Source organism: Lentzea sp. NPDC055074, assembly GCF_053608005.1.
On record NZ_JBSGUQ010000029.1, the window covers coordinates 1 to 57671 of the forward strand.

Sequence of the window (57671 nt, forward strand, 5' to 3'; positions counted from 1 at the left end):
ACTGCGCCATCGACGACCACACCCGCCTGGCCTACGCCGAGATCCACCCCGACGAGACCGCCACCACCTGCGCAGCCTTCCTGCGCAGAGCAGCCCGAGCCCTCGCCACACAGGGCATCCCGGCCATCGAGCGGATCATGACCGACAACGCCATGGCCTACCGCCGCTCACACGCCTTCCGCGATGCGATGGCCGACCTCGGCGCCAGCCACCGCCTCACCCGCTCCTACCGGCCCCAGACCAACGGCAAAGCCGAACGCTTCAACCGCACCCTCGCCGAAGAATGGGCCTACGCCCAGGTATTCACCAGCAGCCAGCAACGCGCCGACGCCCTGCCAAAATTCCTGCACCACTACAACCACCACCGAGCCCACACCGCACTCGGCGGACAACCACCCATCAGCCGCGTCGACAACGTCTCAGGGCACTACACCTAGCTGCAGATACGCCGATACAGGTAGTCCCTGTTCCGTAGCTGTCCCGCACCACGTTTCAAGGACGGGGCTGCGGAGTTTCAGGCGCGAACTGGCCGCGCGCACCAGCGGATATCAGTGCGGACGACAGTGCCAGTCCAGGTACATTTCGTGCTCTGACAAGCAAGATCTTGGGGCGAGCATGGCTCTGGCAAAAAAGGGCTCTCGGCGGATCATCGTCGAGGGCACGGTCTATCGCTGGCGCGTTCGACACAAGCCGACGTACTGCTAAGGCCTCGCCTGGACACCGTTGAGCTATGCGGTCGAACAGGTCGACTCCGCGGGAACCGTCCTGGTCGTCAAGACCAGCCGGCCACACCCGAGCAACTGGATCAACGCACCTGCCGCTCCGGTCACGCCGGCCGACGTCGCCAACGGCATCCGCACAGCCCTTGCCGCTGGCTGGTCACCAAGCTGCCCTGGGAAGCCGTTCGTAGTCGACTGGTCGGCAGACTTCGTCTCTGCGACATAGCGCAACGACCGAGGCTGTTGCGGCTGTGACCTTGCGACCCACAGAACGCTCTGGCCCGTCAGAGAGATCGGCACGGCCTCCTGCGTTCGGCGGAGCCCACTCGGGACTCCGCCCAGCGCAGACCGAGAACCGCAGAGCCATCCGTCAGTCTCTGATCTCCATCGTGCGGAGCTTCGAAAATGAGCCGATCACGGCTGTGAGCTGCGACTGAGGTCCCGCCGACCGTTCCGCGGGCGCACTCTGTTCCGTGCATGTTCCGTCGGCAAGCCTGTGGACTGGTCGACACCGTCAAGGCGGTGAGTTGTCCATAGGCGCGGCAGCCGAGCGCCGTGCCCAGCGGAAGCAAATCGGCTACTCGGCGCTCGTCCCCACGTGGGCACAACGCCATGCGAGTTAGAAGCTCGTCAGCCTGGAAGCCTGTCACGGCAGACAAGGCGACGGGCTCTCAACTGCGCTGGCGGTCGGTAACGACTGCCCCTCTAGATATCCAATGGCGACTAGGCCCTGCAGCACACAGGCATGAACTCGGAGCCGCCTATCGACCCAGCGTTCCCTCTGCGATGCGACGCAAGGTGTCAGGCAGGTAGGGCAGAACCTCGTTTGCATCGCTCAACCAGTGATGCGTGTCTTCGTCGTTGAACTTGACGCGGGCCTCTTCGTAGTACGGCGTCTGAAGACGGCGAACGAGATGAACGTACTCATCCAAGTCAGCTACGTTCCGGCCACCGCCACCCGCGAGTGGCCCGTTACTCAGCATGCTGAGCAGCCAGGTAAGGCCATCGGCTCCCAGGAGCAGCGGCAAGTCCAAGTTTCCGCTGTACCCGGCCGCACTGCCAGGATCACATCGCCGAGGATCTGGATCTGACTCGATGGTCTTGTGAACGATCTTGAAGTCGTAGTCGATGTAGCGGCCATCGTCCTGCCGCGTCCGCCAGACGACGAGCCCATCGTTCTGGGCGCTCGTGATCGGCCCGCCGCAGACATCGCACGACCAGGTTTCTAGAGGCACTCGCATCTCCTCAATAACGGTGCTACCTGTATCGCCTTCGCGGACAGCCTGTTACCGCACTCACCTCTCGGCCACACCTCCCGCTCCCCGGCTGTACCTAGCGGCTGGACGGCGGTGTCAAGGGTCGGCGAAGGCCATCACGTAGCGCCGTGAAACGCTCGTGATGCGGTCGTCCAGCTGTTAATGATCTTGGGACTTGAGTGCGGAGAACCTCCGCATAGCGCAGACATTTACCGACTCGCTCAATGGGCGCTGGTTTGGCATACTGAGTCATGACCCAATGGCACTTTCCGCCACGCGAGTCGTCAGAAAAATCTCTCAGGCGACTGCGCGAACTCGACGCGGAAGCTGACAGCCGAGTGTCAGAACAGCATCTTGTATCGCGCGTGATCTTGAAACGCTTCACTTCGATTCTTGAAGATGGCTCGCGCAAAGTGGGCAGGTACGATGTCGCCAAGCGTATGCACCTTGACCCGAAAGGGATTAGAGGTTGTGCGAAGGTTACCGACTTCGTCAAGTACCGGTCGGAGTCGATGGAGAAGATCTGGCAGATCGTCGAGAACAAGATTCCCGCCTCTTTGGCTATAGTTTGCGACCGCAAGGCTGAACTTGATCCGACGTCGATTGACGTGGTCAAGGACTGTATCGCTCTGCACTATGTGCGCAGCTATCGCTATGCCCAGGTACATGGCGATAGCGTCCGAAGCGCTGAACTCTACGCTCGCCACAGAATGTTGACAGAACATAGAGATAAGGTAGTGCGCGAGTTCTTCAGGGTTCACGGCCTCTGACCGAGCGGAGATGAAGTACTGAGCATTCTCATCGAGGAGCACTTCAAGCCTTGGCGCGAGAGAGAGTCTGACGGTTCGCTTTTCCGCCAAAGCATTGAGGTGATGTTCCTGAGGGTTTGCAAGATTCTTCAGCCTTTATCTGTCGAGATTCTCCACCGCCCGCCGGGGTCGAATTTGCAATAAGCGACTCCCCCGCCTTCGCCTTCAACTTTGATCCTCAAAACTCTGCAGTCTGGTTGAATATGGCGATAGGCGACTCACAAGGAGTAGGCATGCCCTTGTCTCCCGACTGCTTCGTTTGCGTCGGCCCAGCAATGCAGAGAACGGTTGTTGCGGAAGACAACGTTCAAAAGCTTAATGAAATACAAGCGATCCTTGCACATAAGCAGGTATATTTCCGACCAGGCGGCAACATGGGAGCGGAGATTCAGGGCTACCTAAGTTCTGTTCCAGCGTCCGCTGAACAGGTCGATTCATAAGCTTCCGCGGTTCCTGCGGGGCTGGTCGGCCGCTACCCCGTTCGGCCGGGGTAGGCCCTACCTCCCGTCGCCGGGCGCGGGTGGGTGGCCGAAGGTCGGGCCCCGCCCGCTTGCCCGAGCGACAAAGGGACGGGGCCGTTAAGCCCCTGCCGGACGGGGATCAGCGCAGTGCGGCCGAGCGGTCCCGCAGGGGCCGCCTTGATGAAGAAAAGAAACTCTGAACACAGCGGTCACGGTGCCAACCCAGCCTCTTGATGAAGAAAAGAAACTCTGAACACAGCGGTCACGGTACCAACCCAGCCTCTTGAACCTGCTCCGTCTATGCTCCGGCTATGCCTGGAGGCGCACCTACATGGGTTGCATACGCAGCTTTGGGGACATCCCTCTTCGCACTACTGGTCTCAAGCCTAGCTGCTCGCATTGCATACCTGAGCTACCGAGCGAGCGGTCCACGGCTGCGCCTAGTCGTGCTCCACATTGAAACGGATCCCGCGGCTCGTCGTGTCTCGATGACTTTCACCGTTACGAACGAAGGTCGCGGCGACGTGAGCATTCAAGGGTTCAAGATAGTTCCATACGGAAACAAAAAGCCTGTCTTAGAAGTTGACGAGATTGAAGAAGGCCCAGAACTTCCAGCTCGCATTCCAGGCAGTTCGAGCCTGACTTGGCAGATCAACGTGCTATCGGCCGCACGCAGTTACGACGCTGGTTTGCGCACCGGCAAATTAAGCCCTACTCTTCGTGGCCGTCACAGTTTTACTTCGTAGCGGCGGCCGGAAACGGTACTCTTGCACGTGATCGCGCTCATCAGTATGACGCCAGGACACTGATGGCAGACGCGTACCCGTCCGAATGACACGTAACGCTAGGAAACTAGGGCTTCGAGACGATCAACCAGAGCCGGAAGCGACCTGACGATCGGCGGATCGGTACCACGAGCCCTCCAAGCCCTAGTCAGGTAGCCCGTTGCCTTTCGTTCCGCCGCAACAAGGTCCGCATAGGCCGCTGCACAAGATAGAACTCGTGGCCAACCCGGTCACCGGCCAGAAGGCCGCGATTCAGCAGGGCAACGTCGAGGTTGCCCCTCGGTCGGTGCTCAACCCGAAACGGGGGCGGCAGATCCTGGCGGCCGTCACGTACGCGGGGACAATCACCGGCCAGTACGACTACCTGTACGGGTTCTTCGCGACGATGTACTACGCCGCTCTGCGGCCGTGCGAGGTCAACCGGCTCCGTGAGGTGGACTGCAAGCTCCCCGAGACCGGTTGGGGCGAGCTGATCTTGGAGAAGTCGGCTTCGAGGGCGAACAGCCGCTACACCGACTCGGGCGAGATGTGGGAAGAGCGGACGCTGAAGCGGCGGGCTGAGGGCTCCGTGCGGGTTGTCCCGGTCCGTTCGCAGCTCGTGGCCGTCTTGAGGTGGCACCTCACAACGTTCCGCACTACGTCGGACGGCCGTCTGTTCCGCGGGAACGTCAGCGGAGCGCCGATCAGTGCGACGGTCTACACGGACGCTTGGAAGAAGGCCCGAAAGGTCGGGCTCTCTCCGCAGCAGGCCGCCTCGCCGCTGGCGGGCGTTCCGTATGACCTCCGTCATGCCGCTGTGTCGACGTGGCTCGCGGCCGGCGTGCCCCCGACCGAGGTAGCGGAGCGGGCGGGCCACACCGTGGACGTTCTGCTGAAGGTCTACGCGAAGGTGATGGACGTCAGCGGGACAAGTCCAACCTGAAGATCACGGAGCTGCTCGGCGAAGACGTCGTAGACCATGGCGACGACATGTGAATAGATCTTCGCCCCAGCTACGACTGGTCGTAGCCGGGGCGAAGGAAGTTGCCGCTAGCGGCGATCGGTGGATACAACGCATGTTGGACCTGCGCTGTGGCTGGACTCAGCGGTGAACATGATCGTGTAACCAAGCGCTGCGGCTGCCAACGCAACTCCAGCCGCGACTGCCCAAACAGGCCGGCGATAGATCAACCAGCACACACCGATCAAGATCATCGCGAGGATGATCCACCTCACGTCTACCATGACCATGCGTCCCATCTGCAAGCCCAGTGAGGGCCCCGGTCCCGTAGACGGGCGTCCACGTTCGTCTAGGATGGACGAACGTGGACAGTCGCGTCAAGCGAGCCATGCTTCACGCAACAGGAGGTCGCCGTGAACGTCGATGAACGCTCAGGCAGCGAGCTAGTAGCCCACGCGACGACCGCCGAAGAATTCCATCGTGCTCTCAGAAACCTGATGACAACAACAGGAATGTCATACAGGCAAATGGCAGAGAATTCGCAGCGGATCGGCCTCCCGCTCGCAAGAAGTACCGCATACAATATTGCCAAAGGTGACCTGCGACGCACTCCGTCATGGTCCAACATTGAGGCCTTCATTCGAGCGTGCGGAGTGGAAGACACCGAGGCTTGGCGTTCAAGCTGGCTCCAAGTCGTTGCAGGTGAACATCAAAATGAGTCCCTACGACCCAAGCCGAGCATCTCAGTTGACGAGCGCATTAACGTTTCCGCAGTAACTAATCTGATCTCTGCAATGAAAGATGTCGATGTTGCTGTAATCAGGCTTGGTTCTATCGTCGTCGTTAAGCACGATGGACAAGTCATTGCGACAACACTGAGCGAAGGTGATATCGATTCACTCGGCGAACTTTCTGACGCCGCATCCGTCATCGCCAAACTCGACCAGCTGCAGAAGTCACGCCAGAAGCACCACGAGCCAGGCGACAGAACGTCCGATTAAGGAGCGTCACAGTCGACACTCCACTCAACGCCGCAGCGATGTCAGATGCACACAAACTTGCAGGTAGGCTCATATGAGAACGCCCCGAGCAATGATCTTGCTCGGGGCGTTTCTTGTTCCGTGCATGTTCCGTGAGCCGTGGCAGACCGACGCAGTTAGCGGCAGACGGTGACCTGCGGCGCTGACGTCGTTGGCAGCATCCGAGCAGGTCAACCGGCATGTAAGCCCGTCACGCAGGAACAACGGAACGGCACTGCGTGGGCGAGGTCTAGCCGCGCAGTTCCATCGTGCGGAGTTCCCGCATCCTGCCCGTTAGACCGCGTAGCCTGCGATAACAGCACTCAATTGGGCTCACCTGCGATCGGCGTTCCATACGTGTTCCAGTGACCGCTGCTCAGCCCACAGAAGCCAGGCAAGCCGACATACCTACCCATCTATGGCCAAGGTTCGTGGGCAAGCCTGTGGGCCGGTCGACGCCGTCAAGGCGTTGAGCGGTCCACAGGAGCGGCAGCCGAGCGCCGTGCCCAGCGCTGGCAAGCTGACCGACCAGGCGCTCGTCCCCATCCCGCCTCCCCGCAAAGCGTCGGCCGAACCGGCATGCAAGGTTGGCTACCGAGGGGTAGCCTCGCGGCGCTTCCTTATGGTCCAACGCCAGCTGGCTCCACCCGCAGAACCGTTGGGACATCTGGGGGACATGGACGGGGCAGTGATCGCTATGGGTAACAGGACAGAGCTAGAGTGCGCCTCGTGTCAGGCGAGGAGACCCAGGCCAAAGGGGCCGACGGCGCACGCCGAGCGAAGCTCTATCTTGAGTCATTCGCACGCGCAAACGTCCAGTGGGTTAACCCTGACCCGATCTCGATACCAAAGCTCACCTTCCCGTGGGCTAATGGCAAAGACTTCTCTTTCGATCTTGGCGGAATTCTTCTCGGCGAAGAGCTTCATGGGCAAGAGTTCCTTGCCGAATCCAAGATGTACAAGAGCGCCCAGGACCAAGGTACCCACTACCGGAAGTACCTTGCACAGTGTTACCGCGCCTTCCAGCTCCGCCCAGATCGATGCGACAACTTCACGTGGATAACATGGGCTCCTTTCCTGGTCACTGAGTGGGACGAGCTGGATTCTCCAGAAATGGTGAAGGCCAGCGTCCTCCTCCACCGAGACAGGGTGTTCAATGTGGCCGATGAGGACGAAGCAAACTCGCTCATAGTCGATCAAACGTGTAAAGACGTCGCAGACCGGCTGTGGATGTGGGTTCTTTCTAAGCGGCAGGAAAAGCTAACCCTCACCCGTGAGCACCTTGGCGTCATTCGCAAGTACGACACAATGAAGGGAGATCGGTGAGCACAACAAACTATTCATTGCGCATCGCCAATGCGCTGAGTTTGCCGCGCCCTTCCGAGAGTGTCGAGGCTGTCAAGGTGGCCGTAATGGACGAGATAGCGGCCCTAGATCCGCGAGCGCGCGTAAAGAAGACTGAATACTTCAACCACAGCTTTGTTCCAGACCTTGTCGCCAGCTGGCCAAGCGACCCAGCGATCCCCGATCGATACATATACCTGCGGTTCAACTCAAACATCGAGAATCTAATCGAAGACATCTCGCTTGTTAGCGAGAATCGCCCAATTGTATTTGGCCTCTCCGAGACGCCACGTCCACAAGATAGCCAACTAACCGACAAGCTAGAGTCCGATTCCCGCCAGCACAACACACTGGTGACCGACGCACCTGGGCTAGAAACACTCATCAGAGACCGCGCTTCGCCGTTTATGCAACTCGTATCTTCAGCAATTGCCCAGGGCGGACGCGGACTCATGGACATCCCCGGCGCAGAGTTGACGTCACACTCGCTGTCTAACGGGATTGATGGCGCCCTCCATAACTTGGAGGAGCCGACTCGTCGCGCGACGTCGATACTTGACGCGTACCTGAATAGCCAGCAGTCAAGCAGGATTCAGGGCCTCTTGCAGGCTGTTTGGGTTGCCGCGGGCGGATCACTGGAACGTTTCCCTGGGCGTCGCACTCTAGCCGAAGAGCTACCTACGGAAGCTCTTCAGTTCATCTTCGAGTATGAGGCGATTGAAGACGATGACTTTTGGCGGCGACTGGGAAGCCGTGTGTCATTGAAACGCCTATCAGAGTTGTCGCTGCCATCAGGATCGAAGAACTTGGACAAGTTCATGCGATCCAACCTTGATGTCCTCTGGGCCCGATCGTGCCGGATTCGCAGCGAGCAGCAGCACTTGTCCAATAACCCCCATCCTGACACCTACTGGTTTGCAGACACTAGATTCCTAGGCCTTAAAGGCAAAGGGTACTCTGCATACTTGTCGGAGAAGATCGACGACCTTGAGGTCATCAAGCCAGAACTTAGCGACGGCATTGAGATCGAGGATCTTTACAGGCGCGCCGCACTGGCTCGCGCACGCATCGATGAGGTCGTGATCTCGAATGGCCATCAGACGGTTAAATACTATTCAGACACCTCCACTGTACTTCAGGATGAAAGCCTAGGATCCTTCGCCGAGCAGCTTGGCGAAGGGTCGTCAGTCCGCCGGGTTGAAATCACACTCACTGATGGCCGCCACTTGTCGTGCGACTTCACGACCAACACCACTTCAGGCCGCACCAAAACAAAGCTAAGCTTGCCGGAGATTCTACTCAACGCCGTACCCTTGCTTCGCGAGGTTGCAATAGATGAACTCAGCGAGCTCCAGATGAAGCTTTCGTTCGATGGCAGGCTTCCAGAGCAAGAAGAACTCGAATTTCCGTAGTCTTCACACTACAGACGCTGGATCCACGCTATGAAATCAGAGCAAGACGCGAGCGGCGAAGCCAATCTGAAGTTCACGGCAATTCTTAGCGGTGGACCAATGAACGGACGACAGGTCGAGAAGACTCGATACGCCGACGGTGGCTATCCACTTGAGATTGGCGTGTTCGACCCCAGTGGTCGGCGAATGCACTATTACAAGATGGTGCCTGAACGCGAAGCAGGCGGGCCTGGCTATTACGAGTACGCCGAATAAGGCGTTCCACTTCGCGGCTCCTGCGGGGTCGTTCGGCCGCTGCCTCGGCTGGCCGGGGTAGGCCCTACCTCCCCGTCGCCGGGCGCGGGTGGGTGGCCGAAGGCCGGGCCCCGCCCGCTTGCCCGAGCGACACAAGGACGGGGCCGTTAAGCCCCTGCCGGCCGGAATCAGCACAGTGCGGCCGAGCGGCCCCGCAGGGGCCGCCTTGATGAAGAAAAGAAACTCTGAACACGCCTGCCCCGACAGCTAGAGCTCCGTACGCAAGCGCGGTAGCTTGCGGCGCATGGCTGCATCGCAGAACGACCTTGCCGTCGGCGACCAGGACCCCGTCGATGAGGAGTCAGCACTTCTGACCGACGACGAGCTCCAGGAAGTTGGCGAAGCAGAGGCTGAGGTCGAGGGCGTTACTTACTCAGGCACGGACTTCGATGCAGAAGGACTAGTGCGCCGACTTTCCCGCGGCGACATCGTGATTCCCAACTTTGGGCACGGCGATGACTCGCTTGAGCTTGAGGGGTTTCAACGCAGCTTTGTTTGGCGTCGCCCACAAATGGATCGGTTCATCGAGTCGCTACTTCTCGGGTATCCCATCCCCGGAATCATGCTTGTCCAGCAGGTTGACAAGCGACTCCTAGTCCTAGACGGCCAACAACGACTCAAGACGCTTGAAGCTTTCTATGGCGGCATACACAATGGTGTTGAATTTGCGCTGGAGAATGTGGCGAATTCGTTCAAGGGACTCACCTATCGATCGCTCAATCCAGAGCTGCGCCGAACGCTTGACAACACATTCATTACAGCTACCATCGTGCGAACCGACGGAAGCAAAGAATCCCTCGAAGCGATCTATCAGGTTTTCGAGCGTCTAAACTCTGGCGGAACACAACTCACGCCACACGAAATCCGAATTGCCCTATACCCTGGCGCGTTCGTTGGGATGCTTGCACGGCTAAATGACCTACCTTCCTGGCGGTCACTATACGGCCCTAAGTCACCACGGCTACGAGACCATGAACTCATCCTCCGCATTCTTGCACTCTATGTAAGGAGCGAGGAGTATTACACGCCTCTTAAGAAGTTCCTGAATGACTTCCTTGGAGATCATCGGGATCTTAGGAAGCTTGACGGCGGTACCGCGCTTGCCGAACTCTTTGAAACGGCAGTCGACACACTCCTCGCAGCCGACGCTCGGCCACTGCTTCGCCGCCCCACCCGCCTTAACGTGGCACTGTTGGAAGCAGTGTGCGTCGCGATGATGCGGAGAGCTGCCGCAGGAGGCGACATGGATCCGGCTGAGATCAATGAAGCTCTGATCGAACTCGCCAGGGACGACAAACTTGGGTCCGCAATCTCACGGGCTACTGCACGTGAAGAGAACGTGCGCGATCGGCTCGAACGGGCGACTGCAGTTCTTGCGACGGCCCGATGAGAGCAACGAGCTGGCCACCGTTCGGACTCAACTCACTTGAGACAAACCTAGACCGCCTTGCTGACGCTGTACGTAACTCGAAGGAACGGGACGTTGATGAGCAGATCTGGTTGACAAGGTTCCTCGTCGTCAGATCCTGTGGATATCTTGAACAAGTCGTCCACGAAACTGTTACCGAGTTCCTAAACCGACGGGCAGGTGGAACAGCACTAACCTTCGCGTTGTCCTGGATGACGAAGAGTCGAAATCCTTCGCCCGAAAACTTGATCGCCCTACTCGGCCGTTTCGACCATAGCTGGCAAGCAGAGTTTGAGGAGGTCCTCGATTCTGACGACAACCGCATACGCCGCCAGCTAGTGCTATTGGTCGCACGCCGCAATCAGATTGCGCACGGGCTCAACGAAGGGTTGACCGAGCGAAAGGCGCTCGAACTCGTTGAGACGGTGAAGGAGATCGCGGACTGGTTTATTCGACGGCTCGACCCATATGCCGCCAATCGAGCGAAGCGTGTAGTCTAGGTACCTCGCTCTCGCTCATCCCACTTGCGGCTGCACGATATTTTGACCGGTCCCCCGGTTGTCGGATTACCCGAATGTCGAACTGTTTCGATGTTCCGAAGGCAACAAGCTTAGGAGCGAGGGCCCATAGAAGGCAGCAGCGCCCCTGACACGTCGAGGAAGTCGCGTACAGCAGGCGACTCTCCGTGAGCACGCAAACGGGCGCGAAGATCGGCAACTGCCTCAACCGAACGAGACGATTTCACAGTAGCTGCGAGTTTCGCCGCCGCCATGCCAGCGGAAGCTGCGGCCTCAAGATCGTGAGAATCGATCGCTGCGCGGGCGAGGGCAGCCTGGGCCATCGACCCGCGACGTGCTCGGCTCTGACGCTCGGATTCAACGATGGACAATCCGGCGAAATGCGCTGCTTCCTCGGGCCGTTCGAGGTCGCGGAACGTGTGGGCATGCTCGCCATTGAGGTACGCCGGGTCGATGAATCGCGCCCACTCCGGCTCATCCTCCACAGACACGTTTTCGAACGCCGTCTCTGACAGGTGCACGCTCTTCGCGGCGGCCTTCCCGTCCCCCATCGCTGCCTCGGCGCGAGCCTGGAGCGCGTAGAGATCTGCGAGACACGCGGTCGAGTTGCCCTTGGCGAGAAGCCCGGCGCGTCCAGCCTTCGCGAGCTGCACCGCCTGCTCCGGCTCACCAGTCAGCGTCGCCTGGTCCGAAAGGCCGGCCAGAACGTGCGCGCCAAGGTCTGGGCTCGCGGCGGCTTCCGCCAGGCGGAGCGACTGGATCAAGTAGCGCTGAGCCAAGGCGTGCTCGCCGTTGTCGAACGCCATCCACCCCAACAGGTAGAGCTGTTCCGCGGCTGCCTCGTAGAGCGCGGCGCCGTTGGGGGTCTCGGGGTCGTTGGACTTCAACAGCGGCACGACGTGCGAGGTCAGGTAGGACGCGAGCTGCTCGCGGGCATGGCCACCGCCGCGCATCACGTCGAGCTCCTGGAAGACACCGAAGGTGCGGCGGATCGCCTGGACCTGCTCGGTGCTGATCTTGCCGGTGGCCGTGGTCGCCTCGTCGAGCGTGGCGAGCAACCAATCTCGGCTCGGTGCGACCGATGCGGCGACAGAGAACAACGCGCTGGACAGGAAGGTGCGGCGCTCCATGTCGTGCCTCCCAAGCTCGGCTACGACTTCCACCGTAGTCGGGAGAGAGGCCGCGTAGGCAAGACCAAGGTCGGAAAGTGATTTCTCTTGCGGCGCTTGGGTTTCCGCATCGCGATAACCCGCACGGAACCATCGGTGCTCGTGCGGCACGCGCAAGGCGTTGCACCAGCGCTCAAGGCGTTCGAGATCGGTGACCGGCCGGCGTCCGCGCTCGATGACGCTGACCTGGCCCTGGGTGATGTCGAGCCACGCCGCGAGGGTCGATTGCGGCAACGTCGGGCTGTGGGCCTGGCGGTACGCGCGGAAGACCTGGCCGATGTTGAAGGTGCGCAGGGCGTCTTGGATCGACGGCTGAAGCCAGAACTCTGGTCGCTGCACGGGCGCGTGGGTGGCGTGGGCGGCTTCGCAACGGCCGCACAAGGTGCCCTTGCGGTCGCTCGCCAAGAGGGTGTCGCAGGTGCGGCAGCGCTGCTTGGACGAACTCACGCGCGCCCCCTCCCCTGCTGGTCAACCCCCGAACCTGAGCCGAGTGTAGCGGGTCAATTACGCCCCTAACCTGGACTTATCGATACCAGCGATACCGCCATCGCTAGTTGATATTGGATCGATGCTCCGTGCGGGCGACTGTGGTTCTACAAGACCCAGGCGCAAACGGAGGTGGATCACATGGGCTTCTACGTACTGGTGCAGCCAGAAGAGGACGCAGAAGCATCGCTGGTCGAACACGCACAAGGCCACCCGTCGCTCGTCGTGATGTGCGGCGACTCCCAGATCACCGTGCAGCTGGCGGGGCGGCAGGACGCGGCTGAGCTCGCGATCGGTTTCGCGCGGAACCTTTCGCGCGCCGCGACGGCCTTCGCCGATCGAGTCGACGCACTCACGGCGAACTGGCCGAAGCTCAACTTCGAGGATCTCGCCGCGAAGGTCGGCACGACGCCCGAGGAGCTGCCGGATCAGCTCGCCGGGCGGCACGCGCTGACGGTCGACGCGGAGTGGTTCGGAGAGACGGGACCTGGCGGGCCGGAAAGCCCGGCGTGATCGGTCGAGTGGCGGAAGCTCTGACGTCCTTCGTCGTGGTCTACGCGGGCATCGTCGCCTGGCGACGGTTCGCCGCACGGAGGGCAGAACCGCCTACACACCAGAAGAACAACCGGTAGCAGCGAAGGAGGACAAGGTGTCAGAGACCGGATGGACCGCAGAGACGTGGCGGGACCTGTACGCCTTGGCCTCCAAGTTGGATTCCAAGGTGGACGAACTTAGCGATCGTCTGACCCGGATCGAGGACCATCTGAAGGAGAGCCGAACACCTCCGCCTCGACGGCGGAAACGCGCTCACTGAGGTTGTCGAGTGTGCCGCTGATCTTCTCCAGGATCGCCCGAAGCTCATGCGGGGAGCCAATTTCCGGCTCCTCCGTGTGGGCTTCTGGCTTCTTCACCACGATGGTGCCCTCGCCCTGGCGGGACATGACGAGTCCAGCGGTGCGCAACACGTCCAGTGCCTTCTGCAAGGTCATGACGGCGCGGCCGTACTTCGTCTGCAACTCGGCCAGAGATGGCAGCTTGTCCCCCACCTGCACGGCGTCGGACGCGATGTATCGCCGCAGGTCATCAGCGATCTGCTGATACGCCGGCCGCGGGTCCGCGGGATCAAGTGCCATGCACACACTGTAGCGACAAAGCTAGCAAAGCTGAATATCACCCGATTGGACCAGTGACTCTTCTAGCTCTACTAGCTATGTTGGTTGTAGTGATAGAGCAAGGCCTACTACGAGAGGTACCAACGTGGCTCTGAACGACATCCCGGTGATCCTGTCCCACTACAAGCTCATGATCACCGAAACGCCCTGCGTGAAGATGCGCGAGCTGGACGGCGGGCAGCTGGTGCCCGTGATCGACCGCCACACGAACGAAGAGCAGTTCGTGGTGGTGCTGTTCGCCAAGCCCCGACCGACCGAGGGCCGCCGTAAGGCGAAGGGCGAAGAGATCCGCGTCAACCTCCCCCGCGACCCCGGCGCGGGGTTCGAGGAGGGCGACTACATCGAGCTGGTCAACCCCGTGATCAACACGTACGAGATGCGCGGGGACGACGGGAAGATCACCGCTTCCGGCCTGTGGTTCAAGGCGGACGGCCTCACCCCGGCGGCGCAGGTCGTGGTGGCTCCCGCGGCTTAGTCCCGTGAGCCCTGCCCGGTAGGCCGGTAGCCCGCTTCGAGTCGGGCCAGGGCGCTCAATTTTGTTCTTTGAGAATTCCACAGTGAGTCGAACCATGCCTAAATCCGGAGCATTTCGTGCGCTCCGGGAGATTCGGTGAACCCAGGTATGCCTTCGTTCCTGGGTTTGCCGTACCTCCCGAAAGGAGTTTCGGCATGGATGAGCGCTCATACCCGATCGAACCCGCCGATCCCGACGGCGACGACCCGCGCTTCACATTCGGCCTCGTTCACGAGGTCGGCGAAGTTCTTGCGAAGCACGGCTTTCCGGGCGTCGGCCAGAGCTGGCGGGACCACCTGGAGTTGCAGCAAGCGCTGTACCGCTTCATCTACGTGGGCGACACGAGGACTGAGAGGTTGGCAAGTTGATCCAAGAGATGTTGAACGAGCGGGCACAGCAGAGGTACGGCTCGTTCGTTGGCGCAATGGACTTCGTTGAGGAACTGCTCGTGCCGCTGGAAAAGCTCATCAACAAGATGAGCGAGAAGCCCGGAAAGGCTGGCAGCTGGCGGGTCGCCACGCCGGACGAACTCAAGGGCTATCTGCGGACCGCACGGAACGACCTCAGTGCGCTCCGGGAGCAAGCCAAGCGCCACGAGATCAATTTGAAAGCCAAAGAGTGGGGAGCCTGATCGATGTCTCACCAGCTCGACAACGCCGTGTCCAACCTGGACCAGGCGATGAAGCAACTCCGCACGGCCATGGACGGCATTCCGGTTCGTCGGGAGGGCTTCACGGACCTGCGGCGCCGGTTCGTCCGCTCGGTCAGCGTACTGACCACGGAAGCGTCCTACGCCCGCGGGCAACTACCCAAGGACTAAATCCGCACTGATCAACGCGGCGGCCGATCTTCGACACGTTCGAGGGTCGGCCGTCGCGCATCTACCTAGGAGTTCAACAGTGGGTTGGAAATGGAACGCAAGCAAGCGCGTCGTTGCCGCCGAGTTCCGCGCGGCGCGGTGGCTGGCCAGGAACCCGGAATGGATGCTCGCGCCGTCGGCTGTTGCTGCCGGTGCCTCCACGCTCGGCCCGACGACCACCGGTTACGTCCTCGGTGGCGCGGCTGGTGCGACCGGGCTTTGGTACCGGGGTCACCCGGACTCGTTCGACACGCTGGCCGCGCCGGTCCTGAGGGCCTGGCAGCGTCGGTGGTTCGGGGCCTACTCCGGTGGACGTTGGCGAGACCTGATGGACGTCCACAAGCTCACAACCGAGCACCGTCGGAAGAGGGTCACGAACTACCCGCGTGTGGTGCGGGTCCGGTCGTACTCGCCGTCGATCGACACCGTGTTGGTGAAGCTGGCCAAGGGCCAATCACCGATGCACTTCGCCCGGCAGGCCGAAGAGCTGGCGCACTCGATCGAGGCTGAACGCGTTGCGATCGAGCTGACGAAGCCCGGTTACGTGGCGCTCGTGGTCCAGCGTGACGAACCGTTCACGGAGATCATCCCGGCGCCGGACATGCCCGAGCACTCCGAGGATGTGAACCTGCGGGCGGTGCTCCTCGGTGAGGACGAGTACGGCGGCGACTGGACCGAACCCATCCAGGGCACGCACACCCTGACGGCTGGTGGCACGGGGTCGGGCAAGAACTCGCTCGCGTTCGCCAAGCTTCGCTCGATGGCCCCGCTGATCAGGGACGGCATCGTCCGCTTGTGGGTCTGCGACCCGAAGTACCTGGAGTTCGCGGCCATCAAACCGATCACGGAGAACCGCTACGCCGATGACGCGGGCGATTGCCTGGAGCTGATCGAGATGTGGGTGAACGACATGGATCGCACCCAGAAGCGGATGCAGCGGGCGGGGCTTCGGTCGGTCCAACCCTCGCGTGAGTACCCGCTCAACCTCCTGATCGTGGACGAGATCGGTTCTCTGGTCGCTTACCGGCCGGAGTACGCCCGAGAGATCACGGCTCTGCTGGCTCGGGGAACGTCGATGGGCCGCGCGACTCTGCACGTTGCTGACGCCTACATCCAGGAACCGGACAAGGACACGCTGAAGATCCGGGACCTGTTCCCGAACCGCGTGTGCCTGCGCGCCACGTCACCGACGCACCCCGACATGGTGCTTGGTGAGGGCGCTCGGGAGCGGGGCGCGATTGCGGACCAGATTCCCGCCGTGCCTGAGACCGCTGGCATCGGCTACCGCACGGACGAACGGTCACGCGTTCCTCGTCGGGTCCGCGCGGCGTACACGACGGACGACAACATCCGCGAACTCGTGGAGTTCGTCCGCAACGGACAGACCGGCTCCATCCGCTCGATCGCCTGAATTTCTTTCACCCCAACACTTTTCGCCACTAATCGTGGAGGTCTTGTCATGCCCGAAAACAGTGCGCCTCGACGTCTGGACGGCCTGCTCCGCTCGATCCGCGGCCACATCCGCACGCTCGGCCTGCCACGGCCGGACCGCTTGGTCATCTCCACGCCGTCCGGCTCGGTGCACGCCGAGTTCACCTCCGGCACCGCGCCTGATCGGCTCGCGTGCCTGCTGGTCTGGGCGGCCTCGCTGCACGGGGTCGAGCTGACGTGGTCCCTGCAAGCCGCGGGAACCCTGTCGGTGGCTGCGACCGGACGGACCAAGTCCGGGATCACGCTGGGGCTGGTCGCGTCGGCCTCGGTGGTCGAGCTGGGCGGCAAGCTCAAGTCCAACTCGGCGGCGGTGCTTGCCAATGCCTTCCGGCTCTCCGCGTGCTCGCCGGAACAGGTCACCTTCGATGAGGTCGCCCAGGTCGTCCAGGCCGCACGCCGTAGCCCGTCTTCGCCGTTGGCGGTGGCCGCGTGAACACCGAGCCGCACGGCTACCGCGTGCTGATGAAGCTCCTGTTCGGCGGCGAACCGCCCGCCTGGCGTGACCGGGCCGCCTGTGCCGACGCCGATCCGAGCCTGTTCCACACCGCCGGCCGAACCGCCGCCGCCAAGGCCGTGTGCGCCACCTGCCCGGTCCTCGCCGAGTGCCGCGAGAACCAACTCAGCTGGGAGGCGAACGGACCCGCGCGATACCGAGACAACGCCTTTGGCGTCGTGGGCGGCCTGTCTGGCGCCGAACGCCGCCGCATCCACTACCCCGCCAGGAACGCAAAGGACGTGGCCTGATGAAGCTCGTGCTCGCCGTCCCGGTCAATCTCCGCAGCTTCGCCCGCGTCGCGCACATCGTGTTCGCCGCTGCGGCCTCGCTGTTGTGCATGTACCTGCTGTTCGGGTTCGTCGGGCTCCTGGTGCTCGTCGCCGAACTGCTCTGGCTCGGGGCACTCCTCCGCAAGGCTGCATACGGGAAGTAGGTGGCCTTGTGTCCGGGAAGTCCAAGCACACCAACGAAACTGAGCCCTCCGAACCTCGCGAGACTCGAACCGTTCGGCGGCTCCGGGCGCAGCTCGATGAGGCGCAGGACATCCACCAACTCGCCGCGAACCCGTTGCTTGCGGCGGTGCGTGCAGACCGGTTCCGGGTCTCGGTGACGCGCTCCATGTGGTGCTTCATGACCTGCGGCCTCGGCTTCACGGCGACCGGAGTGCAAGCGTTCCTCGCTGGGAGCCTCGGGCCGTCTGACCCGATGTGGTGGGGCGCGTGGCTCGTGGAACCGGCCTTCGCCGGAATCCTGATCACGCTCCTGCGCTGGGAAGCACAGATGTTGTCGCACGGCCTGGCGGTCGATGACCGGCCGGTCAAGTGGCTCAAGCGGGTGCTGCTCGGGGCCACACTCGTCACCAACGTGTGGTCGTCGCTGCGGCCTCCGGACGGGCAGATCAACGCCGGGATGGTGTTCCTGCACCTCGTGATCCCGCTCGTGGTGTTCCTGCTGGCCGAAGTCATGCCGGTCATTCAGCAGCGGTGCAACGCCGCGCGTGATCTGGCCGCTCAGGTCGTCGCTCCCGTTCCCGCCAACCCTGTTGCTGCCCCGGCACCTGTTCGGTCCGCCGTGCGGCTTCCTGGGCACCTCCAGGGCGCGTTGGACGCCAAGGCGAACGAGGTCCGCGCTCAAGGCCGCGCACTGACGGCGCAGGACGTCCAGGACGCACTCAACGTGCCCGAGGACTACGCGGAGCGCATCGCCGCACAGCTCGCGGCCTGACCCATCTCGATCAACGCGGGGCATGACCAGAACACCGGTCGTGCCCGCTTTTTCGTTTCCCCGCAACGGAAGGAGCGTCATCCGTGCTCACTCTGGAAGACCGCATCACCGCACGAGTCAAGGCGGTCGACTTCCGGGCATGGCGAGACCGGGTGACCGCGATCGGCGGATGCGCCGCACCCATCCGGTTGTCCGGCGCCTTCCAACTCCAGGACCTCAACGGCGGCGTGATCGAGCACATCGGCGGGGACGTCATGGTCCCGTGCGGCAACCGCCGAGAGTCGGTCTGCCCGGCCTGCTCCGACCGGTACGCGGCCGACGCCTACCACCTGATGCACGCGGGGCTGGCTGGTGGCAGCAAGGGCGTTCCCGCGGACGTCTCCCAGAAGCCTCGGGTGTTCGCGACGCTCACCGCTCCGTCGTTCGGTCCGGTCCACAACCGACCGATCGCCACGACCGGCAAGGTCCGGCCCTGTACGGGCTGCGGCGAATGGCACCACGGCGACGACCCTCGTATCGGCGGTGCCGTCGATCCCTGCAGCTACGACTACACGGGCGCGGTGCTCTGGCAGGCACACGCGGGCAAGCTGTGGCACCGGTTCACCATCGCCCTGCGCCGCAAGCTCGCTGGTGCGGCCGGCCTGAAGGTCGCCGAGTTCAAGCACCACGCCCGGCTCTCCTACGCCAAGGTCGCCGAATACCAGCGGCGAGGCCTGGTCCATTTCCACGCCGTCGTTCGTATCGACGGACCGGACGGGCCTCACGACCCCACCCCGGCGTGGGCCACGGCCGAACTACTCGGCGACTGCATCAAGGCGGCGGCTCGCGCGGTCGGGATCGACACCACCCGGCCGGACGGCTCGGCGCTGCGCCTCCTGTGGGGCGAACAGGTCGACACCAAGGGAATCCGCGGCTCCCAGGTGGAAGACGAGTCCGGGGAGATCAGCGAGGCACGGTTGGCGGGCTACGTCGCCAAATACGCCACCAAGGGCACGGGCGCGAAGGACACGGCGGACCGGCCGATCCGCTCCCAGTTGGACATCGACATCCTGCACATCTCCGAGCACCACCGGCGGATGGTGCAGACCGCGTGGGACCTCGGCGGCCTGGCCGACTTCGAGGACCTGAACCTGCGGAAGTGGGCGCACATGCTCGGGTTCCGCGGCCACTTCCTCACCAAGTCCAAGCACTACTCGACCACGTTCCGCGCCATCCGCGAAGAGCGCAGGACGTTCCGCACGCTCGAAATGTTCGAGCGCCTCGACCTTGATCCCGCGTCCGTGGTCGTCGTCAACGACTGGCAGTACGCCGGGTCCGGCTACGACAACGACGCGGAACGCGAACTCGCGGCCGGCATCGCCGAACGGGTCCGAGCGCAACGCCTACGCAAGTACGAACAGGAGGGGGGACCTCACCATGTCCGAGCTGCCTAATCCGGACGACTTCATGACAGCCGACGAGTTCTGCGCCCGGATGCGCATCTCGAAGGACACGTTCTACAAGTGGCGGCAGATTCCCGGTGCCGCTCCTGTCGTGCACAAGATGCGGAACGGGGCGCTGCGCATCTCCGGCGCCGACTTCGCCGCGTGGCTGCTCGGCCTTCGGAGTGATGCCGCGTGAACCTCACCTACAAGGTCAGCATCTACGCGCTCAAGGTCCTCAAGCCGGACGCGAACGGGAAGGTCCGCCCGAAGCCGTACGGGGTCCGCTGGGCGACGGCCGGAAAGCAGCACTCGGAGTGGTACAAGTCCAAGGCGCTCGCGGACAACCGGCGCTCCGATCTGAAGCAGTTCGTCAGGAAGGGCGAAGCCTTCGACATCACGTCGGGGTTGCCGGAATCGGAGGTCAAGAAGCAGTCCGCGCGGTCGCTGTTGAAGCTCGCGCAGGAGTTCATCAGCGAGTCGTGGGAGGAGGCGGCGCCCAACACTCGGAAGCGCTACGTGGACACCCTGGCCATCCCGGTGGCCGCGTTCGTGGGGACGCAGAAGGGCGCTCCTCCGGTTCGGGTGCTGCGACGAGTACTGACGACCTGCCTCCTGCCGGACAACACTCGGAACCGGTCGATGTCGGGCGAAGAGCAGGACGCGGCGGACTGGATCGAGGCGAACTCGCGTCTGGTTCGCGAACTCGCCGACAAGATCGAGACTGGTCGGCTGCTGCGATCGCTTGGCCGGAACCTCAATGGCAAGGCTGCGGCGGCGTGGACGACACGAACCCGGCGGGGCGTGCTTCACCACCTGCTCGGGTTCGCGGTCGACGTCGGCGAACTTGATGCGAATCCGGTGACCGGGCTGAAGTCCTCGACGCAACGGGGCACGAGTGAGGTTGATCCGCGATCGGTGGTGAACCCGGCTCAAGGTCGCCAGTGCCTCGCGGCCGTGACCTACGCGGGCACCACGACCGGGCAGTACGACTACCTGTACGGGTTCTTCGCGACGATGTACTACGCGGCGCTGCGGCCGTGTGAGGTCAACCGGCTGCGGGAACCTGACTGCAAGCTGCCTGAGACCGGCTGGGGTGAACTCATCCTGGAGAAGTCGGCTTCACGGGCGAATGGGCGGTACACCGACTCCGGCGAGTTGTGGGAGACACGCTCGCTCAAGCGGCAGGCTGAGGGTGCCGTCCGACCGGTGCCGATTCCTCCCGCGTTGGTCGGGATCCTCCGGCTGCACCTGGAGACCTTCGGGACCACGTCGGATGGGCGGCTGTTCCGCGGGACGATCAGCGGCGGACCGATCAATGCGACCGTCTACACCCACGCGTGGGGTCGCGTTCGTGAGCTCGCACTCTCGCCGGAGCAGTTCAAGTCGCCGTTGGCGGACACGCCGTACTCGCTCCGGCATGCGGCGGTCTCGACGTGGCTCGCGGCCGGCCTGCCTCCGGCTGAGGTCGCGGAGCGGGCTGGGCACACGGTCGACGTCCTGTTGAAGGTCTACGCGAAGGTGCTGGATGGGCAGCGGGAGAGGTCGAACCAGAAGATCGACGCCTTGTTGGACGGCAACTTGTAGCCGATACGTCGTTTTCAACTTCACCCGGCGACGTACTGCACCATTGCTCGATCATCATTGTAATTCTCAACGCCATACTCGTTTGGCTGAAAGGGCTCGGCATGACTGTTTCGCAGCGGAGACTCCCCTTCTGGAACAAAGAACCACGGCTGCCCGAGAACCCCTGAAAACGAACCCTTTGATCCTGGCGCCAACTTCAGAGCGACTTGAGGCCTACATTCAGCATCCCAAACGTAAACGACGTAAGTGAGACTGGAGCCGGTCGCAAGCGTACCCCGCACCGATTTTCCCAGATTGGATTCATTCAGCCCGCTATAGGATCGGGCATTCGCCCAGCCACCGCTGGTAACTTTGTTCATACAAGCGATCAGGCTCTCCGAGGTATGCGATCCAGTCATCTCGGGTTCTGACCGCTGGTTCGGCGGCAAGCGCGTTGACTCCACAGGAGGTTTGACATCCTGCCCGATTTCCCCCTTCGAAGACGCCACGCTCGTAGGCGCGACACCCGACGGCGGCGTCGTCGCAACTTCAGATTCACGGTTCGACGATGAAGCACTCGGCGTCACATTAGTCGTTGTGGATACAGTCACCGAACCACCATCAGGTGACGGACGACCTTTTCCAGCCACGGTACTGGCCGGCCAAGTAACAACAAATGCAGCAATCACGCCGAGCGCCAGCACCGCAATAAGCGCCGCCAGAAGCGCAGGAGCGCGCTTCTTCCCTCGCCCCTCCCCATCGGCCTGAAGTACATGAATGAAGCCCGTGATCACGATCATTAGCGTCAGGACTACAGCCGCGGCGGGCCATGGGTACCTTCGCAATAGATCCAGCGGCCCGGGCCAACTTTGGGTATTAGAAGCGGCGTTGGTAATCAATCCCAGTAGCGCCGATATAGACACGCTCAGCACAACCCAAGGAAGGATACCCTTATTGCGAGGAGGACCACCTTGAGGCGATGACATGATCCCCTCCAGATGGGGCAATAGTCTCAACCACGGACCTAATAGCAGACTGTGATTACGTGAGCCTAAGCAGGACAGGTCCGAGGATCCTAACTCAAGCCAGCTACGCGGAATCACTGGCACTGCCACTCGCTGCCCACGACAGGATTGGACACAGCACTGAACCCACAACTCAGGAAGACCCGGTCATCGGGCATAGACCAAGAGACAAGATGATCTTCCCTTCTTGTCACCCTGAAGTGGACTTTTATTCAAGGCGACAAAGAATAGTGCGCACTCAGTCACAATCAGGACGTCCCACACAATCCTTTAGAGTGAACTAATCTCACGCGCCGCTCCAGGTCATCAGATCAAGGTCCGACGCCACCCGATAGAGGTACACAGCAGTGAGGCCTGCGGACCCCGAAGAGTCGAACCTCAGCCAAAGTCATGGTCGTACATTCCGCAGTTAAGCGACACAGAAGAGCCCCCGGCGATGATCTCGCCGGGGGCTCTTCTTGTTCCACACATGTTCCAGAGACAGCCGCAGAAGGCCGCAGTCAGCGACAGACGGTGACCTGCCGACGCTGACGTCGTTTGCAGCATCGAAGCAGGTCAACCAGCATTTGAGGCCTTCAAGCAGGAACGGCGGAACGGCACTGCGTGGGCGAGGTCTAGCCGCGCAGTTCCATCGTGCAGCACTTCGGGCCGCCGCCCGACTTGCGCAACTCCGAGATGTCCACGAACACCGGCTCGAACCCGCGCCGAGCCACCTGCTCGGCCAGGTGCGTCGCCTCGACCGGCATGACAACGTGCCGGCCGTCGGACACCGCGTTCAGTCCTAGACAAACAGCATCGGCGTCGTTGGCGATGACGGCGTCCGGGAACAGGCGGCGCAGCACCTGCTGGGAGCCCGGAGAGAACGCCTCCGGGTAGTACGCGACCAGCGGGGTGGGCGACTGGTCGTCGAGCATGAACAGCGCCACGTCCAGGTGGTAGAAGCGCGGGTCGACGAGCTGCAACGACACGACCGGGACGCCGAGGACTTCCTGGGCCTCGGAGTGCGCGTGAGGGTCCGTGCGGAAGCCCGTGCCGGCCAACAGCAAGGAGCCGGTCCAGGTGAAGTCGCCCTCTGCCTCGTTCACGGCGGTGGGCATCACCACGGACTTGTAGCCCGCACCGAGGAACCAGCGGCGGAAGTGGTCTGCCTCCGCCGAGCGCTGGGAGGCGCGGAAGCGGGAGCCCAGGACCCTGCCGTCGATGACCGTGCCGCTGTTGGCCGAGAAGACCATGTCCGGCAGGCCGGGCACTGGCTCGATGACCTCCACCTGGTGGCCCAGGCGTTCGTAGGTCTCCTTCAAAGCCGTCCACTGCTCCACGGCCAGCGTCGTGCTGGTGGGCTGGGTGGGATCCATCCACGGGTTGATGGCGTACTCCACCGTGAAGTACGTCGGCGGGCACATGAGGTACCGACGGGTGGTCGGCATGCGCGTCGGCGCGATGGGTGCGGCGATGTCGAGCGTGATCGGCTCGCCTGGCCCGGAGATGGATACCGTCATGGATCGAAATGTAAACGGCACCTCGACCATCGAACAACGCCGCGACATTGCGTTGATTAGGGCAGAATGTTGCGTGTGGACAGCATCGACCAGCGAATCATTTCGTGTCTCATGGCCAACGCTCGTTCCAGCTACGCGGAGATCGGGAAGGAGGTGGGGCTGAGCGCTCCGGCGGTGAAGCGGCGGGTGGACAAACTGCTGGACACGGGGGTGCTGCGGGGGTTCACGGCCGTTGTGGACCCGGAGGCGCTCGGGTGGGGTACCGAGGCGTTCGTCGAGGTGCACTGCAAGGGGAACGTCGCGCCGCACGACATCCAGCACCGGCTCGAGCCGATGGCCGAGGTCAGTGCTGCTTACACGGTGTCCGGGGCGGCGGACGCGATCGTGCACCTGCGGGCCGCGGACATCCATCACCTGGAGACCGCGCTGGAGCGGCTGCGGGCCGTGGAGATCATCGACCGGACCGTGTCGACCGTTGTGCTGTCCCGGCTCCTGGACCGGCCGATCGCGCCCTAGGGTGCGGGCCATGGCTGAGGTTCTGCTGGAGCACCACGATTCCGTCGCCGTGATCACGATCAACGATCTGGAGCGGCGCAACGCACTGACGATCGACCTGTCCCGGGAGCTCGAGGACAAGGTCGCGCAAGCGGAACGAGAAGCCAACGCGCTGATCATCACGGGCGCGCCGCCCGCGTTCTGCGCCGGAGCGGACCTCACCCAGCTCGGCAACTCCAAGGACGAGGGCCTCAAGAAGATCTACGCGGGGTTCCTCGCGGTGGCGAACGCCTCCATCCCCACGATCGCCGCGGTCAACGGTGCGGCGGTCGGCGCGGGGCTCAACCTCGCGCTGGCGGCGGACGTGCGGATCGCAGGGCCCAAGGCGCGGTTCGACGCCCGGTTCCTGCAGCTCGGCATCCACCCCGGCGGTGGCATGACGTGGATGTTGCAGAGGATCGCCGGCCCGCAGACGGCCACGGCCATGACGTTGCTCGGCCAGATCCTGGACGCCGACCAGGCCGTCGCGCACGGGCTGGCCTACGCGAAGGCCGAAGATCCACTCGCAGCGGCGAAAGAGCTGGCGAAGGCTGCCGCGGAGGCTCCGGCGCAACTCGTCCGGACCATCAAGGCGACCATGCGCGCGACCGATGCAATGCACGACCACGCGGAGGCGGTCGAGACCGAACTGCGGCCACAGGTCGCTTCGATCGACACTCCAGAGTTCGCTGCGAGGCTTGCCGCGATGAAGGCTCGGATCAGCGGGCGTTAGGTGTTACCTTGGGTAACAGGTATCGAGGGTGACGTCTGCCGCATTCAGGTATCCGCTGGTGGTGCTGTGCTTACCGTTGAGTTAAGGACCCGTTGCGGCAGATGGGACAGTTCGTCTCGCCTGGTGGTACACGGCCCGTCTCGCAGGCGGTCCTGGCGACTACCCTCGTGGTGGGGCACGGCCACCCTTGGAGAGAGGTATCGGCGTAGGAATGAGCACTGAGACTCGCAAGCTGGATCGCGTTGTGATCCGCTTCGCCGGCGACTCCGGTGACGGCATGCAGCTCACCGGAGACCGGTTCACGTCGGAAGCGGCGGCGTTCGGCAACGACCTCGCCACCCAGCCCAACTTCCCCGCCGAGATCCGCGCACCACAGGGCACCCTGCCCGGTGTCTCGTCGTTCCAGCTGCACTTCGCCGACTACGACATCCTGACGCCCGGCGACCGTCCCGACGTTCTCGTCGCGATGAACCCGGCCGCGCTCAAGGCGAACGTCGTCGACCTGCCGGACGGCGGCATCCTCATCGTCAACACCGACGAGTTCTCGAAGCGGAACCTGACGAAGGTCGGGTACGACTCGAACCCGCTGGAGGACGACTCGCTCGAGAAGTTCCAGGTGCACAAGGTCGCCATGGCGACCTTGACCATCGGAGCGCTCGAGGAGACCGGCCTCGGCAAGAAGGACGCCGAACGCGCGAAGAACATGTTCGCGCTCGGCCTGCTGTCGTGGATGTACCACCGGCCGACCGAGGGCACGGAACGGTTCCTGCGCGAGAAGTTCGCGAAGAAGCCCGACATCGCCGAGGCCAACGTCCTGGCGTTCCGCGCCGGTTTCTACTACGGCGAGACGACCGAGGCCTTCGCGGTCACCTACGAGGTGGCGCCCGCGAAGCTCAACGTCGGCACGTACCGCCAGATCACCGGCAACACGGCGACGGCGTACGGCATCGTCGCGGCGGCCCAGCTCTCGAAGCTGCCCGTCGTGCTCGGCACGTACCCGATCACGCCGGCGTCGGACATCCTGCACGAGCTGAGCAAGCACAAGAACTTCGACATCACCACGGTCCAGGCCGAGGACGAGATCGCGGGCATCGGCATCGCCCTCGGCGCGTCCTACGGCGGTGCGATCGGCGTGACGTCGACGTCCGGCCCCGGCATCGCGCTCAAGTCCGAGACCATCGGCCTCGGCGTGATGACCGAGCTGCCGCTGCTCGTGATCGACGTCCAGCGCGGTGGCCCGTCCACCGGCCTGCCGACGAAGACTGAGCAGGCCGACCTGCTGCAGGCGATGTTCGGCCGCAACGGCGAGTCGCCCGTGCCGATCGTGGCGCCGCAGTCCCCCTCGGACTGCTTCGACGCCGTGGTCGACGCGACCAGGATCGCGCTGAAGTACCGCACCCCGGTGCTGTTCCTGTCCGACGGCGCGATCGCGAACGGCTCCGAGCCGTGGATGGTCCCGGACGTCGAGACGCTGCCGGACCTCACGGTCGAGTTCGCAACCGACCCGGAGAACTTCCAGCCGTACTCCCGTGATCCGGAGACGCTGGCCCGTCCGTGGGCCGTCCCCGGCACCCCTGGTCTGCAGCACCGCATCGGCGGTCTGGAGAAGCAGGACATCACGGGCAACATCTCGTACGACCCCGAGAACCACGACAAGATGGTGCGCCTGCGCCAGGCCAAGATCGACGGCATCGAGGTGCCGGACGTCGTGGTCGAGGACCCGGACGGCAACGCCAAGGTCCTCGTCGTGGGCTGGGGTTCGTCCTACGGCCCGATCGGCGCGGCGGCACGCCGGGTCCGCAAGCTCGGCCTCCCGGTCGCGCACGCGCACCTGCGGCACCTCAACCCGTTCCCCAAGAACCTGGGTGACGTGCTGAAGTCGTACGAGAAGGTCATCGTCCCGGAAATGAACCTGGGGCAGCTGGCGTTGCTGCTGAGGGCGAAGTACCTGGTGGACGCCGTGTCCTACACCAAGGTGCAGGGCCTTCCGTTCAAGGCGGAGGAGCTGCAGGACGTGCTCGCTGACGTGATCAAGGGGGTGTCGGCGTGACTGCGATCGATATCGGACTCCCCGGCCTGACCGGGGTTCCCACGACCGACGAGAAGCAGTCGGCCAGGGACTACAAGTCGGACCAGGAAGTGCGCTGGTGCCCGGGTTGTGGCGACTACATCGTGCTCAACACCATGCAGTCCTTCCTGCCGACGCTGGGTCTCAAGCGCGAGAACATCGTGTTCGTCTCGGGCATCGGGTGCTCGTCCCGCTTCCCGTACTACATGAACACGTACGGCATGCACTCCATCCACGGCCGTGCGCCGGCCATCGCCACGGGTCTCGCCGTGGCCAGGCCGGACCTGAGCGTGTGGGTGGTGACCGGTGACGGCGACGCGCTGTCCATCGGTGGCAACCACCTGATCCACACGTTGCGGCGCAACGTGAACCTCAAGATCCTGCTGTTCAACAACAGGATCTACGGCCTCACCAAGGGCCAGTACTCGCCGACGTCGGAACCGGGCAAGGTCACCAAGTCGACGCCGATCGGCTCGGTCGACCACCCGTTCAACCCGGTGTCGCTGGCACTGGGCGCGGAGGCCTCGTTCGTCGGTCGCGCGATGGACTCGGACAAGGCCGGTCTGACCTCGGTGCTGCGCCAGGCCGCCGAGCACCGCGGGTCGGCGCTCGTGGAGATCTACCAGAACTGCCCGATCTTCAACGACGGCGCGTTCGACGTGCTGAAGGACGCGGACGAGGCGGAGCGGCGGATCATCCACGTCGTCGACGGCGAGCCGATCCGGTTCGGCCGTGAGGGCGAGTACTGCGTGGTGCGCGAGGGCTTCGGCCTCGCGGTCGCGAAGTCGGCGGACGTGGACGCGAGCGAGATCGTCGTGCACGACGCGTCGGACCTGAACCTGTCGTTCGCTCTCTCGCGGTTGTCGACGCAGGACCTCACGCACACCGTCACGGGCGTTTTCCGCCGTGCGGACCGTGCGACGTACGACGACGGCGTGCGCGCCCAGGTCACCGAGGCCAAGGCCTCCAAGGCCGCGGACCTGAGCAAGCTGTTGCACGGCAAGGACACCTGGACCGTGGTCGGCTAGACCCCGGAACGCGGAAAGGCCCCCACCGAACGCGGTGGGGGCCTTTTTCGTGGCCTCTGGGCGGAAGCGCCCGGATCACGGAGCCGGGCGGAACCCGGCCTTCTCCGCGTCGGCCTCGGTGCGGAACCACACGTCGGCGCGGGTGTCACCGAAGTTCGCGGAGCCCTCGGAGTAGTAACGACGGCCGGTCAGCGTGGCCTTCACCGCGAAGTCCTCGGCCGGCGCGTGGCCGTCCGACTTCGGCAGCACCGAGCCGGGACCGAACGGCGAACGCGGGTTGAAGCCCTCCGGCTGCTGGAACCGGGCCGGCGCTGTGGCGGGCGTCCCGTTCGGACGACCGCCGGTGGACGGCGAGAAGCCGACCGGACGCGGACGCTGCGGGAGTGCGGCGGCCGCGGGCTGGGGCTCCTGCTTCGGGGACTCGAACGCCGAGAACGCCGGGAAGCTCTGCTGGCGCTGCGGTGTCGTGCGACGGGCCTCGCGGATCGGCAGGCCGGCCTCGGTGTGCCGCGGCGGCAGGTCGACGGGCTCGGGGTCGGGCTCCGGCGGGGCGGCGAGCAGCGGCTCGTCGCTCGGCACGAACTTGGGCACGAACGGCTGGTCGTTGCTCGTGTCCGGCAGCGTGCGGGTCTGGCCGAGAGCGGGCAACGGCTCGTCGGCCTCCAGCAGAGGCTCGAACAGCGAGCGCCGCGGCTCGGCCACCGGAGCGGCAGGGGCTGCGGGAGCGGCGAGCGGGACCTCGATGCCGTGCGAGAAGGCAGCGCCGACGGTGCGTGGCGTGCGCTCCTGCGTCTCCTCGTTCTCCACGCGCGGCTCGAACGCCGAGAACGGCGCGGGCGGCGGGGCACCGGGAGCCGTGAACGGCTGGGAGAACATCCCGGTGTACTCGGGCTCGACGAACTCCTCGTAGACCTGCTCGGGCTCGTAGGTCTGCTCGGGTTCGGGAGCCTGCTCCGGCTCCTCGTGCCGCGCGTGGGCGGACTCCTGCTCGACCTCGGGCTCGGCGAACAGGTCCTGCTCTTCGGCCAGCGTCGACTCGAAGACCCCGTTGCGCACGCTCGGCGCGTCCAGGTCGGCCGGTTCGACGATCGGCTCGATCAGTCCGGTCTGCTCGGCCGGGGACTCCGGCTCCACCTCGGACGACGGCTCGGAGAACCCGTCGAGCTGGCCGGAGATCTCGTCACGCAGGCCGGGGTACTCGCCGGTGAGGTCGTTGTCCGGCCAGCTGCTCTCCTCGACGGCGATGAACGTCGTCTGCTCGGAGCGGGTGCGGGCGGGCTCGTCCTCCTGCTCGGCGGCCTCGTCGAGGTAGGTCTCCGGCTCGTCCTGCGACCAGACCTCGCGCGGCTGGTAGATGAAGTCGTCGGCCTGCTCGTCGACCTCGGGCCCCGCGGTCGGCACGCGGGCCGGCGCACCGGGCTCGGCGACCGGTTCGACCGTGGGCACGTACGACGTCTGCTCGGCCGGGAGCTCCGGTTCGTCGTCGAAGTCCGCGGCCTCGAGGCCGGAGTTCGACAGGACCGTCGTCTGCTCGGCGGGCGTCTCCGGCGGGACCTCGCCCGGCGTGATGCGCTCGAACAGCGAACGGGGGCGGTCGTCCTCGGCGTCGGCCAGTGCCTTCTGCTCGGCGAGCTGCTCCTCGAAGCGGCGCTGGGCCTCCTCGGGCTCGAGGTACTGGCGGACCGGCGCGGCCGGCTCCTCCTGCACCTCGTGCTGGGCCTCGAACGTGGTCGTCTCGAAGGACGACTGCTCGTACTGGGCCTGCTCGTAGGGCGTCTGCTCGTAGGGCGTCTGCTCGAACGGCTCGGGCTCGGGCTCCTCGACGACGGGAGCCGGCACGGGCACCGGGACGACGGGGAGCGGCGGCGGCGCGGGGGCCGGCACGGGCTCACCGAAGTAGGCGGGCGGCTCGACGTACGGCGCGGGCGCCGGCGGGAGCGCCGGAACGGGCTTGGGCGGCGTCAGCACCTCGTCGCTCAGCGACCGCGGTGGCGCGGCGTCCCAGTCGTCCACCTCGAAATCGGCGTCGTCTGCCTTCGCCCCGACCGGCGCGGCGGAACGACGCGCGTCGAGAAGTTGATCATCCAGGTCGGCGATCTGCTTTCGTGCGGGGCGCACCATCACCAACCAGGTGAGCAGCACTCCCGCAACGAAGGACAGCAGGCTCCACAGCCAGACCTGCCCGAAGATGTTCACGGGTAAGCCCCTTCTACGACCACACTCCGACCCCACTCACTCGGAAGGGTGAGCATGGCCAAACTACAGTGCCTTTGATGATGCTCCGTCACTACGCCGTTCAGCGCAAATAACGGGTGGAAAGCCCAGCGTAGAGTGGGATTTTGTGCCCCCTCTGACAACCTCGGCCATCACTTCGCCAGAAGTTCACACCCAGGGGCGAGGCACCACCTACGGCGCACTCGCCTACGTCCTTTGGGGCTTGTTCCCGGCGTACTGGCCACTCCTCGTACCGGCCCAGCCGATCGAGGTGCTGGCGCACCGGATCGTCTGGTCGTTCGTCACACTCGCCATCGTCGTCGCGATGCTCCGTCGGTGGCGTCCTTTCCTCGAACTATCCGGAAAGGGCTGGCTCATCGTTACCGCAGCGGCCGTTCTGATCACGGTCAACTGGGGCACGTACATCTACGCCGTCAACAGCCATCATGTCGTCGAGGCCGCGCTCGGCTACTTCATCAACCCGTTGGTGAGCGTGGCACTAGGCATGATCTTCCTCAAGGAACGATTGCGCATCACCCAGGTGGCCGCCATCGGCGTGGCGGTCCTCGCTGTGATCGTGCTCACCATCGACTACGGCCGGGTGCCGGTGATCTCGCTGATCCTGGCCTGCTCGTTCGGCACCTACGGGTTGCTGAAGAAGAAGGTGCCGCTGGACGCGATCTCCAGCCTCACCGCGGAGAACGCCGTCATCGCGCCGATAGCGTTGATCTACCTGCTCACGCTGGGCAGTGCGAACACGTTCACCACCGCCGGCACCGGTCACGTCCTGCTGCTCCTCAGCACCGGCGTTGTGACGGTGATCCCGTTGCTGCTGTTCGGCGCCGGTGCTCGGCTGATCCCGCTGAGCACCATGGGCATGCTGCAGTACATCGCGCCGATCCTGCAGTTCGCGTGGGGTGTGTTCGTCGTGCACGAGCCGATGCCGGCCAGCCGGTGGATCGGGTTCAGCCTGGTGTGGCTGGCCCTCGCGGTCTTCACGTTCGACGCCATCAGGAACCGGCGCAAGCAGGTGCTCGCGCCGGTCAGCTAGGCGCGGTCCTGTCAGCGAGAACGCTCCACGACGTACGTGGCGAGCTCCTCCAGCGCGTCCCGTGCGGCGCACTCGGGGAGCTTGCCCAGCTCGGTGCGAGCCCGGTCCGCGTAGTCGTCCAGAGTCTCGCGGGCCTTGTCCATGCCGGACGACTTGCGCAGCAGCGACAGGGCCTCGTCGACCAGCTCGTCCTCGGTGATCGGCCCCGCCAGCAGCTCGGCGAGCCTCGTCTCGGACGGGTCAGCCAGCGCGTAGAGCATCGGCAGCGTCTTCACGCCCTCGCGCAGGTCGGTGCCGGGGGTCTTGCCGGACTCGACGGACGGCGACGCGATGTCGATCACGTCGTCCGAGATCTGGAACGCGGCCCCGATGACCTCGGCGTAGCGGCGCAGCGCGTCCGTCTGGTCCTCGGTCGCGTCGGAGAACATGCCGCCGAACCTCGCCGCGGTGGCGATCAGGACGCCGGTCTTCTCCTCGATCACCCTGAGGTAGTGGGAGATCACGTCCTCGCCGAGCTGCGGGCCGACGGTCTCGCGCATCTGGCCGGTCACGAGGACCGAGAAGGTCTCGGCGATGATCCTGGCCGCGTCCGTCCCCAGGTCGGCCGTCAGCCGGGACGCGTGGGCGAACAGGAAGTCGCCCGTCAGGATCGCGATGCTGTTGTCCCACTTGACGTTCGCGGAGACCGCTCCGCGGCGCATGGTCGCCTCGTCCATGACGTCGTCGTGGTAGAGCGTCGCGAGGTGGGTGAGCTCGACCACAGCGGCCGCCTTGATGACCTTTTCCCGGTCCCAGTCGGCGCCGAACTGCGATGCGAGCAGTGTGAAGAGCGGGCGGATCCGCTTCCCGCCCGCCTCCACAAGGTGAAGCGAGGTTTCCGTGACCGGGTGGAACTCGCTCTGCACGACGTCGTGCAGGATGCGCTCCACCTCGGCCAGGCCGTCCTGGACTACCTCGGTGAGCACGGGGTCCACCAACGCGAACCCCGGTCCCTCATGCTCGCTACTGGTCACACCAGCAGACTACGTACACCTAGCTGAGGAAGGTGCCGGTACCCGCCCAATCGAGCACGAACGTGGGCCACAAACCCAGCACCAAGGTCACGACGGCACCCAACGTGATCGCGATCGTGGTGAACGCGCCGGGCACCGTGACGGTCGGGCCGTCCGGGGCCGGGTCGCTGAAGTACATCAGCACGATCACCCGCAGGTAGAAGAACGCCGCCACGGCCGAGGCCACGAGAGCGATCACCACGAGCGGCGTGAGGCCGGCGTCGATCGCCGCGCTGAACACGACGAACTTGCCGATGAAGCCGGACGTCAGCGGGATGCCGGCCAGGGCCAGCAGCAGGAACGTGAAGGTGGCCGCCACGATCGGCGACCGCTTCGCGAGGCCCGCCCACTGCGACAGGTGCGTCGCCTCGCCGTCCGAGTTGCGGACCAGCGACACGATGCCGAACGCGGCGATCGTGGTGAAGCCGTACGCCAGCAGGTAGAACATGGTCGCGCTCACACCCGGAGCGTCGCCTTCCGGCGTCAGGGCGATCGAGCCGATCAGCAGGAAGCCCGCGTGCGCCACCGAGGAGTACGCGATCATGCGCTTCACGTCGGTCTGCGTGAGGCCGAGGATCGCGCCGATCACCATCGAGACGACCGCGACGCCGTAGAGCACGCCACGCCATTCCCACTGCGTGTTCTCGAACGCCACCGTGAGCACGCGCAGGATGCCGCCGAACGCGGCGACCTTCGTGCACGCGGCCATGAACGCCGTCACCGGCGTCGGCGCGCCCTGGTACACGTCCGGGGTCCAGGCGTGGAACGGACCGACGGCGGCCTTGAACAGCAGGCCCACCACCAGCAGGCCGAAGCCCGCGAACAGCAGCGTGTCGGAACGGTCGGTGCCGGCCGCGGCCGTGGCGATCGCCGAGAGCTTCACGGAACCCGCGTAGCCGTAGAGCAGGGCCACGCCGTAGAGGAAGAACGCGGAGGCGAAAGCGCCGAGCAGGAAGTACTTCACGGCCGCTTCCTGCGAGAGCAGGCGACGGCGGCGAGCCAGGCCGCACAGCAGGTACAGCGGCAGCGACAGGACTTCCAGCGCGATGAACATCGTCAGCAGGTCGTTCGCCGCGACGAACGTCATCATGCCGCCGAGCGCGAACAGCGTGAGCGGGAAGACCTCGGTCTGCATGCCGGTCTTCGTCGCCTGCGCGCGGTCCTGCACGGTGCCGGGACGGATCGCGGCCTGCGCCACGAACGCGCCACCGGGCTCCACCGAGCGGTCCGCGATCAGCAGCACCGAGCCGAAGCCCAGCACCAGCAACGTGGCCCACAGGAAGAGCGACGGCGAGTCGACCGCGATCGCGCCCGACAGCGTCGCGACGCCCTGCTCGGGACGCTCCGACGTCGCGTAGAGGATCAGCGAGCCGACGGCACCGACCAGCGTCACGAGCGTGAGCACGAGCTGCACGGCCCACCGCTGGTGCTTGGGCAGCAACGCTTCCAGCAGCACGCTGACGCACGCCGCGCCGAGCACGATCAGCAGCGGCGCGATGGCGCCGTAATCGATCTCCGGCGCCTCGATCGTCTGCGCCTGAGCGACGAGAAGGTTCACGTCACTTGCCTTCCTGCACGGTGACCGGGTCGGTCACGCCGACCTCGGTCAGCGTCGCCCCAACGGTCGGGGTGATGACGTCGAGCACCGGCTGCGGGTAGAACCCGAGGGCCAGCACGATGACAACGAGCGGTGCCAGCACGGCGATCTCGCGCTTGGTGAGGTCGCCGATGGTGGTCTTCTTCTCCGGGTCGCCGACGGCTCCCGGACCGGCTGCCGCACCCACGAGCGCGTCGCCGCGCAGCGGGCCGGTCATGATCCGCTGGTAGAGCCACAGCACGTAGAGCGCCGCGAGCACCATGCCGACCGTCGCGATGATCGTGAACACCGGCTGCGTCGGGAACGAGCCGATCAGCACGAGGAACTCCGAGACGAACGAGTTCGTGCCCGGCAGCGACAGCGTGGTGAGACCCGACAGCAGCAGCATGCCCGCGAGCAGCGGGGCCACCTTCGACATGCCGCCGTAGTCGGAGATCAGCGACGAACCACCGCGCGCGATCACCATGCCGACCACGAGGATCAGCATGCCGGTCGAGATCGAGTGGTTGAGCATGTACGACACCGAGCCCACGCCCGCCTGCGACGTGAACGAGAAGATGCCGAGCGCGATGAAGCCGAAGTGCGCGATCGAGACGTAGGCGAGGAACCGCTTCATGTCCCGCTGGCCCGTGGCGAGCAGCGATCCATAAAGGACACCGGCGACCGCGAGCACGAGCACGAACGGCGCCAGGTTCTTCGACGCCTCCGGGAACATCGGCAACAGGTAGCGCAGCATGCCGAACGTGCCGACCTTGTCCAGGATGCCGACGACGATCACCGTGACGCCGATGGGCGCCTCGGCGGCCGCGTCGGGCAGCCAGGTGTGGAACGGCACGAGCGGTGCCTTGATCGCGAACGCCAGGAAGAAGCCGAGGAACAGCCAGGTCTGCGTCGTCGAGTCGGCGTCGCGGACCACGGTCACCAGGGTCGCCCAGTCGAACGTGCCCTTGCCCAGCTCGTCCGACGCCATCGCGTAGGCGCCGATCGCGGAGGCCAGCATGATCAGGCCGCCGAGGAACGAGTAGAGGAAGAACTTGACCGCCGCGTACTGCCTGCGCGCGCCGCCGTAGCCGCCGATCAGGAAGTACATCGGGATCAGCATGACTTCGAAGAGCACGTAGAACAGGAAGACGTCGGTGGCGGCGAACACCGCGACCGTCACGGCCTCCTGGATCAGGATCAGCGAGAGGTACCCGCCCTGCGAACGCCCGGCGGGCAGCTTCTCCGTCCAGCCGGCACCGATCACCAGCGGGATCAGCAGCGCGATGACCGCGATCATCACCAGCGCGATGCCGTCGATGCCGAACTGCAGCCGCACGCCGAACGCCGGGATCCAGTCCACGCCGGTGGCGAGCTGGATGCGGTCGCCGTCCGGGTCGTAGGCGGTCCACAGCAGAACGGCGAGCACGAGCTCGACGATCGAGAACGCCAGCGCGACGAGCTTGGCCTTCTTGTCGTCCTTGCGCAGGAACGCCACCACCAGGGCGCCGACCAGCGGCACCACCAGCAGTGCGATCAGAACCCAGGTCACGAGAACCTCACCACCAGGAGCGCCCCGAGCACGAAGATCGAGCCCAGCAGCATGGACAGTGCGTAGGAGCGGACGAACCCGGTCTGCAGCCTGCGCAACCGGCCGGAGCTACCGCCGAGCAGCGCCGCGGTGCCGTTGACCAGACCGTCGACGCCCTTCAGGTCGAGGTACACCAGCGCGCGGGTGAGCCAGGTGCCCGGCCGCGCGAAGAGAGCCTCGTTCAGTGCGTTGCCGTAGAGGTCCGCACGGGCCGCGCGCACCGGGAACGACACGCGCACCGGACGCTCGACCGGCTGCTTGCCGCGGCCGAAGAGCAGGAACGCGAGTCCGGCACCGACGAGCGCGAGCACGACGGTCAGGATGCCGACCATGCCGTGCGAGATCACGCCGTGCTCCTCCTTCAGCTCGCCCAGCGAGGGCTCGAGCCACCCGGCGAGACGTCCGCCGGAGGAGAGGAACCAGCCGCCACCGATGGAGCCGACCGCCAGGATGATCATCGGAACGGTCATCGACAGCGGGGACTCGTGCGGGTGGTATTCCTTGCCGTTCTCCGCCTTCAGTTCCTTCCAGCGGGGCTTGCCCAGGAAGACGAGGATCAGCAGGCGCGTCATGTAGAACGCCGTCAGCGCGGCACCGAGCAGAGCCACGCCACCGAAGACCCACGGCCGCCAGCCCTCACCGGTGAACGCCGCCGCGATGATGGCGTCCTTCGAGAAGTAGCCCGCGAACGGCGGGATGCCGATCAGCGCGAGGTAGCCCAGCGTCCAGGTGACGAACGTGATCGGCAGGAACTTCGCGAGCCCGCCCATGCGGCGGATGTTGCCCTCGTCGTTCATGCCGTGCATGACCGAGCCGGCACCGAGGAAGAGCCCGGCCTTGAAGAAGCCGTGCGTCAGCAGGTGCATGATGCCCAGCGCGTAGCCGATCGGGCCGAGGCCCACCGCGAGGATCATGTAGCCGATCTGCGAGACCGTCGAGTACGCCAGGACCTTCTTGAAGTCGTCGTAGGCGCAACCGATGATGCAGCCGATCAGCAGCGTGACCGCACCGATGATCATGACGACCAGACGGCCGTCCTCGCTCAGGTTGTAGAGCGGGTTGGAGCGGGCGATGAGGTACACGCCCGCGGTGACCATCGTCGCCGCGTGGATCAGGGCGGACACCGGGGTCGGGCCGGCCATCGCGTCCGGCAACCAGGCCTGGAGCGGGAACTGACCCGACTTGCCGCAGGCGCCCAGGAGCAGCAGCAGCGTGATCGCGAGGACCTCGGCGGAGGAGAACTCGCTGACGCGGCTGAAGACCTCGGTGTACTGCGTCGTCCCGAGCTTGTTGAACATCAGGAAGATCGCGATCGCGAGGCCCAGGTCGCCGACGCGGTTCATCAGGAAGGCCTTCTTGGCCGCCGACGCCGCTTCCGGCTTGTACTGGTACCAGCCGATCAGCAGGTACGAGGCGAGACCGACGCCCTCCCAGCCGAAGTACAGGGTCACGAAACCGTTGCCCAGCACCAGCAGGAGCATCGCGGAGACGAAGAGGTTGAGGTAGGCGAAGAACTTCCGCCTGCCTTCCTCGTGCGCCATGTAGCCGATCGAGTAGATGTGGATCAGCGAGCCCACACCGGTGATCAGCAGCACGAACGTGAGCGACAGCGGGTCGAGCCGCAGTCCGAACTCGACGGTCAGCGCGTTGACGTCGATCCAGTCCCACAGGTGCAGGTTCTGGACGCGCTCCTCGGGGTTCGAGACGCCGAGGGTCGTGAAGAACAACGCGAGCGCGTACGCGAACGACGCCAGCAGCGTGGCGCTGCCGAGCAGGTGACCCCACTTGTCGGCGCGCTTGCCACTGACCAACAGCACCGCCGCACCGAGAGCGGGCAGCGCGAGCAACAACCAGGCGAAGCTCGCGACCCCGCTGGCGACAACAGGTTCCGTCACCGGTGACCCCTCAGTACTTCAGCAGGTTCGAGTCGTCGACCGAGGCCGAGCGACGCGTCCGGAAGATGGACATGATGATCGCGAGGCCGACGACGACCTCCGCCGCGGCGACGACCATCACGAAGAACGCCATCACCTGACCGTCGAGCGAGCCGTTGATCCGCGCGAACGTCACGAGGCTCAGGTTCACCGCGTTGAGCATGAGCTCGACGCACATGAAGACCACGATGGCGTTGCGGCGCACCAGGACGCCGACGGCGCCGATGCTGAACAGCAGTGCTGACAGCAGCAGGTAGTAGGTGGGGGTCACGACTCACTTCCCTTGAGCGCGTGCGCGTCCGCCTGGTGCCCGGTGCCGGCCACGTCGGCGACGTCGTCCGAGAGGGTCGACTTGTCGGTCGCCTCGATGACCTCGAACAGCGACTCCTCCGCGACCGTGCCGTCGGGCAGCAGCGCGGGGGTGGCCACCGAGTTGGCGGTGGCGAAGACGCCGGGGCCGGGCAGCGAGCCGACCCGCTTGCCGTCCTGGAAGCGCTCCTCGACGAGTTCCTTCTGCGTCTTCTTGGCGGGCTTCCCGTCGCGGCCGACGAAGGCCAGGATCATCGCGCCGAGGGCGGCGGTGATCAGCAGGGCCGACGTGAGCTCGAACGCGAACAGGTACTCCGTGAAGAGCTTCGAGCCGATGTTGCCGACGTTGCCACCGTTGGTGGTGTTCACCTCGGCGAGGCCGCGGGCGTCGACACCGGTCAGCGCGCGGCCGACCGAACCGACCAGCAGCACGGCGAACCCGATGCCGAGCAGCGCGGCCGCGAGCCGTTGTCCCCGGATGACCTCGACGACGGAGTCCGAACTGTCGCGGCCGACCATCATCAGCACGAACAGGAACAGCATCATGATCGCGCCGGTGTAGACGATGATCTGCACGAAGCCGAGGAACGGCGCCTGCTGGATCATGTACAGCACACCGAGGCTGAGCATCGTCACGACGAGCCACAGCGCGGAGTGCACCGCGTTGCGCGCGAAGAGCATGCCGAGCGCGCCGGCCAGCGCGAGCGGGCCGAGGACCCAGAACGCGATGGCCTCGCCCGTGGTGACGGTGTCGACCACGCGCTGCACGGGCTCCGGCTGCTGCGCGAGGAGCGTCAGGAGGCTCACTTCACGTCCTCCGCTGCTTCCTGGGCCACCTTCGCCAGCTGCGGGCCGTTCACGTAGTAGTCCTGCTCGTTGTCGCCGAGCCGCATCGGGTGCGGCGGCTGCTCCATGCCGGGCAGCAGCGGGGCGAGCAGGTCCTCCTTGGTGAAGATCAGGTCCTGGCGGTTGTCGTCGGCCAGCTCGTACTCGTTCGTCATCGTGAGCGAACGGGTCGGGCAGGCCTCGATGCACAGGCCGCAGCCGATGCAGCGCAGGTAGTTGATCTGGTAGTCGGCGCCGAAGCGCTCACCGGGCGAGAAGCGTGCCTCTTCGGTGTTGTCGCCGCCTTCGACGAAGATCGCGTCCGCGGGGCAGGCCCACGCGCACAGCTCGCAGCCGACGCACTTCTCCAGCCCGTCCGGGTGCCGGTTGAGCTGGTGACGTCCGTGGAACCGCGGCGCGGTCACCTTCTTGACCTCGGGGTACTCCTCCGTCACCACCTTCTTGAACATGGTGCCGAAGGTGACTCCGAAGCCCTTGAGGGAATCAAACATCCCCCTCAGCCTCCTTACCGGTGGTGACGGCTGCCGTCTCCTTGGGGAGGGTGGCGACCTTGACCTTGCGCTTGGGCGCTGACTTGGGGACGACGAGGTCGAGCGGCGGCACGGGGAAGCCGGAACCCGCGAGCGGAACGCCCTTGGAGTCCTGGACCTTCTTGTCCGGCAGCAGGAACGAGACCAGCAGCACGAGGCCGACGATCACGCCGAGCGCGATGAGCCGCTGCGCCGTGGAGAGCTGCTGGATCGCGCCGGTGCGGATGACCGCGACGGCCATGATCCAGATGAGGCTGGTCGGGACCAGCACCTTCCAGCCCAGGCGCATGAACTGGTCGTAGCGCATGCGGGGAAGCGTGCCGCGCAGCCAGATGAAGATGAACAGGAAGCCCAGCGTCTTGATGATGAACCAGAGCAGGCCCCACCAGCCGGTGTTCATGAACTCGCCGCTCCACGGGGCGTGGTAGCCACCGAGGAAGAGCGTGGTCGCGAGCGCCGAGACCGTCACCATGTTCACGTACTCGGCGAGGAAGAACAGCGCGAACTTCAGCGAGCTGTACTCCGTGTGGAAACCACCGACGAGTTCCGACTCGGCCTCGGGGAGGTCGAACGGGGCGCGGTTGGTCTCGCCGACCATCGACACGACGTAGATCGCGAAGCTGGGGAAGAGCAGGAGGCCGAACCAGCCGGGCGCGAACCCGAGCACGGTCGTCGCCTGGGCGCCGACGATGTCACCGGTCGACATCGAGCCGGTGAACATGATCACCGCGACGATCGACAGGCCCATCGCGATCTCGTAGGAGATCACCTGCGCGGCCGACCGCAGCGCGCCGAGCAGCGGGTACGGCGAGCCGGAGGCCCAGCCGGACAGCACGATGCCGTAGACGCCGATCGAGGAGCAGGCGAGCACCACGAGCACGCCGACCGGGAGGTCGACGAGCTGCAGCGCGGTCTGCTCGCCGAACAGGTTGACCTCACCCGCGAGCGGGATCACCGAGAACGCGAGGAACGCGGGGATGCAGGAGATCACCGGGGCGAGGAAGAACACCCACTTGTCCGCGAGGACCGGGCGGATGTCCTCCTTGAACGCGAGCTTCAGACCGTCCGCGAGCGACTGCAGCCAGCCGTTCGGGCCCACGCGGTTCGGGCCGGGCCGCTGCTGCATCCGCGCGACGACCTTGCGCTCCCAGTTGATCATGAACAGCGTCATGACCACGAGGAACGCGAAGATCGCGACGACCTTGACCAGGATCAGCCAGAACGGGTCGTCCGCGAGGAGCTTGGCGGTTTCGCCGATCTCCGCTGCGTAGACGTGCTGGGTCATTGCTTCACCCCACTGACGGAGACGATCGAACCGTGGCCCGCGCCGAGCGTGCGGCGCACGGTCACGTCACCCGAGTTGGTGGGCAGCCAGATGACGCCCTCGGGCAGGTCGTCGGTCTCGACCGGGAGCGTGATCGCGCCGCGGTCGGTGGACACGGTGACCTGACCACCGGAGGTCAGCCCGAACTGCTGCGCGGTGCCCTCGGCGACCTTCGCGACGACCGGGCGGGCCGTACCGGCGAGGTGCGGCTCGTCGACCTGCAGCGAGCCGTTGCCGATCAGGCGGTGCCAGGTGGCGAGCACGGCCTTGCCGGGACCGGCCGGGGACACCAGCGGCGCGGCGACGTTGAGCGACGAACCGCTCGGCGTCCCCTCGCCCAGGCGGGCCAGGTCGGCGGCGGAGGCGGCGGGCGTCTGCGTGAACAGGTCCGCGTCCATCTCCACCGCGAGGGTGTCGAGCACGCGGCAGTCCGGCAGCGCGCCGGTGCCCTCGAGGGTCGTGCCGAACACGCGGTGCCGGCCTTCCCAGTTGAGGTAGCTGCCGGCCTTCTCGACCGCGGGGGCGATCGGGAGCACGACGTCGGCGTACGCGGTGACCGCGCTCGGACGCAGCTCCAGGCTCACGATGAAACCGGCCCCCGCCAACGCCTTCTCCGCGAGCCGCGGGTCAGGCAGGTCGAACGGGTCGACGCCGCCGACCACGAGGCCGGACAGCTCACCGTTCGCGGCGGCCTCGAGGATGCCGGTGGTGTCGCGGCCGGGCGTCGCGGGCAGCGAGCCCTCCTCGACGCCCCAGGTGCGCTCGACCTCGGTGCGCGCTGCGGCGTTCGCGACGTGGCGACCGCCGGGCAGCAGGTTCGGCGTGGCACCGACCGCGAGCGCGCCGCGCTCACCGGCACGGCGGGGAATCCACGCGACCTGGGCGCCCGTGCGCTCGGCCAGCCTGGCGACCGCGGTGAACGCGCCGGGGATCACGGCGGCACGTTCGCCGACGAGGATCACCGCACCGGGCTTGCTCAGCAGCTCGACGACGTCGGAAGCGTGCTCCGGCAACGCGTTGATGGCGTTCGCCTCGGCACCGGGCACGCAGGCGAGCAGCGTGCCGAACGTCTTCTCCACGGCCGGGGTCGTGAACTGGCCGAGGTGGAAGACCTTCGTGCCCTTGCGGGCCGCCTTGCGCAGGCGCAGGAAGACGATCGGCGCTTCCTCCTCGGGCTCGAACGCGACCAGCAGAGCCGCCGGTGCCTTCTCGATGCCCTGGAAGGTGACGCCGTTGTCCGGGTTCGTGAACACCGTGGTGCCGGACAGGAACTCCAGCTCCTCGGCGCTGTGCGGCCGGGCGCGGAAGTCGATGTCGTTGGTGTTCAACGCGATGCGGGCGAACTTCGAGTACGCGTAGGCGTCCTCGACGGTCAGCCGGCCACCGGTGAGGACACCGACGCCGTTCGCGTCCCGGGCCGCCGTCAGACCGGCCGCCGCGACCTGCAGCGCCTCGGTCCAGGACGACTCGCGCAGCTCGCCGCTCTCCGCGTCCCGCACCAGCGGCCGCTTGATGCGGTCACCGGTGGTGGCGTAGCGGAAGGCGAACCGGCCCTTGTCGCAGATCCACTCCTCGTTGACCTGCGGGTCGTCGCCGGCGAGCTTGCGCTGCACCTTGCCGCGCCGCCAGTCGGTGCGCTCGGCGCACCCGGAGGAGCAGTGCTCGCAGACGCTCGGCGTCGACACGAGGTCGAACGGCCGGGCGCGGAAGCGGTAGGCGGCGCTCGTCAGGGCACCGACCGGGCAGATCTGGATGGTGTTGCCCGAGAAGTACGACTGGAACGGCTTGTCCTGCGCCACACCGATCTGCTGCTGCGAGCCGCGCTCGAGCAGTTCGATGAACGGGTCGCCGGCGATCTGCGCGGAGAACCGGGTGCAGCGCTGGCAGAGCACGCACCGCTCGCGGTCGAGCAACACCTGCGTGGAGATGTTGATCGGCTTCGGGAACGTCCGCTTGTGCTCGTGGAAGCGGGAGTCGCTGCGGCCGTGGGCGATCGCCTGGTTCTGCAGCGGGCACTCACCGCCCTTGTCGCAGATCGGGCAGTCCAGCGGGTGGTTGATGAGCAGCAGCTCCATCACACCCTGCTGGGCCTTGTCCGCGACCGGCGAGGTCAGCTGGGTCTTCACGACCATGCCGTCCGCGACCGTCATCGTGCAGGAGGCCTGCGGCTTCGGCATCGGCCGGCCGCCCATCTCGACCTCGACGAGGCACTGGCGGCAGGCGCCCGCGGGCTCCAGCAGCGGGTGGTCGCAGAAGCGCGGGATGACCGTGCCGAGGCGCTCGGCCGTGCGGATGAGCAGCTCACCCTTGGGCGCGACGACCGTTTCACCGTCGATGACGAGCTTGACGTGCCCCTCGGGCACGACGACCTCTTCGGTGGTGGGCTTGTCAGGCGCGATGGTCATGCGTTCGCTCCAGCCAGGACCTTGGAGTTCTGGTCGCACAGGGCGAGGAACTCGTCCTTGAAGTACTTGATGCCACTGGTGATCGGGCTGACGGCACCGTCACCCAGCGCGCAGAACGAGCGGCCGAGGATGTTGTCGCAGACGTCGAGCAACGTGTCGATGTCGCTCGCCGTGCCGTTGCCCGCCACCATCCGCTGCAGGATCTGCACGAGCCAGTACGTGCCCTCGCGGCACGGCGTGCACTTGCCGCACGACTCGTGCTTGTAGAACTCCGTCCACTTCATGACGGCCCACGGCACGGACACGGTCTCGTTGAAGATCTGCAGGGCGGTGGTGCCCAGCATCGAACCGGCCTCGGCGGCACCCTCGAAGTCCAGCGGCACGTCGAGGTGCTCCGCCGTGAACAGCGGGGTGGACGAGCCACCCGGCGTCCAGAACTTGATCGGGATGCCGTCCTTCATGCCCCCGGCCATGTCGAGGAGCTGCCGGAGCGTGGTGCCCATCGGCGCCTCGTACTGGCCGGGCCGCGTGACGTGGCCGGACAGCGAGTAGATCTTCGGACCGGGTGAGCGGTCGCGACCCATCTCGCGGAACCAGTCCGCGCCACCGTTGACGATGAAGGGAACCGACGCGATGGTCTCGACGTTGTTCACCACGGTGGGCGACGCGTAGAGGCCCGAGGTCGCGGGGAACGGCGGCTTGAGCCGCGGCTGGCCACGACGGCCCTCCAGCGAGTCGAGCAGCGCGGTCTCCTCGCCGCAGATGTACGCGCCGGCGCCGGCGTGGATCACGACGTCGAGGTCGAACCCGCTGCCGAGGATGTCCTTGCCCAGGTAGCCCTTGGCGTACGCCTCGCGCACCGCCGCGTTGAGACGGCGGATGCAGTGCAGGACCTCACCGCGGACGTAGATCGCCGCGAAGTTCGCGCGGATCGCGTACGACGTGATGATCACGCCCTCGATCAGCGAGTGCGGGTCCGCCATCATCGTGGGGATGTCCTTGCAGGTGCCCGGCTCGCCCTCGTCGGCGTTGATGACGAGGTAGTGCGGCTTGCCGTCGCCCTGCGGGATGAAGCCCCACTTCATGCCGGTGGGGAACCCCGCGCCGCCACGGCCGCGCAGTCCGGAGTCCTTGCACTGCTGGATGAGCTGGTCCGGGTGGGCCTTCAGCGCCTTGGGCAGGGCGGTGTAACCACCGGTGCGCTCGTAGGTCTCGATCGTCCAGGACCTGGGCTCGGTCCAGCGCTTGGTGAGAACGGGAGTCAGCGGGTCGACCATTGGTGATCCCCTACTTCTTTTCCGGCAGGGCGGGGAACTCGGCGTTGGCCGGCATGGCCGGCGCGTCCCAGCCGCGTTCCTGGGCGATCTGCGCACCGGCCAGCGTCTCCGGCGCCGCCGACGGGCCGTCGAGGTCGGCGTCGCGACCCTCGAAGAACCCGGCGAGCTGGAGCTCGGCCTGCTTGAAGTCGGTGAGCGGGGCACCGCGCGTCGGGGCGGGCTTCTCCCCCGACTGCAACGCCTTCACGAGTCCCAGGGCCTTCTCGGGCGTCTGGTTGTCGTAGAACTCGTAGTTGACCTGGAGCACCGGGCCGAGGTCGCACGCGGCGAGGCACTCGGCGTGCTCCAGCGTGATCGAACCCGGCGTGCCCGGCTCGCCCGCGGTCTCCTCGTGGCCCACACCGAGGTGGTCCTTGAGGGTCTTGTAGATCGCGTCGCCGCCGAGCGCCGCGCACAGCGTGTTCGTGCAGACGCTTACGAGGTGCTCACCGCACGGCTTGCGCTTGTACATCGTGTAGAAGGTCGCGACCGCGCTGACCTCGGCCTCGGCCAGGTCGAGCTGTCCGGCGCAGAACCGGATGCCGTCCTGGGAGACGTACCCCTCGACCGACTGCACGAGGTGCAGCATCGGGAGCAGCGCACTGCGGGCCTGCGGGTAGCGGGCGATGATCGCCTGTGCCCGGTCCACAGCAGCCTGGTCGAACGCGGTGCTTTCAGCAGCCTGAGTCATCGGTCGCAACCACCCATCACGGGGTCGATCGAGGCGACGGACGCGATGACGTCGGCGACCATGCCGCCCTCGCACATCGCCGGCATCGCCTGGAGGTTCACGAAGCTGGGTTCGCGCAGGTGCACGCGCATCGGCCTGGTGCCACCGTCGGAGACGACGTGGTAGCCCAGCTCGCCGCGCGGCGACTCGACGGGCACGTACACCTGGCCCGCCGGAACCTTGAAGCCCTCGGTCACCAGCTTGAAGTGGTGGATCAGGGACTCCATGGACTGGCCCATGATCTTGCGGACGTGCTCGAGCGAGTTGCCCATGCCGTCGCTGCCGATCGTGAGCTGCGCGGGCCACGCGACCTTCGCGTCCTCGACCATCACCGGACCGGTCGGCAGGCTCTTCACGACCTGCTTGACGATCCTGAGCGACTGGTGGATCTCCTCGAGCCGCAGCAGGTACCGCGCGAAGCAGTCCGCCGCGTTCGAGGTCGGCACGTCGAACTGGTAGTTCTCGTAGCCGCTGTACGGGTCGATCTTGCGCAGGTCCCAGGCGAGGCCCGCGGAGCGCAGGATCGGGCCGGTGATGCCGAGCGCGAGGCACGCGTCGACGGGCAGGTAGCCCACGCCCGCGAGGCGGTTGCGCCAGATCGGCTGACCGGTGAGCAGCTTGTCGTAGTCCGGCAGCCGCTTTTCCATGATCTTGACGAACGAGGTGATCTTCTCGACCGCGTCGTCCGGCAGGTCCTGCGCGAGACCGCCGGGACGGATGAACGCGTGGTTCATCCGCAGCCCGGTGAGGTGCTCCAGCAGGTGCAGCACCTCCTCGCGCTCGCGGAAGCCCGCGGTCATGCCGGTGAGGGCACCGAGCTCCATGCCGCCGGTGGCGAGCGCGACGAGGTGCGAGCTGATCCGGTTGAGCTCCATCAGCAGCACGCGGACGGCCTGCGCCTTGTCCGGGACCGTGATCCCGAGCAGCTTCTCGACGCTCATGCAGTACGCCGCTTCGTGGTGCAGCGGCGCCAGGTAGTCCGTGCGCGTGATGAAGGTGACGCCCTGGACCCAGTTCCGGTACTCGAGGTTCTTCTCGATGCCCGTGTGCAGGTAGCCGATGACGCTGCGGGCGTGCGTGACCGTCTCGCCCTCGAGCTCCAGGACCAGGCGCAGCACGCCGTGGGTCGAGGGGTGCTGCGGGCCGAGGTTCATGACGATGCGCTCGTCGTGGACCGCGTCCGCGAGCACCTCGTCCCAGTCGCCGCCGGTCACCGTGTAGACGGTGCCCTCGGTGGTCTTCCGGGAGTCCGCGACCTCGGGGGTCTCGGTGCGGGTGGTGACGTCGTCCGTGCTGTCGCTCCCGGTCGAGCTGGTGTTCGTCCCGGTGGTGACGTCGGAAAGCCGCTCGGTCATGAGTAGGACCGCCTCTGGTCCGGCGGAGGAATCTCCGCGCCCTTGTACTCGACCGGAATGCCGCCCAGCGGGTAGTCCTTGCGCTGAGGGTGGCCGTCCCAGTCGTCCGGCATGAGGATTCGGGTCAGTCCGGGGTGACCGTCGTAGATGATCCCGAACATGTCCCAGGTCTCGCGCTCCTGCCAGTCCGCCGTCGGGTAGACCTCGACGAGGCTCGGCACGTGCGGGTGCTCGACGTCGACGGCGACCTCCAGCCGCACGCGGCGGCGGTACGTCATCGACGTGAGGTGCGTGACCGAGTGCAGGCGCTGCGGCACGTCGGCGCCGTAGTCCACGCCGGACACCGAGCTGCAGAGCTCGAAGCGCAGCGACGGGGTGTCGCGGAAGATCCGCGCGACCTCCAGCAGCGTCTCCGGCCTGAGGTAGAAGGTGATCTCGCCGCGGTCGACCGTCACCTGCTGCACCGTGTCGGCGGGCAGGTCCTTGTCCCCGATCGCGGCGAACAGCTCGTCCGCGACCTCGTCGAACCAGCCGCCGAACGGGCGCTCGGAGGGAGCAGCCACGTGGGCGGGCAGGCGCAGGCCGCCGAAGCCGGAGGTGTCACCGGAGCCGGTGACGCCGAAGAGGCCCTTGCGCTCCTTGCCCGCGAGGATCGGCGCTTTCGCCTTCGCCTCTGTCGGGTTGGTCTTCTCGAGGTCCTCTCCCGCGCGGTTGACGCTGGAGTGCTCTCCCCCTGGCTCGGTCACTTCTTCCTCGCAAAACGCTCGGACGACGGGATGAGATCGGTGCGGTAGCCCGAGTCGGCGAGCGCCTTGGCGCGCACGGCGCCGAGCGGCTCGTCCATGATCTTGGCGTGGATCTTGAGGATCGCGTCCATCAGCATCTCCGGCCGCGGCGGGCAGCCCGGCAGGTACATGTCGACGGGCACGACGTGGTCGACGCCCTGCACCACCGCGTAGTTGTTGAACATGCCGCCAGTGCTGGCGCACACGCCCATGGCCAGCACCCAGCGCGGCTCGGGCATCTGGTCGTAGATCTGCCGCAGGACCGGCGCCATCTTGTTGGTGACGCGGCCGGCCACGATCATCAGGTCCGCCTGGCGCGGTGAGGCCCGGAAGACCTCCATGCCGAAGCGGGCCAGGTCGTACCGCGGCGCACCCGTCGTCATCATCTCGATGGCGCAGCAGGCCAGGCCGAAGGTGGCAGGCCAGAGCGAGGACTTGCGGGTCCAGTTGACCAGCTTCTCGACGCTGACCAGCAGGATGCCGTTCGGGAGCTTCTCCTCGAGACCCATGACTTCCTCAGTTCCAGTCGAGGCCGCCGCGACGCCACACGTAGACGTACGCGAAGCCGACCGTGGCGACGAACAGGACGATCTCCACCAGCCCGAACAGGCCGAGCTTGTCGGCCGCTACGGCGAACGGGTAGAGGAAGACCATTTCGATGTCGAACAAGATGAACAGCATCGCCGTGAGGTAGTACGCGACGGGCATGCGCCCACCGCCCACCACCGGCTGCGGGCTCGGCTCGATGCCGCACTCGTACGCGTCGAGCTTCGCCTTGTTGTAGCGGCGGGGTCCGATGTAGGGAGCCGCGGTCACCGAGAACAGTGCGAACGCTCCGGCGAGCGCGAACATCAATACGAGGGGGAGGTAAGGGTCAAGCACGCTCCGTCGTCCTTTCCTCGCGGTCGCCCGCACCCTAAGGGTGTTGTTCTGCAGCACGTTTGTTAGGCGAACCTAACAAACGCTTGTGAAACAGTTCACAAGCTTGATCACACTGTTGTGAAGTGATTCACAAGCTCGATCGCCAGTGTAGAACGCCTGTAAATGACCTGGATCACAGGGTCTGACCTGGGTCTTTAACCTGGCGGACACAAACGAAACGGCACCGGCTCGTATTGAGCCGGTGCCGTCACCTATTCGGAGTAATTTACGCGCTGGGTGCGAGCTTCGTGGCGGCCACGATCAGCTTGTCCATTGAGTCGCCGTCCTTGGGGTCGTAGAGGCCCGCCAGCAGCTTGAGCACCAGTTTCATCAGGCGTTTCCGCGGCATTCCGTACTTCGTTGCGGTCCGCATGATCGCCGGATTACCGATGAGCTTCGAGAAGACGTTGCCCAAACGGTAGTAACTGCCGAGAGCCTCTTCGATGCGGACCGGGTAGCCGTGCAGCGCCCGTTCACGGTTGACGCCCGTCCGGGCGAGTGCCTGGACGATCGACTCGGACGCGATCTTGGCCGACTCCATGGCGTAGCCGATGCCCTCGCCGTTGAACGGGTTGACCATGCCGCCGGCGTCGCCGACGAGGACCATGCCCGCGCGGTAGTGAGGCTTGCGGTTGAGGCCCATGGGCAGCGCCGCGCCGCCGATCCGGCTGGTCGCGTTCTCCTCGCGGAAGCCCCACTCCTCGGGGGTGCCGTCGAGCCAGGACCGCAGCAGCTGGCGGTAGTCCGTCGTGCCGTAGGCCTTCGACGTGCTGAGAATGCCCAGGCCGACGTTCACGCTGCCGTCACCCATGCCGAAGATCCAGCCGTAACCGGGCAGCAGCTGCCCGTCCGGGGCCCAGAGCTCGAGATGGCTTTCGAGGTAGTCGTCCTTGGTGCGCGGGCTGTTGTAGTACCGGCGGACCGCGACGCCCATGGGCTTGTCGTCGTCCTTCTGCAGCCCGATGCTGAGGGCCAGACGTGCTGACACACCGTCACAACCGACGACGATCGGCGCGCGGTAGGTGACCGGGTTCTTTTCCGGTCCCTGCTTGGCCTCCACGCCCACGACCCGGCCGTTCTCCACGATGGCCTTCGTGACGGTGGTGTGCTCGTGCATGCGCGCGCCGGCCGCCTTCGCGGCGTTCGCGAGCATCTCGTCGAAGTCCATGCGGGGACGGACCACGCCGTAGTTCGGGAAGGTGGCCAGGTCCGGCCAGTCCAGCTCCATCGTGACGCCGCCGCCCACGACGCGCAGGCCCTTGTTGTGGAGCCAGCCGTTGCTCTCGCGGGTGTCGATGCCCAGGTCGATGAGCTGCTTGACGCCCCGCGGGGTGAGGCCGTCGCCGCAGACCTTCTCCCGCGGGAAGGTGCTCTTCTCCAGCAGGAGGACGTCGAGGCCCGCCCTGGCGAGGTAGGTGGCCGCGGTCGAACCCGACGGTCCCGCGCCGACGACGATGACGTCGGCGTCCTCGTTGATCCCGCGCCTGCTCATCCAGACTCCCTAACGTGTGCCGTGACTCCTCCGCGACTCTAACCGGACGTTGCTGAGGGTCCGGTCGTGTGGGCGGGCTCACGCGCCGAGATCGCGGCCAGTTCCCGGATCCGCTCGGCTTCCCGCCGGTCTCCCGCGGCGGCCAGCACCGCGGCGCCGTTGAGCAGAACCTCGACGCGCGAGCTCCTGGACATCTGGCCGAACAGCGAACCGGCGAAGAGGTCCCGGTAGACCCGCACGGCTCCGTCCAGATCACCCGTCCGGAACTTCGCCGTGGCCCTGGTGTCCTCCAGCAACGGGTCCGTCATGCCGAGCGAGGTGAGCGCTGCCGACGCCTCGTCCGCCGTCCTGGCCGCCTCCGCCGCTTCGCCGGTGTGCACGAGCACCCAGGCGAGACCGTTCATCGACCTCGCCCGGCCACCTGCGTCGCCCGCGCGTCCCCACTGCTCGACGGCGGACCGGTGGTGGCGCAACGCGTCGTCGAGGTGTCCCATCCGGAAGTGGTTGGCCGCCAGTTCGGACTCGGTGATGGCGACACCGCGGTGCTCACCGACCTCGTGCCGCGCCCGGAGCGCCCGGTGCAGCAGTGCGTGCGCTTCCTCGTGGCGGCCCATGTTCCGGTGGGTGTGGCCCAGCGTGTGCAACGCGATCGCCCTCCCCCGCCGGTCTCCCGCCAGTTCCGCGGCCTTGAGCGCGATGTCGAAGAGGCCCGCGAAGTCCTCGTCCGTGCCTCGGGTGAGCAGGTACCTCATCACGGTGGCCGGCAGCTGCCACGGCTGGTCCAGACGCTCCTGCGCCGCGGCGAAGTCGCTGAGCTCACCGAGCACGTCGTACCGGCACCACGACAGCGTCGACGCTTGGTCCGCGCGTGGTCCGGGAGCAGCCACCTGCCGCTCGGGTGAGGACACCTCCATTCGCAGGACCCGCCGGTGCAGGTCCCGCAACCGCGGGCCGGGATCCACGCCGAGCTCGTCGGCGAGACGTCTCCTGATCTCCTCGTAGGCGCCGAGCGCCTCGGCCTGCCGTCCCGCGCGGTACAGCGCGAGCATCAGGTGGCCCCAGAGCGCCTCCCGCCACGGGTGGCCGGTCACGAGCGAGCGCAGCTCGGTCACCAGTTCCCCGGCCGACCCCCGGTCGAGGTCGATGCCGATCCGCCGCTCCAGCACCGTCAGGCGCTCGTCCACCAGCGGCGGCACGTCCTGCTCGTGCAGCACGTCCGAGCTGACGTTCGCCAGGGCCGGGCCACGCCACAGCTCCAGTGCGGAGTGCGGGTGTTCCCCCGCCAGCGCGCGGAAGCGCAGGAGGTCGAGCTGCTCGGAGCCGACCTCGGCGAGGTAGCCGTTCGTCGTGGTGGTGACGCAGTCCGCCGGGCCGAGCGCCTTCCTCAGGCGGGTGAGGGTCATGTGCAGGTTCTTCGCGGCCCGCTCCGGACGCACGGTTTCGCCCCAGAGCCGCTCCACCAGCCGGTGGGTGGACACGAACCGGTTGGGCCGAAGCAGCAACGTCGCCAGCAGCACGCGGCACTTGCCCGCCGGAATCGCGACCGGGTCGCCGTCGAAGGTCACCTCCAACGGCCCCAGCACGCGGTACGCGGCTCCCCGCACCTCGGGGGTCAGGACTGCTCGTCCGCCTTCGGCTTGGGCTTCGTCGCGCGGTGCAGGGCGACCATGCCGCCGGTCAGGTTGAACCAGGCCACGTCCTCCCAGCCCGCCTGCGAGATGAGCTCGCCGAGCGTGCGCTGGTCGGGCCACGAGGCCATGGACTCGGCCAGGTAGGAGTACGCGACGGGGTTGCTCGACACGAACTTCGCGATCAGCGGGAGGAGCTTGAGCAGGTAGCGCATGTAGACGAAGCGGAACGGCTTCCAGACCGGCGTCGAGACCTCGCAGATGACCATGCGGCCACCCGGCTTGGTGACGCGTGCCATCTCGCGGAGGGCCACGACGGTGTCGTTGAAGTTCCGGATGCCGAAGGACACCGTGACGGCGTCGAACGAGTCGTCCTTGAAGGGCAGGCGCAGGGCGTCCGCCGCCACCTTCGGGACTCGGCGGTGGGCTCCGCCCGCGAGCATGCCCACGGAGAAGTCGGCCGCCACGCACCAGGCGCCCGACGCCGCGTACTCGACGGTGGAGACCGCGGTGCCCGCGGCGAGGTCCAGGACCTTCTCGCCGGGGCGTGCGTCGAGGACGCGCCTGCTCCACTCCCGCCAGCGGCGGTCGAAGCCCAGCGTCATGACCGAGTTCGTGCGGTCGTAGCCCTCGGCCACGCCGTCGAACATCTCGGCTACCTCGCGTGGGTTCTTGTCCAGGCCGGCTCGCGACATGTCTAGAGACTAAGTCAGTGCCGCTGAGATCTTCTTCAGGGCACCTTCAGCGCCGTGAGCATGCCGCCCACCGCCGCGTGCCACGGGTACTGCTCGGCCCTGGCCCTGGCGGCCTCCCGCGAGCCCGACTCCAGCAGGCGCTGCGCGGCGGACGCGAAGGCCGAGGCGTGGTCCGAGACGGCCGCACCGCACGCCGGTTGGACGATCTCCTTCAGGGCACTGCTCCGACTGACCACGACCGGGGTGCCGCTGGCCAGGGCCTCCAGGGCCGCCAGGCCGAACGTCTCGTGCGGGCCGGGCGCCAGGGAGAGGTCGGCCGAGGCGAGGAGGTCGGCGACGTCCACACGCGACTTCACGAAACCGAGGAACGTCACGGGCAGGTTCGCCGCCCGCTTCTCCAGGGAGGCGCGCCTGGGGCCGTCGCCGGCGATGACCAGGCGGGCGGAGTGGCCCTGCTCGTGGAGCTCGGCGAGCGTGTCGACGGAGCGTTCGACGTGCTTCTCGGGCGACAGGCGTCCACAGTGGATCAGCAGGTTCTGCTTGCCCCGCAGGAGTTCTCGGCGGAGGTCTGCCGAGTGACGGGTCGGGGTGAAGGTGGTGAGGTCGACGCCGAGGGGTACCTGGGCGACGTTCGTCGCGCCGATCCGGTCGAACTCCTCGCGGGCGAAGGCCGTCGTGCAGACGACGGTGTCGTAGGAGGCGGCCATGCGGCGGTTCGCCCAGTCCGCGCCCCGCTGCGCCGGGGTCTCCGGCAGCACGAACCGGAGCAGGCGGTCGAGGCGTTCGTGGGAGATGACGATGTTCGGGATGTCGCGTTCGCTCGCCCAGGCGCCCATGCCCCGCAACGTGAGGCGGTCGGAGACCTCCAGGCGGTCGGGCCTCAGGTGCTCCACCAACGACTTGACGCGCCACGGGTCGACCACCCGGTAACCGCCGGTGTAAGGGATCTCGAGCGCCGGCAGCGTGATCCGGCGGACGCCGCCGGGGAGTTCCTCGTCGGCGTGCTGGGGGCCGGGCACGACCAGCACCACCTCGTGGCCCAGCTGCGCGTAGCCGGTGCCCAGGTGGTGCAGTGCCGTGCGGAGGCCGCCGGACTTGGGGCCGTAGAAGTTGGCCAGTTGCACGATCCTCAAGCGGCCGCCTGGTGAGTGAGTCCGATCACTGCCGCGTAGTGGCCCATCAGTTCGTCGCAGATCGCCGGCCAGGTGCGGGTCAGGACGGACTTGCGGGCGGCGAGACCGAAGCGCTTGCGCAGCATCGGGTCGCGCAGGAGGTCCACGTACTGCTCGACGTCCTCTTCGAAGAGGTAGCCCGTGCGGCCGTGGCGGACCAGGTCGCGAGGGCCGCCCGCGTTCGGGGCGAGTACCGGGAGGCCGGTGGCGAGGGCCTCCTGGACGGCCTGGCAGAACGTCTCGTGCGGGCCGGTGTGGATGAAGACGTCGAGGGAGGCGTAGGCCTCGGCCAGCTCCCGGCCGGTGCGGAAGCCCAGGAACTCGGCGTTCGGCATGTCCTTCTCGAGCTGCTCGCGGTCCGGGCCGTCGCCGACGATGCGCAGCTTCACGCCGGGCAGGTCGTGGAGCTCTTTCAGTCGCTGCACCTGCTTCTCCGGTGCCAGGCGGCCGACGTAGCCGATGGTGAGCTCGTCGTTGTGCCGGGGACGCGGGTGGAAGAGGTCGATGTCGACGCCTCTGCCCCACCGGTGCACGCGCGGGACGCCGTGGTGCTCCAGCGCCTCCACCGCCGAGCTGGACGGGGCCAGGGTGCGGTCGGCCAGCGTGTGCAGGCGTTTCGTCCAGCGCCACGCGGCCCGTTTGGTGAGGCCGAGGCCGTAGCTGCCGGCGAACCCGGCCACATCGGTCTGGTAGACCGCGACGGTCGGGACGTCGATCTTGCGGGCGGCTCTGAGACCGTACGCGCCGAGCACGAACGGCGAGGCGAGGTGCACCACGTCGGGCTGGAACTCGGCCAGGGCGTGCAGCACTCTCGGGCTCGGCACGCCGATGGGGAGACTCGTCACCCTGGGCACGTCGACCGTCGACACTCTGACGACCGGCGTGCCGTGGTGCTCGTCGGCACCCGCGCCCGGCGCAACGACCATCGCCTGATGTCCGTTGCGGCGCAGGTGCTCCAGGACCCGGAGCACCGAGTTGGTGACTCCGTTGACCTGGGGCAGGAAGCTCTCGGTCACGATCGCTACGCGCACAGGGACACCATGAGGTGCCCGCATGAAGTCCGCGTGACCTCAGATTTGACGCGGACGGAACACCTCACGTCGTGGCCAGGTGATCGTCGTTTCGTCATCTGCGCTTCGGTTTCCGGACACACGACGCGGTGAAACTAGGCCAGCATGACCGTCTTGTCGTCCCGTCCCGCGCACCCGGTAGACCCCGGCCTGGTGTCCATCGCGCTGGAAGTGGCCGGTCGCCTCGCGAACGACGCTTCGGACGTCATCATGGCCACCGCCGGTCGCGGCGTGCGTCCCGACTCCGGCGAGTCCCCGTTCGACTGGGTGACCGACACCGACCGCACCCTGGAACGCCACACCCGGCGCGTGCTCACCGCCGAGTTCCCCACGATCCCCGTGTTCTGCGAGAACTCCGACGACGGGAACGCCCCGACCGACTCGGAGTTCCGCTGGGTCGTCGACCCCGTCGACGGCACCGCGAACTACACCGCGGGCATGCCGTGGTGCGCCTACAGCCTGGCGTTGGTGGACCGCTGGGGCCCCGTCGTGGGCGTCGTCGCCGACCCGTACCGCTCGCAGATCTACGCCGCCGCCCGCGGCCGTGGCATGCGCGCGAACGGCACACCGGTTCGTCTGACGGAACGCCAAGGCGACTCTCTCGTCGTGTGCACCGAGATGACGCGCACCGGCCCGTGGCCCGGCATGGGCGAGTTCATCTCCAAGGCAGCGATAGCAGGCACGGGCGTGCGCGTGCTCGGCTCGAAGTGCCTGGCCGTCGCACAGGTGGCGTTGGGTCACGTCGCCGCCGCCGTGCTGCACGGCTATCACGAGTGGGACGTCGCCGGTGCGGTGTCGCTGGCCGTGGAGTCGGGTGCGGTCGTGCTCGACAGACGCGGCGAGGGCGCCCAACTACCCGTGGACGGACTCCTGGTGGCCGCTCCCGAGGCAGCGGACGAGGTCCTGAGCTGGTGGCAGGCGGCGCTTCAGGTCGACAGCTGAGGAAGCTGCTTCTCCAGCACCTCGAGGTGCGTGCGGGCCTCGTCCAGCTCGGGGTGGTCGAACATCTGCAGCGCCACGCGTCCCACCTCGTTCTCGAACTGGTGGAAGTCGTGCGTGGCCCTGAGCAACCGCTGGTAGACGGGGTGCTGGCGGTCGACGGCGCCGAGAGCCCGGCCGAGCTGCGCGATGCCGCGCACGTCGTCGAGCTCCCCGGTGAGCTGCTCACTGATCCGCTGCAGCCAGTCCTTCGCGGCCGAGTTCGGCACCGTCTGGACCGCCGCCGCGACCCGGCGCGTCGACTCGGCGCACCGCTCGACCAGGTCGGACCACATGTCGAAGGGTTGCCGCGGGATCGGCGGGTGCATCGGGACCGGCTGCTGGCGCGGCCGCTGGACCGAGCGGCGCAGGAAGCCGACGCCGGTGCCGACGACCGCTCCCGGGATGCCGCCGAACATGAACGCGATGGCCAAGATCGCGACGATCGTGACGAAGACCGACGACGGTGGCCGGTCGCTCGGGACGCCGATCTCGATGGCCGTGGCGAGGACGCCCATCAGCAGGGTGCCGATACCGGCACCCCAGAACGCTGAGCGGAGGACGATCCCCATGACGTTGATCGTGCCACGTTCATCGGCCGTTCGCGGTCAGTCTTGGATCTCCGGGTGAACACATGTCTCTGCTACTGTTCTTCTTGTCGGCTCCAATAGGAGCCGGAAGTGGACCCGGTTCACCGTCCGGACGGTCGGTTGCCGGGTTTCGCGCTTTCCGGGCACTGGTCGAGCCGCACCACCGCGTCGATCATCGGCAGCACGCGTTGCCTCCAGTCGCCTCCCGCTCCGAAGCACCACGCGAGCGCGTCACTCACCCACAGCACTGGATCCTCCGCAGGTCGCAGATGCTCATAGGTGAACGGTTCGTCCACCTTCTCCATGACGGTTGCGAGCGTCTGCCTGTCACGCACGTCCTGGTGGGCGCAGCTTTCGATCGCCAGCCGAGTGACCCCGAGTTCCAGCAACCAGGCCGCAGCGGCGGAAATGCACAGTTGGCGGGCCCGGATGTCATCCGAGTCGCGAACATTCCACACGGCCGCTCTAAGGCCCATCTCCCGCATCCGGGAAACGAGCTCGCGCCGGCGCGAGTCGCTCTCCTTCTTGAAGTGGACGCGGCGCTGTCCGGGCCTCACCAGCCGACGCAGCGCAGAACGGACCGCGTCCAGCTCACGCGGTCGAACCACAACCGCGACGACGAGGTAGGTCGTACCTCGACGCGACTCGTCCAGGAATCCGTGCAACATGGACCATATGGTCTCAAAGGAGTAACGGACTGCTCCGATCAGGCGTCGAAGTCGACCGTCACGCACTCACTGGTCGGCAGCGCCTGGCACGTCAGCACGAACCCGTCCGCCACCTCGGACTCGTCGAGGGCGTAGTTGCGCCGCATCTCGACGGTCCCCTCGGTGACGAGCGCCCGGCACGTGCCGCAGACCCCGCCCTTGCAGGCGAACGGCAGATCGGCGCGTACGCGTTGGGCCGCGTCCAGGATCGGCTCGTCGGCGGGCAGCGGCAGGGTGGTCGTCTTGCCGTCCAACACCACCGTGACGGACGCGGCGGCGTCGATCACAGCTTCCGCGCGACGCGGAGGGGGCGGCGGTTCGTCGACGTAGAAGAGCTCGTGATGCACGCGGTCGGTGGGTACGCCTCGATCGCGCAGCACGGCCGTGGCGTCCTGCACCATCTCGTAGGGGCCGCACAGCCACCACTCGTCGATGGCGTCGAACGGGACGACGCTGCCGAACAGCGCCGTCAGCTTCTCGGCGGTCAGGCGGCCGGTGAACAGCTCCACGTCGCGCGGTTCGCGGGACAGGACGTGGATCAGCTGGAACGTGGCCGGGTAGCGGTCCTTCAGATCGGCCAGCTCGTCGGCGAACATCACCGTGTTGGTGCTGCGGTTGCCGTACATCAGGGTCACGCGGGCGCCGGTCGCGAGGACGGTCGCGGCGATCGACAGGGCCGGGGTGATGCCCGAACCGGCGACGACCAGGCCGTGGTGCGTGCCCACCCCGGTCGGCGTGAACCTGCCCAGCGGCGGCAGGACCTCCAGCACGTCACCGGGGGCGACGCGGTCGACCAGCCAGGTCGAGAACTGGCCGCCGTCGACGCGGCGCACGCCGATGCGCGGGGCGGCGCCGGTGGGGGCGCAGATCGAGTACGAGCGGCGTTCGTCGCCCTGGCGCAGGGTCAGGTACTGGCCGGCGGTGAAGGCGAACTCCTCCGACACGTCCTCGGGCACGTCGAACGTGACGGCCACGGCGTCGTCGCAGAGGCGGTCGACGCGGGCGACCGTCAGCTTGTGGAAGGCAGCGCGGCGAGCCACTCAGATCTCCTTGACGTGCTCGAACGGTTCGGCGCAGGCGTGGCAGCGGCGCAGGGCCTTGCACGCGGTCGAGCCGAACCGTGAAATCTCCGAGGTGTTCGGCGAACCGC

The 57671-nt window shown here is 66.1% G+C and carries 57 protein-coding genes (1 of these 57 running past the window's edge); 27 read left to right on the forward strand and 30 right to left on the reverse strand.

Annotation, left to right across the window (positions count from 1 at the left end):
- The coding region (locus tag ACWF7A_RS41015) for an integrase core domain-containing protein (RefSeq protein WP_452255871.1) at positions 1 to 437 on the forward strand (437 nt) is incomplete at its 5' end.
- A gap of 1043 nt (positions 438 to 1480) precedes the next feature.
- Here the strand turns inward: ACWF7A_RS41015 and ACWF7A_RS41020 are convergent.
- The gene (locus ACWF7A_RS41020; RefSeq protein WP_452255872.1) at positions 1481 to 1954 is read right to left on the reverse strand and encodes a hypothetical protein; all 474 of its coding nucleotides are present in this window, start codon (positions 1952 to 1954) and stop codon (positions 1481 to 1483) included.
- 272 nt (positions 1955 to 2226) lie between these two features.
- Between ACWF7A_RS41020 and ACWF7A_RS41025 the strand changes: the two genes are divergently transcribed.
- The 7 genes from ACWF7A_RS41025 to ACWF7A_RS41055 all read left to right on the forward strand — a co-directional run bounded on the left by ACWF7A_RS41025 (position 2227) and on the right by ACWF7A_RS41055 (position 10947).
- Positions 2227 to 2745 (forward strand): hypothetical protein, encoded by a 519-nt coding sequence (locus ACWF7A_RS41025; protein WP_452255873.1) that lies wholly within the window; start codon positions 2227 to 2229, stop codon positions 2743 to 2745.
- A 1502-nt stretch (positions 2746 to 4247) separates the two neighbouring features.
- Complete coding sequence (locus ACWF7A_RS41030; protein WP_452255874.1) at positions 4248 to 4952, forward strand: hypothetical protein; 705 nt, start codon at positions 4248 to 4250, stop codon at positions 4950 to 4952.
- A 431-nt stretch (positions 4953 to 5383) separates the two neighbouring features.
- Entirely contained in the window at positions 5384 to 5971 is a 588-nt protein-coding gene (locus tag ACWF7A_RS41035) for a hypothetical protein (RefSeq protein ID WP_452255875.1), read from the forward strand.
- 747 nt (positions 5972 to 6718) lie between these two features.
- Positions 6719 to 7315 (forward strand): hypothetical protein, encoded by a 597-nt coding sequence (locus ACWF7A_RS41040; protein ID WP_452255876.1) that lies wholly within the window; start codon positions 6719 to 6721, stop codon positions 7313 to 7315.
- Positions 7312 to 8745, forward strand: coding sequence for a hypothetical protein (locus ACWF7A_RS41045; RefSeq protein ID WP_452255877.1), 1434 nt, complete (start codon positions 7312 to 7314; stop codon positions 8743 to 8745). Before ACWF7A_RS41040 ends, ACWF7A_RS41045 begins: the two co-directional genes overlap by 4 nt.
- Positions 8746 to 9283: 538 nt before the next feature.
- On the forward strand, positions 9284 to 10429 hold the full coding sequence (locus tag ACWF7A_RS41050; protein WP_452255878.1) for a DUF262 domain-containing protein: 1146 nt from the start codon (positions 9284 to 9286) through the stop codon (positions 10427 to 10429).
- The gene (locus ACWF7A_RS41055) at positions 10426 to 10947 is read left to right on the forward strand and encodes a HEPN domain-containing protein (RefSeq protein ID WP_452255879.1); all 522 of its coding nucleotides are present in this window, start codon (positions 10426 to 10428) and stop codon (positions 10945 to 10947) included. The genes ACWF7A_RS41050 and ACWF7A_RS41055 overlap by 4 nt, the downstream gene beginning before the upstream one ends.
- Positions 10948 to 11057: 110 nt before the next feature.
- On the opposite strand, the gene ACWF7A_RS41060 is transcribed toward ACWF7A_RS41055, so the two are convergent.
- Complete coding sequence (locus ACWF7A_RS41060) at positions 11058 to 12581, reverse strand: helix-turn-helix domain-containing protein (protein ID WP_452255880.1); 1524 nt, start codon at positions 12579 to 12581, stop codon at positions 11058 to 11060.
- Between the two features lie 180 nt (positions 12582 to 12761).
- Here ACWF7A_RS41060 and ACWF7A_RS41065 point away from each other — a divergent pair, with 180 nt between their 5' ends.
- On the forward strand, positions 12762 to 13133 hold the full coding sequence (locus ACWF7A_RS41065) for a hypothetical protein (RefSeq protein ID WP_452255881.1): 372 nt from the start codon (positions 12762 to 12764) through the stop codon (positions 13131 to 13133).
- A gap of 218 nt (positions 13134 to 13351) precedes the next feature.
- Here the strand turns inward: ACWF7A_RS41065 and ACWF7A_RS41070 are convergent, their stop codons facing one another.
- Entirely contained in the window at positions 13352 to 13753 is a 402-nt protein-coding gene (locus ACWF7A_RS41070; protein ID WP_452255882.1) for a GntR family transcriptional regulator, read from the reverse strand.
- A gap of 124 nt (positions 13754 to 13877) precedes the next feature.
- On the opposite strand from ACWF7A_RS41070, the gene ACWF7A_RS41075 reads away from it, so the two are divergent.
- The 12 genes from ACWF7A_RS41075 (at position 13878) to ACWF7A_RS41130 (ending at position 21384) form a co-directional block, all read left to right on the forward strand.
- Positions 13878 to 14267: a hypothetical protein gene (locus tag ACWF7A_RS41075; protein WP_086666398.1), complete on the forward strand. Its 390-nt coding sequence runs from the start codon at positions 13878 to 13880 to the stop codon at positions 14265 to 14267.
- A 194-nt stretch (positions 14268 to 14461) separates the two neighbouring features.
- Positions 14462 to 14674 carry a hypothetical protein gene (locus tag ACWF7A_RS41080; protein ID WP_452255883.1) on the forward strand — a complete coding sequence of 71 codons (213 nt, stop codon included), beginning with the start codon at positions 14462 to 14464 and terminating at the stop codon, positions 14672 to 14674.
- Positions 14671 to 14937 (forward strand): hypothetical protein, encoded by a 267-nt coding sequence (locus ACWF7A_RS41085; protein WP_245848828.1) that lies wholly within the window; start codon positions 14671 to 14673, stop codon positions 14935 to 14937. The genes ACWF7A_RS41080 and ACWF7A_RS41085 overlap by 4 nt, the downstream gene beginning before the upstream one ends.
- Before the next feature lie 3 nt (positions 14938 to 14940).
- Complete coding sequence (locus ACWF7A_RS41090) at positions 14941 to 15126, forward strand: hypothetical protein (protein ID WP_355306549.1); 186 nt, start codon at positions 14941 to 14943, stop codon at positions 15124 to 15126.
- Between the two features lie 79 nt (positions 15127 to 15205).
- The gene (locus tag ACWF7A_RS41095) at positions 15206 to 16576 is read left to right on the forward strand and encodes an FtsK/SpoIIIE domain-containing protein (protein ID WP_452255884.1); all 1371 of its coding nucleotides are present in this window, start codon (positions 15206 to 15208) and stop codon (positions 16574 to 16576) included.
- Positions 16577 to 16624: 48 nt separating this feature from the next.
- Positions 16625 to 17089: a hypothetical protein gene (locus ACWF7A_RS41100; RefSeq protein ID WP_452255885.1), complete on the forward strand. Its 465-nt coding sequence runs from the start codon at positions 16625 to 16627 to the stop codon at positions 17087 to 17089.
- Positions 17086 to 17400: a WhiB family transcriptional regulator gene (locus ACWF7A_RS41105; protein WP_312877562.1), complete on the forward strand. Its 315-nt coding sequence runs from the start codon at positions 17086 to 17088 to the stop codon at positions 17398 to 17400. The genes ACWF7A_RS41100 and ACWF7A_RS41105 overlap by 4 nt, the downstream gene beginning before the upstream one ends.
- Positions 17400 to 17585, forward strand: coding sequence for a hypothetical protein (locus ACWF7A_RS41110; RefSeq protein WP_452255886.1), 186 nt, complete (start codon positions 17400 to 17402; stop codon positions 17583 to 17585). Before ACWF7A_RS41105 ends, ACWF7A_RS41110 begins: the two co-directional genes overlap by 1 nt.
- A 146-nt stretch (positions 17586 to 17731) precedes the next feature.
- A complete protein-coding gene (locus ACWF7A_RS41115; RefSeq protein WP_452255887.1) occupies positions 17732 to 18376 on the forward strand; it encodes a hypothetical protein in 645 nt (214 codons plus the stop codon).
- 83 nt (positions 18377 to 18459) lie between these two features.
- Complete coding sequence (locus ACWF7A_RS41120; protein ID WP_452255888.1) at positions 18460 to 19809, forward strand: replication initiator; 1350 nt, start codon at positions 18460 to 18462, stop codon at positions 19807 to 19809.
- Positions 19793 to 19996, forward strand: coding sequence for a helix-turn-helix transcriptional regulator (locus ACWF7A_RS41125; RefSeq protein WP_360399615.1), 204 nt, complete (start codon positions 19793 to 19795; stop codon positions 19994 to 19996). The genes ACWF7A_RS41120 and ACWF7A_RS41125 overlap by 17 nt, the downstream gene beginning before the upstream one ends.
- Complete coding sequence (locus ACWF7A_RS41130) at positions 19993 to 21384, forward strand: tyrosine-type recombinase/integrase (protein ID WP_452255889.1); 1392 nt, start codon at positions 19993 to 19995, stop codon at positions 21382 to 21384. Before ACWF7A_RS41125 ends, ACWF7A_RS41130 begins: the two co-directional genes overlap by 4 nt.
- Positions 21385 to 21404: 20 nt before the next feature.
- On the opposite strand, the gene ACWF7A_RS41135 is transcribed toward ACWF7A_RS41130, so the two are convergent.
- Positions 21405 to 22157: a hypothetical protein gene (locus ACWF7A_RS41135; protein WP_452255890.1), complete on the reverse strand. Its 753-nt coding sequence runs from the start codon at positions 22155 to 22157 to the stop codon at positions 21405 to 21407.
- A gap of 845 nt (positions 22158 to 23002) precedes the next feature.
- Positions 23003 to 23815: a dimethylargininase gene (ddaH, locus tag ACWF7A_RS41140; protein WP_452255942.1), complete on the reverse strand. Its 813-nt coding sequence runs from the start codon at positions 23813 to 23815 to the stop codon at positions 23003 to 23005.
- Between the two features lie 147 nt (positions 23816 to 23962).
- Between ddaH and ACWF7A_RS41145 the strand changes: the two genes are divergently transcribed.
- From ACWF7A_RS41145 to ACWF7A_RS41160, 4 genes are all read left to right on the forward strand, one after another.
- Positions 23963 to 24403 (forward strand): Lrp/AsnC family transcriptional regulator, encoded by a 441-nt coding sequence (locus tag ACWF7A_RS41145; RefSeq protein WP_089915782.1) that lies wholly within the window; start codon positions 23963 to 23965, stop codon positions 24401 to 24403.
- A 10-nt stretch (positions 24404 to 24413) separates the two neighbouring features.
- Positions 24414 to 25154 carry an enoyl-CoA hydratase gene (locus tag ACWF7A_RS41150; protein WP_452255891.1) on the forward strand — a complete coding sequence of 247 codons (741 nt, stop codon included), beginning with the start codon at positions 24414 to 24416 and terminating at the stop codon, positions 25152 to 25154.
- Positions 25155 to 25365: 211 nt separating this feature from the next.
- A complete protein-coding gene (locus ACWF7A_RS41155; protein WP_452255892.1) occupies positions 25366 to 27204 on the forward strand; it encodes a 2-oxoacid:acceptor oxidoreductase subunit alpha in 1839 nt (612 codons plus the stop codon).
- Positions 27201 to 28250: a 2-oxoacid:ferredoxin oxidoreductase subunit beta gene (locus ACWF7A_RS41160; RefSeq protein ID WP_452255893.1), complete on the forward strand. Its 1050-nt coding sequence runs from the start codon at positions 27201 to 27203 to the stop codon at positions 28248 to 28250. Before ACWF7A_RS41155 ends, ACWF7A_RS41160 begins: the two co-directional genes overlap by 4 nt.
- Before the next feature lie 75 nt (positions 28251 to 28325).
- Here the strand turns inward: ACWF7A_RS41160 and ACWF7A_RS41165 are convergent, their stop codons facing one another.
- Positions 28326 to 30446, reverse strand: coding sequence for a sunset domain-containing protein (locus ACWF7A_RS41165; protein WP_452255894.1), 2121 nt, complete (start codon positions 30444 to 30446; stop codon positions 28326 to 28328).
- A gap of 145 nt (positions 30447 to 30591) precedes the next feature.
- Between ACWF7A_RS41165 and rarD the strand changes: the two genes are divergently transcribed.
- Positions 30592 to 31515 (forward strand): EamA family transporter RarD, encoded by a 924-nt coding sequence (gene rarD, locus ACWF7A_RS41170; RefSeq protein ID WP_452255895.1) that lies wholly within the window; start codon positions 30592 to 30594, stop codon positions 31513 to 31515.
- A gap of 11 nt (positions 31516 to 31526) precedes the next feature.
- On the opposite strand, the gene ACWF7A_RS41175 is transcribed toward rarD, so the two are convergent.
- The 20 genes from ACWF7A_RS41175 to ACWF7A_RS41270 all read right to left on the reverse strand — a co-directional run bounded on the left by ACWF7A_RS41175 (position 31527) and on the right by ACWF7A_RS41270 (position 54207).
- The gene (locus ACWF7A_RS41175) at positions 31527 to 32492 is read right to left on the reverse strand and encodes a polyprenyl synthetase family protein (protein WP_452255943.1); all 966 of its coding nucleotides are present in this window, start codon (positions 32490 to 32492) and stop codon (positions 31527 to 31529) included.
- Positions 32493 to 32547: 55 nt separating this feature from the next.
- Positions 32548 to 34125: an NADH-quinone oxidoreductase subunit NuoN gene (nuoN, locus tag ACWF7A_RS41180; RefSeq protein WP_452255896.1), complete on the reverse strand. Its 1578-nt coding sequence runs from the start codon at positions 34123 to 34125 to the stop codon at positions 32548 to 32550.
- Between the two features lies 1 nt (position 34126).
- Positions 34127 to 35695: an NADH-quinone oxidoreductase subunit M gene (locus tag ACWF7A_RS41185; protein WP_452255897.1), complete on the reverse strand. Its 1569-nt coding sequence runs from the start codon at positions 35693 to 35695 to the stop codon at positions 34127 to 34129.
- Positions 35692 to 37629 carry an NADH-quinone oxidoreductase subunit L gene (nuoL, locus tag ACWF7A_RS41190; protein WP_452255898.1) on the reverse strand — a complete coding sequence of 646 codons (1938 nt, stop codon included), beginning with the start codon at positions 37627 to 37629 and terminating at the stop codon, positions 35692 to 35694. Before nuoL ends, ACWF7A_RS41185 begins: the two co-directional genes overlap by 4 nt.
- A 10-nt stretch (positions 37630 to 37639) precedes the next feature.
- Positions 37640 to 37939, reverse strand: a complete 300-nt coding sequence (gene nuoK, locus ACWF7A_RS41195; protein WP_030473209.1) for an NADH-quinone oxidoreductase subunit NuoK — start codon at positions 37937 to 37939, stop codon at positions 37640 to 37642.
- Positions 37936 to 38784 carry an NADH-quinone oxidoreductase subunit J gene (locus ACWF7A_RS41200; RefSeq protein ID WP_452255899.1) on the reverse strand — a complete coding sequence of 283 codons (849 nt, stop codon included), beginning with the start codon at positions 38782 to 38784 and terminating at the stop codon, positions 37936 to 37938. The genes nuoK and ACWF7A_RS41200 overlap by 4 nt, the downstream gene beginning before the upstream one ends.
- On the reverse strand, positions 38781 to 39314 hold the full coding sequence (gene nuoI, locus ACWF7A_RS41205; protein WP_452255900.1) for an NADH-quinone oxidoreductase subunit NuoI: 534 nt from the start codon (positions 39312 to 39314) through the stop codon (positions 38781 to 38783). Before nuoI ends, ACWF7A_RS41200 begins: the two co-directional genes overlap by 4 nt.
- A complete protein-coding gene (nuoH, locus tag ACWF7A_RS41210) occupies positions 39307 to 40611 on the reverse strand; it encodes an NADH-quinone oxidoreductase subunit NuoH (protein ID WP_452255944.1) in 1305 nt (434 codons plus the stop codon). The genes nuoI and nuoH overlap by 8 nt, the downstream gene beginning before the upstream one ends.
- Positions 40612 to 40634: 23 nt before the next feature.
- Positions 40635 to 43082, reverse strand: a complete 2448-nt coding sequence (locus ACWF7A_RS41215) for an NADH-quinone oxidoreductase subunit G (protein WP_452255901.1) — start codon at positions 43080 to 43082, stop codon at positions 40635 to 40637.
- Positions 43079 to 44359, reverse strand: coding sequence for an NADH-quinone oxidoreductase subunit NuoF (nuoF, locus tag ACWF7A_RS41220; protein WP_452255902.1), 1281 nt, complete (start codon positions 44357 to 44359; stop codon positions 43079 to 43081). The genes ACWF7A_RS41215 and nuoF overlap by 4 nt, the downstream gene beginning before the upstream one ends.
- 10 nt (positions 44360 to 44369) lie before the next feature.
- Complete coding sequence (gene nuoE / locus ACWF7A_RS41225) at positions 44370 to 45089, reverse strand: NADH-quinone oxidoreductase subunit NuoE (protein ID WP_452255903.1); 720 nt, start codon at positions 45087 to 45089, stop codon at positions 44370 to 44372.
- Positions 45086 to 46483: an NADH-quinone oxidoreductase subunit D gene (locus tag ACWF7A_RS41230; RefSeq protein ID WP_452255904.1), complete on the reverse strand. Its 1398-nt coding sequence runs from the start codon at positions 46481 to 46483 to the stop codon at positions 45086 to 45088. Before ACWF7A_RS41230 ends, nuoE begins: the two co-directional genes overlap by 4 nt.
- Positions 46480 to 47229 (reverse strand): NADH-quinone oxidoreductase subunit C, encoded by a 750-nt coding sequence (locus ACWF7A_RS41235; protein WP_452255905.1) that lies wholly within the window; start codon positions 47227 to 47229, stop codon positions 46480 to 46482. Before ACWF7A_RS41235 ends, ACWF7A_RS41230 begins: the two co-directional genes overlap by 4 nt.
- Positions 47226 to 47777: a NuoB/complex I 20 kDa subunit family protein gene (locus ACWF7A_RS41240; protein WP_452255906.1), complete on the reverse strand. Its 552-nt coding sequence runs from the start codon at positions 47775 to 47777 to the stop codon at positions 47226 to 47228. Before ACWF7A_RS41240 ends, ACWF7A_RS41235 begins: the two co-directional genes overlap by 4 nt.
- Positions 47778 to 47784: 7 nt before the next feature.
- Entirely contained in the window at positions 47785 to 48150 is a 366-nt protein-coding gene (locus ACWF7A_RS41245) for an NADH-quinone oxidoreductase subunit A (RefSeq protein WP_030478224.1), read from the reverse strand.
- Between the two features lie 265 nt (positions 48151 to 48415).
- On the reverse strand, positions 48416 to 49681 hold the full coding sequence (locus tag ACWF7A_RS41250; RefSeq protein ID WP_452255907.1) for a geranylgeranyl reductase family protein: 1266 nt from the start codon (positions 49679 to 49681) through the stop codon (positions 48416 to 48418).
- Between the two features lie 38 nt (positions 49682 to 49719).
- Positions 49720 to 51264 (reverse strand): BTAD domain-containing putative transcriptional regulator, encoded by a 1545-nt coding sequence (locus tag ACWF7A_RS41255; protein ID WP_452255908.1) that lies wholly within the window; start codon positions 51262 to 51264, stop codon positions 49720 to 49722.
- 29 nt (positions 51265 to 51293) lie between these two features.
- Complete coding sequence (locus ACWF7A_RS41260) at positions 51294 to 52004, reverse strand: demethylmenaquinone methyltransferase (protein ID WP_452255909.1); 711 nt, start codon at positions 52002 to 52004, stop codon at positions 51294 to 51296.
- 35 nt (positions 52005 to 52039) lie between these two features.
- A complete protein-coding gene (locus ACWF7A_RS41265; RefSeq protein ID WP_452255910.1) occupies positions 52040 to 53137 on the reverse strand; it encodes a glycosyltransferase family 4 protein in 1098 nt (365 codons plus the stop codon).
- Entirely contained in the window at positions 53134 to 54207 is a 1074-nt protein-coding gene (locus ACWF7A_RS41270) for a glycosyltransferase family 4 protein (protein WP_452255911.1), read from the reverse strand. The genes ACWF7A_RS41265 and ACWF7A_RS41270 overlap by 4 nt, the downstream gene beginning before the upstream one ends.
- Positions 54208 to 54351: 144 nt before the next feature.
- On the opposite strand from ACWF7A_RS41270, the gene ACWF7A_RS41275 reads away from it, so the two are divergent.
- Entirely contained in the window at positions 54352 to 55188 is an 837-nt protein-coding gene (locus ACWF7A_RS41275) for an inositol monophosphatase family protein (protein ID WP_452255912.1), read from the forward strand.
- Here the strand turns inward: ACWF7A_RS41275 and ACWF7A_RS41280 are convergent.
- The 4 genes from ACWF7A_RS41280 to paaD all read right to left on the reverse strand — a co-directional run.
- Positions 55173 to 55796 carry a hypothetical protein gene (locus ACWF7A_RS41280; RefSeq protein ID WP_452255913.1) on the reverse strand — a complete coding sequence of 208 codons (624 nt, stop codon included), beginning with the start codon at positions 55794 to 55796 and terminating at the stop codon, positions 55173 to 55175. The genes ACWF7A_RS41275 and ACWF7A_RS41280 overlap by 16 nt on opposite strands.
- A gap of 119 nt (positions 55797 to 55915) precedes the next feature.
- Positions 55916 to 56479, reverse strand: a complete 564-nt coding sequence (locus ACWF7A_RS41285) for a hypothetical protein (RefSeq protein ID WP_452255914.1) — start codon at positions 56477 to 56479, stop codon at positions 55916 to 55918.
- A 41-nt stretch (positions 56480 to 56520) separates the two neighbouring features.
- A complete protein-coding gene (gene paaE / locus ACWF7A_RS41290) occupies positions 56521 to 57561 on the reverse strand; it encodes a 1,2-phenylacetyl-CoA epoxidase subunit PaaE (RefSeq protein ID WP_452255915.1) in 1041 nt (346 codons plus the stop codon).
- Positions 57562 to 57671, reverse strand: the 3' end of a protein-coding gene (gene paaD, locus ACWF7A_RS41295) for a 1,2-phenylacetyl-CoA epoxidase subunit PaaD (RefSeq protein WP_452255916.1). Its footprint extends 382 nt past the window's final position; only the last 110 of its 492 coding nucleotides appear in the window; the start codon falls outside the window, past its right edge; the stop codon is at positions 57562 to 57564.

What these genes read in the sequence shown, in the direction of transcription:
- ACWF7A_RS41155 (WP_452255892.1), top strand. Translation starts at nt 25,366, where the DNA reads ATGAGCACTGAGACTCGCAAGCTGGATCGCGTTGTGATCCGCTTCGCC.
- nuoI (WP_452255900.1), bottom strand. Translation starts at nt 39,314, where the DNA reads ATGTTTGATTCCCTCAAGGGCTTCGGAGTCACCTTCGGCACCATGTTC.
- ACWF7A_RS41250 (WP_452255907.1), bottom strand. Translation starts at nt 49,681, where the DNA reads ATGAGCAGGCGCGGGATCAACGAGGACGCCGACGTCATCGTCGTCGGC.
- ACWF7A_RS41080 (WP_452255883.1), top strand. Translation starts at nt 14,462, where the DNA reads ATGGATGAGCGCTCATACCCGATCGAACCCGCCGATCCCGACGGCGAC.
- nuoF (WP_452255902.1), bottom strand. Translation starts at nt 44,359, where the DNA reads ATGGTCGACCCGCTGACTCCCGTTCTCACCAAGCGCTGGACCGAGCCC.
- ACWF7A_RS41025 (WP_452255873.1), top strand. Translation starts at nt 2,227, where the DNA reads ATGACCCAATGGCACTTTCCGCCACGCGAGTCGTCAGAAAAATCTCTC.
- ACWF7A_RS41280 (WP_452255913.1), bottom strand. Translation starts at nt 55,796, where the DNA reads ATGGGGATCGTCCTCCGCTCAGCGTTCTGGGGTGCCGGTATCGGCACC.
- ACWF7A_RS41055 (WP_452255879.1), top strand. Translation starts at nt 10,426, where the DNA reads ATGAGAGCAACGAGCTGGCCACCGTTCGGACTCAACTCACTTGAGACA.
- ACWF7A_RS41050 (WP_452255878.1), top strand. Translation starts at nt 9,284, where the DNA reads ATGGCTGCATCGCAGAACGACCTTGCCGTCGGCGACCAGGACCCCGTC.
- ACWF7A_RS41260 (WP_452255909.1), bottom strand. Translation starts at nt 52,004, where the DNA reads ATGTCGCGAGCCGGCCTGGACAAGAACCCACGCGAGGTAGCCGAGATG.
- ACWF7A_RS41100 (WP_452255885.1), top strand. Translation starts at nt 16,625, where the DNA reads ATGCCCGAAAACAGTGCGCCTCGACGTCTGGACGGCCTGCTCCGCTCG.
- ACWF7A_RS41275 (WP_452255912.1), top strand. Translation starts at nt 54,352, where the DNA reads ATGACCGTCTTGTCGTCCCGTCCCGCGCACCCGGTAGACCCCGGCCTG.
- ACWF7A_RS41240 (WP_452255906.1), bottom strand. Translation starts at nt 47,777, where the DNA reads ATGGGTCTCGAGGAGAAGCTCCCGAACGGCATCCTGCTGGTCAGCGTC.
- nuoE (WP_452255903.1), bottom strand. Translation starts at nt 45,089, where the DNA reads ATGACTCAGGCTGCTGAAAGCACCGCGTTCGACCAGGCTGCTGTGGAC.
- ACWF7A_RS41215 (WP_452255901.1), bottom strand. Translation starts at nt 43,082, where the DNA reads ATGACCATCGCGCCTGACAAGCCCACCACCGAAGAGGTCGTCGTGCCC.
- ACWF7A_RS41110 (WP_452255886.1), top strand. Translation starts at nt 17,400, where the DNA reads ATGAAGCTCGTGCTCGCCGTCCCGGTCAATCTCCGCAGCTTCGCCCGC.
- ACWF7A_RS41150 (WP_452255891.1), top strand. Translation starts at nt 24,414, where the DNA reads ATGGCTGAGGTTCTGCTGGAGCACCACGATTCCGTCGCCGTGATCACG.
- ddaH (WP_452255942.1), bottom strand. Translation starts at nt 23,815, where the DNA reads ATGCCGACCACCCGTCGGTACCTCATGTGCCCGCCGACGTACTTCACG.
- ACWF7A_RS41070 (WP_452255882.1), bottom strand. Translation starts at nt 13,753, where the DNA reads ATGGCACTTGATCCCGCGGACCCGCGGCCGGCGTATCAGCAGATCGCT.
- ACWF7A_RS41090 (WP_355306549.1), top strand. Translation starts at nt 14,941, where the DNA reads ATGTCTCACCAGCTCGACAACGCCGTGTCCAACCTGGACCAGGCGATG.
- ACWF7A_RS41065 (WP_452255881.1), top strand. Translation starts at nt 12,762, where the DNA reads ATGGGCTTCTACGTACTGGTGCAGCCAGAAGAGGACGCAGAAGCATCG.
- ACWF7A_RS41230 (WP_452255904.1), bottom strand. Translation starts at nt 46,483, where the DNA reads ATGACCGAGCGGCTTTCCGACGTCACCACCGGGACGAACACCAGCTCG.
- ACWF7A_RS41125 (WP_360399615.1), top strand. Translation starts at nt 19,793, where the DNA reads ATGTCCGAGCTGCCTAATCCGGACGACTTCATGACAGCCGACGAGTTC.